56 protein-coding genes and 1 pseudogene (2 of these 57 cut by a window edge) are annotated in these 55408 nt (G+C 72.3%); 19 read left to right on the top strand and 38 right to left on the bottom strand.

All coding sequences use genetic code 11. The annotated features are described in order from the left end of the window. From AB0B33_RS36890 to AB0B33_RS36875, 4 genes are all read left to right on the top strand, one after another. Nucleotides 1–1434, top strand: the 3' portion of a protein-coding gene (locus AB0B33_RS36890; protein ID WP_360780647.1) for a type 2 lanthipeptide synthetase LanM family protein. 1425 nt of this gene lie to the left of the window's left edge; the window shows 1434 of its 2859 coding nt (coding positions 1426–2859); the start codon falls outside the window, past its left edge; its stop codon occupies nt 1432–1434. A 37-nt stretch (nt 1435–1471) separates the two neighbouring features. Next, complete coding sequence (locus tag AB0B33_RS36885) at nt 1472–1651, top strand: hypothetical protein (protein ID WP_160702386.1); 180 nt, start codon at nt 1472–1474, stop codon at nt 1649–1651. A gap of 92 nt (nt 1652–1743) precedes the next feature. Beyond that, nucleotides 1744–1917 (top strand): hypothetical protein, encoded by a 174-nt coding sequence (locus tag AB0B33_RS36880; protein ID WP_247023755.1) that lies wholly within the window; start codon nt 1744–1746, stop codon nt 1915–1917. 68 nt (nt 1918–1985) lie between these two features. Then, nucleotides 1986–4874, top strand: a complete 2889-nt coding sequence (locus AB0B33_RS36875; protein WP_360780644.1) for an AAA family ATPase — start codon at nt 1986–1988, stop codon at nt 4872–4874. 18 nt (nt 4875–4892) lie between these two features. On the opposite strand, the gene AB0B33_RS36870 is transcribed toward AB0B33_RS36875, so the two are convergent. Further along, the gene (locus AB0B33_RS36870; protein ID WP_247023757.1) at nt 4893–5276 is read right to left on the bottom strand and encodes an ATP-binding protein; all 384 of its coding nucleotides are present in this window, start codon (nt 5274–5276) and stop codon (nt 4893–4895) included. Nucleotides 5277–5371: 95 nt separating this feature from the next. Between AB0B33_RS36870 and AB0B33_RS36865 the strand changes: the two genes are divergently transcribed. After that, nucleotides 5372–5983: a TetR/AcrR family transcriptional regulator gene (locus AB0B33_RS36865; RefSeq protein ID WP_360780642.1), complete on the top strand. Its 612-nt coding sequence runs from the start codon at nt 5372–5374 to the stop codon at nt 5981–5983. A gap of 22 nt (nt 5984–6005) precedes the next feature. Here AB0B33_RS36865 and AB0B33_RS36860 read toward each other — a convergent pair whose 3' ends face one another. After that, a complete protein-coding gene (locus AB0B33_RS36860) occupies nt 6006–6563 on the bottom strand; it encodes a YceI family protein (RefSeq protein ID WP_247023759.1) in 558 nt (185 codons plus the stop codon). A gap of 108 nt (nt 6564–6671) precedes the next feature. On the opposite strand from AB0B33_RS36860, the gene AB0B33_RS36855 reads away from it, so the two are divergent. From AB0B33_RS36855 to AB0B33_RS36840, 4 genes are all read left to right on the top strand, one after another. Next, complete coding sequence (locus AB0B33_RS36855) at nt 6672–7160, top strand: MarR family winged helix-turn-helix transcriptional regulator (protein ID WP_360780638.1); 489 nt, start codon at nt 6672–6674, stop codon at nt 7158–7160. Further along, a complete protein-coding gene (locus tag AB0B33_RS36850) occupies nt 7157–8140 on the top strand; it encodes a glutathione S-transferase C-terminal domain-containing protein (RefSeq protein WP_360780635.1) in 984 nt (327 codons plus the stop codon). Before AB0B33_RS36855 ends, AB0B33_RS36850 begins: the two co-directional genes overlap by 4 nt. Before the next feature lie 22 nt (nt 8141–8162). Further along, nucleotides 8163–8921 (top strand): SDR family oxidoreductase, encoded by a 759-nt coding sequence (locus tag AB0B33_RS36845; protein WP_360780632.1) that lies wholly within the window; start codon nt 8163–8165, stop codon nt 8919–8921. A gap of 250 nt (nt 8922–9171) precedes the next feature. Further along, nucleotides 9172–10257 (top strand): helix-turn-helix domain-containing protein, encoded by a 1086-nt coding sequence (locus AB0B33_RS36840; RefSeq protein WP_360780629.1) that lies wholly within the window; start codon nt 9172–9174, stop codon nt 10255–10257. Between the two features lie 6 nt (nt 10258–10263). On the opposite strand, the gene AB0B33_RS36835 is transcribed toward AB0B33_RS36840, so the two are convergent. Both AB0B33_RS36835 and AB0B33_RS36830 read right to left on the bottom strand, forming a co-directional pair. Continuing rightward, nucleotides 10264–11162, bottom strand: a protein-coding gene (locus AB0B33_RS36835; protein ID WP_360780626.1) for an IS5 family transposase whose coding sequence is annotated in 2 segments (ribosomal slippage) — nt 10264–10769 and nt 10769–11162 — 900 coding nt in all. Because the reading frame shifts where the segments join, the coding sequence is not laid out codon by codon here. A 2-nt stretch (nt 11163–11164) separates the two neighbouring features. After that, nucleotides 11165–12109, bottom strand: coding sequence for a YafY family protein (locus AB0B33_RS36830; protein ID WP_360780624.1), 945 nt, complete (start codon nt 12107–12109; stop codon nt 11165–11167). 62 nt (nt 12110–12171) lie between these two features. On the opposite strand from AB0B33_RS36830, the gene AB0B33_RS36825 reads away from it, so the two are divergent. Continuing rightward, the gene (locus AB0B33_RS36825; protein WP_360780621.1) at nt 12172–13314 is read left to right on the top strand and encodes an epoxide hydrolase family protein; all 1143 of its coding nucleotides are present in this window, start codon (nt 12172–12174) and stop codon (nt 13312–13314) included. Between the two features lie 15 nt (nt 13315–13329). Here AB0B33_RS36825 and AB0B33_RS36820 read toward each other — a convergent pair whose 3' ends face one another. From AB0B33_RS36820 to AB0B33_RS36800, 5 genes are all read right to left on the bottom strand, one after another. Beyond that, a complete protein-coding gene (locus tag AB0B33_RS36820; protein WP_360780618.1) occupies nt 13330–14547 on the bottom strand; it encodes an MFS transporter in 1218 nt (405 codons plus the stop codon). Further along, a complete protein-coding gene (locus AB0B33_RS36815) occupies nt 14540–15781 on the bottom strand; it encodes a glycosyltransferase (RefSeq protein WP_360780615.1) in 1242 nt (413 codons plus the stop codon). The genes AB0B33_RS36820 and AB0B33_RS36815 overlap by 8 nt, the downstream gene beginning before the upstream one ends. Nucleotides 15782–15908: 127 nt before the next feature. Then, nucleotides 15909–16442: a GNAT family N-acetyltransferase gene (locus tag AB0B33_RS36810; protein ID WP_360780612.1), complete on the bottom strand. Its 534-nt coding sequence runs from the start codon at nt 16440–16442 to the stop codon at nt 15909–15911. Nucleotide 16443: 1 nt separating this feature from the next. Further along, nucleotides 16444–16956, bottom strand: a complete 513-nt coding sequence (locus AB0B33_RS36805) for a TetR/AcrR family transcriptional regulator (protein WP_360780673.1) — start codon at nt 16954–16956, stop codon at nt 16444–16446. Beyond that, complete coding sequence (locus tag AB0B33_RS36800) at nt 16898–17554, bottom strand: GNAT family N-acetyltransferase (RefSeq protein WP_360780609.1); 657 nt, start codon at nt 17552–17554, stop codon at nt 16898–16900. Before AB0B33_RS36800 ends, AB0B33_RS36805 begins: the two co-directional genes overlap by 59 nt. 136 nt (nt 17555–17690) lie before the next feature. Between AB0B33_RS36800 and AB0B33_RS36795 the strand changes: the two genes are divergently transcribed. After that, nucleotides 17691–18290 (top strand): hypothetical protein, encoded by a 600-nt coding sequence (locus AB0B33_RS36795; RefSeq protein WP_360780605.1) that lies wholly within the window; start codon nt 17691–17693, stop codon nt 18288–18290. Nucleotides 18291–18307: 17 nt separating this feature from the next. On the opposite strand, the gene AB0B33_RS36790 is transcribed toward AB0B33_RS36795, so the two are convergent. From AB0B33_RS36790 to AB0B33_RS36745, 10 genes are all read right to left on the bottom strand, one after another. Beyond that, the gene (locus AB0B33_RS36790) at nt 18308–18496 is read right to left on the bottom strand and encodes a hypothetical protein (protein ID WP_247023770.1); all 189 of its coding nucleotides are present in this window, start codon (nt 18494–18496) and stop codon (nt 18308–18310) included. Between the two features lie 113 nt (nt 18497–18609). Next, on the bottom strand, nt 18610–20301 hold the full coding sequence (gene groL / locus AB0B33_RS36785) for a chaperonin GroEL (RefSeq protein WP_360780601.1): 1692 nt from the start codon (nt 20299–20301) through the stop codon (nt 18610–18612). A gap of 10 nt (nt 20302–20311) precedes the next feature. Then, nucleotides 20312–21337, bottom strand: coding sequence for an NAD(P)-dependent alcohol dehydrogenase (locus AB0B33_RS36780; RefSeq protein WP_360780598.1), 1026 nt, complete (start codon nt 21335–21337; stop codon nt 20312–20314). Continuing rightward, nucleotides 21334–22032 (bottom strand): iron-sulfur cluster assembly protein, encoded by a 699-nt coding sequence (locus tag AB0B33_RS36775; RefSeq protein ID WP_360780595.1) that lies wholly within the window; start codon nt 22030–22032, stop codon nt 21334–21336. Before AB0B33_RS36775 ends, AB0B33_RS36780 begins: the two co-directional genes overlap by 4 nt. After that, nucleotides 22029–23066 (bottom strand): amidohydrolase family protein, encoded by a 1038-nt coding sequence (locus AB0B33_RS36770; RefSeq protein WP_360780593.1) that lies wholly within the window; start codon nt 23064–23066, stop codon nt 22029–22031. Before AB0B33_RS36770 ends, AB0B33_RS36775 begins: the two co-directional genes overlap by 4 nt. 102 nt (nt 23067–23168) lie before the next feature. Further along, nucleotides 23169–23540 (bottom strand): propane 2-monooxygenase effector subunit MimD, encoded by a 372-nt coding sequence (gene mimD / locus AB0B33_RS36765; protein ID WP_247023775.1) that lies wholly within the window; start codon nt 23538–23540, stop codon nt 23169–23171. Then, complete coding sequence (locus AB0B33_RS36760; RefSeq protein WP_247023776.1) at nt 23537–24706, bottom strand: toluene hydroxylase; 1170 nt, start codon at nt 24704–24706, stop codon at nt 23537–23539. The genes mimD and AB0B33_RS36760 overlap by 4 nt, the downstream gene beginning before the upstream one ends. A gap of 7 nt (nt 24707–24713) precedes the next feature. After that, the gene (locus AB0B33_RS36755) at nt 24714–25742 is read right to left on the bottom strand and encodes a 2Fe-2S iron-sulfur cluster binding domain-containing protein (RefSeq protein ID WP_360780589.1); all 1029 of its coding nucleotides are present in this window, start codon (nt 25740–25742) and stop codon (nt 24714–24716) included. Between the two features lie 85 nt (nt 25743–25827). Beyond that, nucleotides 25828–27480: a methane monooxygenase gene (locus AB0B33_RS36750; protein ID WP_247023778.1), complete on the bottom strand. Its 1653-nt coding sequence runs from the start codon at nt 27478–27480 to the stop codon at nt 25828–25830. Nucleotides 27481–27586: 106 nt separating this feature from the next. Continuing rightward, nucleotides 27587–27826 (bottom strand): hypothetical protein, encoded by a 240-nt coding sequence (locus AB0B33_RS36745; protein ID WP_247023779.1) that lies wholly within the window; start codon nt 27824–27826, stop codon nt 27587–27589. Between the two features lie 138 nt (nt 27827–27964). Here AB0B33_RS36745 and AB0B33_RS36740 point away from each other — a divergent pair, with 138 nt between their 5' ends. Further along, entirely contained in the window at nt 27965–29758 is a 1794-nt protein-coding gene (locus AB0B33_RS36740) for a helix-turn-helix domain-containing protein (RefSeq protein ID WP_360780585.1), read from the top strand. Nucleotides 29759–29762: 4 nt separating this feature from the next. Here AB0B33_RS36740 and AB0B33_RS36735 read toward each other — a convergent pair whose 3' ends face one another. Continuing rightward, entirely contained in the window at nt 29763–30467 is a 705-nt protein-coding gene (locus tag AB0B33_RS36735) for a DUF4142 domain-containing protein (protein ID WP_360780582.1), read from the bottom strand. A 94-nt stretch (nt 30468–30561) separates the two neighbouring features. On the opposite strand from AB0B33_RS36735, the gene AB0B33_RS36730 reads away from it, so the two are divergent. Continuing rightward, the gene (locus tag AB0B33_RS36730) at nt 30562–31038 is read left to right on the top strand and encodes a MarR family transcriptional regulator (RefSeq protein ID WP_360780579.1); all 477 of its coding nucleotides are present in this window, start codon (nt 30562–30564) and stop codon (nt 31036–31038) included. Nucleotides 31039–31055: 17 nt separating this feature from the next. Further along, complete coding sequence (locus tag AB0B33_RS36725; protein WP_360780576.1) at nt 31056–31469, top strand: DUF5655 domain-containing protein; 414 nt, start codon at nt 31056–31058, stop codon at nt 31467–31469. 364 nt (nt 31470–31833) lie between these two features. On the opposite strand, the gene AB0B33_RS36720 is transcribed toward AB0B33_RS36725, so the two are convergent. Next, nucleotides 31834–32478 (bottom strand): helix-turn-helix domain-containing protein, encoded by a 645-nt coding sequence (locus AB0B33_RS36720; RefSeq protein WP_360780573.1) that lies wholly within the window; start codon nt 32476–32478, stop codon nt 31834–31836. A 122-nt stretch (nt 32479–32600) separates the two neighbouring features. Here AB0B33_RS36720 and AB0B33_RS36715 point away from each other — a divergent pair, with 122 nt between their 5' ends. The 3 genes from AB0B33_RS36715 to AB0B33_RS36705 all read left to right on the top strand — a co-directional run bounded on the left by AB0B33_RS36715 (nt 32601) and on the right by AB0B33_RS36705 (nt 34795). Next, on the top strand, nt 32601–33008 hold the full coding sequence (locus AB0B33_RS36715) for a DUF6010 family protein (RefSeq protein ID WP_360780570.1): 408 nt from the start codon (nt 32601–32603) through the stop codon (nt 33006–33008). Beyond that, nucleotides 33005–33205, top strand: coding sequence for a hypothetical protein (locus tag AB0B33_RS36710; protein ID WP_247023784.1), 201 nt, complete (start codon nt 33005–33007; stop codon nt 33203–33205). Before AB0B33_RS36715 ends, AB0B33_RS36710 begins: the two co-directional genes overlap by 4 nt. Before the next feature lie 87 nt (nt 33206–33292). After that, entirely contained in the window at nt 33293–34795 is a 1503-nt protein-coding gene (locus AB0B33_RS36705) for a hypothetical protein (protein WP_360780567.1), read from the top strand. Here the strand turns inward: AB0B33_RS36705 and AB0B33_RS36700 are convergent. Beyond that, on the bottom strand, nt 34788–35966 hold the full coding sequence (locus AB0B33_RS36700) for an MFS transporter (RefSeq protein WP_360780564.1): 1179 nt from the start codon (nt 35964–35966) through the stop codon (nt 34788–34790). The two genes, AB0B33_RS36705 and AB0B33_RS36700, sit on opposite strands and share 8 nt — an antisense overlap. A 66-nt stretch (nt 35967–36032) precedes the next feature. Between AB0B33_RS36700 and AB0B33_RS36695 the strand changes: the two genes are divergently transcribed. Both AB0B33_RS36695 and AB0B33_RS36690 read left to right on the top strand, forming a co-directional pair. Beyond that, a complete protein-coding gene (locus tag AB0B33_RS36695) occupies nt 36033–37004 on the top strand; it encodes a DUF5937 family protein (RefSeq protein ID WP_360780561.1) in 972 nt (323 codons plus the stop codon). Between the two features lie 95 nt (nt 37005–37099). After that, nucleotides 37100–37425: pseudogene (locus AB0B33_RS36690) on the top strand (transposase family protein); the annotation flags it as partial. A gap of 53 nt (nt 37426–37478) precedes the next feature. On the opposite strand, the gene AB0B33_RS36685 reads toward AB0B33_RS36690, so the two are convergent. The 16 genes from AB0B33_RS36685 to AB0B33_RS36610 all read right to left on the bottom strand — a co-directional run. After that, on the bottom strand, nt 37479–38705 hold the full coding sequence (locus tag AB0B33_RS36685) for a hypothetical protein (RefSeq protein ID WP_360780558.1): 1227 nt from the start codon (nt 38703–38705) through the stop codon (nt 37479–37481). A 49-nt stretch (nt 38706–38754) separates the two neighbouring features. Further along, the gene (locus AB0B33_RS36680) at nt 38755–39564 is read right to left on the bottom strand and encodes a CoA ester lyase (protein ID WP_360780555.1); all 810 of its coding nucleotides are present in this window, start codon (nt 39562–39564) and stop codon (nt 38755–38757) included. Further along, nucleotides 39561–40769 (bottom strand): CoA transferase, encoded by a 1209-nt coding sequence (locus AB0B33_RS36675; protein WP_360780552.1) that lies wholly within the window; start codon nt 40767–40769, stop codon nt 39561–39563. Before AB0B33_RS36675 ends, AB0B33_RS36680 begins: the two co-directional genes overlap by 4 nt. Then, a complete protein-coding gene (locus tag AB0B33_RS36670; protein ID WP_360780550.1) occupies nt 40766–42634 on the bottom strand; it encodes an SUMF1/EgtB/PvdO family nonheme iron enzyme in 1869 nt (622 codons plus the stop codon). The genes AB0B33_RS36675 and AB0B33_RS36670 overlap by 4 nt, the downstream gene beginning before the upstream one ends. After that, complete coding sequence (locus AB0B33_RS36665) at nt 42631–43515, bottom strand: ribokinase (protein WP_360780546.1); 885 nt, start codon at nt 43513–43515, stop codon at nt 42631–42633. Before AB0B33_RS36665 ends, AB0B33_RS36670 begins: the two co-directional genes overlap by 4 nt. Then, entirely contained in the window at nt 43512–44801 is a 1290-nt protein-coding gene (locus tag AB0B33_RS36660; RefSeq protein ID WP_360780543.1) for an ADP-ribosylglycohydrolase family protein, read from the bottom strand. Before AB0B33_RS36660 ends, AB0B33_RS36665 begins: the two co-directional genes overlap by 4 nt. Continuing rightward, the gene (locus AB0B33_RS36655) at nt 44798–45952 is read right to left on the bottom strand and encodes an ADP-ribosylglycohydrolase family protein (protein WP_360780540.1); all 1155 of its coding nucleotides are present in this window, start codon (nt 45950–45952) and stop codon (nt 44798–44800) included. The genes AB0B33_RS36660 and AB0B33_RS36655 overlap by 4 nt, the downstream gene beginning before the upstream one ends. 13 nt (nt 45953–45965) lie before the next feature. After that, nucleotides 45966–47246 carry a sugar ABC transporter substrate-binding protein gene (locus tag AB0B33_RS36650; RefSeq protein ID WP_360780538.1) on the bottom strand — a complete coding sequence of 427 codons (1281 nt, stop codon included), beginning with the start codon at nt 47244–47246 and terminating at the stop codon, nt 45966–45968. Nucleotides 47247–47301: 55 nt separating this feature from the next. Further along, nucleotides 47302–48129, bottom strand: a complete 828-nt coding sequence (locus AB0B33_RS36645; RefSeq protein WP_360780535.1) for a carbohydrate ABC transporter permease — start codon at nt 48127–48129, stop codon at nt 47302–47304. Nucleotides 48130–48131: 2 nt separating this feature from the next. Beyond that, nucleotides 48132–49073, bottom strand: a complete 942-nt coding sequence (locus tag AB0B33_RS36640; RefSeq protein ID WP_360780532.1) for a sugar ABC transporter permease — start codon at nt 49071–49073, stop codon at nt 48132–48134. Beyond that, on the bottom strand, nt 49070–50074 hold the full coding sequence (locus AB0B33_RS36635) for a LacI family DNA-binding transcriptional regulator (protein ID WP_360780530.1): 1005 nt from the start codon (nt 50072–50074) through the stop codon (nt 49070–49072). Before AB0B33_RS36635 ends, AB0B33_RS36640 begins: the two co-directional genes overlap by 4 nt. A gap of 163 nt (nt 50075–50237) precedes the next feature. Next, the gene (locus tag AB0B33_RS36630) at nt 50238–51062 is read right to left on the bottom strand and encodes a hypothetical protein (protein ID WP_360780527.1); all 825 of its coding nucleotides are present in this window, start codon (nt 51060–51062) and stop codon (nt 50238–50240) included. Nucleotides 51063–51216: 154 nt separating this feature from the next. Beyond that, complete coding sequence (locus tag AB0B33_RS36625) at nt 51217–53415, bottom strand: FtsX-like permease family protein (RefSeq protein ID WP_360780525.1); 2199 nt, start codon at nt 53413–53415, stop codon at nt 51217–51219. Nucleotides 53416–54112: 697 nt separating this feature from the next. Next, nucleotides 54113–54793, bottom strand: coding sequence for an ABC transporter ATP-binding protein (locus AB0B33_RS36620; RefSeq protein WP_247023801.1), 681 nt, complete (start codon nt 54791–54793; stop codon nt 54113–54115). After that, on the bottom strand, nt 54790–55311 hold the full coding sequence (locus AB0B33_RS36615) for a PadR family transcriptional regulator (protein WP_360780521.1): 522 nt from the start codon (nt 55309–55311) through the stop codon (nt 54790–54792). The genes AB0B33_RS36620 and AB0B33_RS36615 overlap by 4 nt, the downstream gene beginning before the upstream one ends. A 47-nt stretch (nt 55312–55358) precedes the next feature. Beyond that, nucleotides 55359–55408 carry the end of an NAD(P)H-binding protein gene (locus AB0B33_RS36610; RefSeq protein WP_360780518.1) on the bottom strand. It continues 811 nt past the right edge of the window, so 50 of the gene's 861 nt are visible here — the last part of the coding sequence; the start codon falls outside the window, past its right edge — the gene reads right to left on this strand; it ends in the stop codon at nt 55359–55361.

Genomic DNA, 55408 nt, shown 5'->3' with positions numbered 1-55408 from the left:
ACGCACCCGTCGCTGCTGGCCGACGCGGCCGCCCGCGACGAAGCGTTCGGGCTGCTGCACGACGACAGCACCGACGACGTCCGACGCGCGCTCGTCGCCGCGGAGCTGACCGACCTGTGGGCGGGCGACGTCCCGATGTTCACCGGCGAGCCCGGCTCCGCCGACGTCTGGGACACCGAAGGCAACCGGCTGGCCGGCCTGCTCGGCACGACGCCGCTGGCGTCGGTGCGGGCGAAGGTCGCCGGCATGACCACGATCGACCGCCGCGACCAGGAGTGGCTGATCTCCGCCGCGCTGGCCACCCGGCCCGCCGCCGAGACCCACGCCGGCAGCGGCGTCAGCGACGGCATCCTGCCGAGCAAGACCCCCGAGCCCGCGCACCTGCTTTCCGCCGCGTGCGGCGTCGCCGACGCCATCATCGCCCGCGCCTGCACGGCGGACGGGCGCGTCAATTGGGTCGGGCTGGAGCTCGTCGACGAGAAGTACTGGACCGTGCTGCCGATGGGCGGCGGCCTCGGCGAGGGCTACCCCGGCGTGGCGCTGTTCCTCGCCCAGCTCGCCGAACTGACCGGCATCGACCGCTACCGGGACCTGGCCGGCAGGGCCGTTTCCGGCCTGCCGTCGCTGGTTTCCGCGCTCGAAGCCGACCCGGACCTCGCCGAAGCGGCCGGGCCGGGTGGCCTGCTCGGGCTCGGCGGCGTCGCCTACGCCGCGGCCCGCCTCGCGCGGCTGCTCGACCGGCCGGACCTGCTGGACCTCTGCGCGCGCACGGTCGCGGTGATGCCGGCCCCGACGCCGCGGACGTCCCCGCGGTTCACCACCGGGCTGGCCGGCGGCCTGGTCGCGCTGCGCTCGGTCGCCGCGCAGACCGGCATGGACCTCGCCACCGTGCTCGCCGGTGCGTACGCGGCCGAGCTCGCGAGCCGCTCCATCGACCCCGATCTCGCCGACCCCGGGTTCGCGCACGGCGCGGCCGGCGTCGACTGGGCCCTGTCCGGGCACCCGCGCGAGACCGCGACCCTGCCGCCGGCGAAGGCCGCGACCGGGCACGGCTGGTGCTCCGGCCTGGCCGGCCAGGTGCTCGCCTACGCCGACGACCCGGCGGTGCTCGGCGGCCTCGACGAGCAGGTCCGGCGCCTCGCCGCCCAGGAACCGCTGCGCGACCTGTCCCTGTGCCACGGCGAAACCGGCATCACCGACGTCCTCGGCGTGCTGGCCGAAACCGGCCACACCGGCGCGGAAGCCGCGCTCGCCACCCGGACCGGCCTGCTGCTGACCGCCGTCGAACAGGACGGCGCGCGCTGCGGCACCCCCGACGGCGTGCCCTCCCCCGGCCTGCTCACCGGACTGGCCGGGATCGGCTACGGCCTGCTGCGGCTGGGTTTCGGCCCCCGCGTCCCGTCCGCCCTGCTCTTGCGCCCCCCGACCCGCTGAACCGCACCCGCCCCACCTCACGAGGAGAGAACCACAGATGCGCGAAACCACGACCGAGACCGCCGAAGCCACCGTCGGCGCCCTGGTGCTCCCGCGGGCGAACCACGCCGGCGCCCGCAACCAGGCGCTCGCCGGCACCCGGCCCCGGCTGTCCGGCGTCACGCTCGACACGCTCGGTTCGCCGACCGTCGTCACCAACGGCACCTTCGCCCTCTGAGTCCCGGTCGCCACGCCGGTCTTCACGACCGGCTTCGCCGAATAGCTTCCGTTTCACCCAGCACGACTACTACCGAGAGTGGAGCCACCTGCATGACCGAGCACGACTTCGCCGGCACGGACAACCCGATCGGCGACTTGACCCTCCCGACTTCCTCCCGCACGGGCGCGCGCAACCACGCGCTGTCCGGCAAGGCGGCGCGGGTCAGCCAGAACTCCCTCACCACCATGGACATCACGGTCGTCACGGGCAATTTCCCCGGATAGTGAGACGATCACCGCGTCGGTAATTCGACCTACGCCCGGAGGACGCCCGTCCGGTTATAGTGACCGCGATGGGCATCCGATCGACGCGCCTGATCGGGCGCGACAGGGAGCTCGGCGCCCTGTCCCAGGCTCTGGAGAAGGCCCGCACCGACCACGGTGGGGCCTTCTTCCTTGTCGGTGAAGGCGGGATCGGGAAGTCCCGGCTCGCCGCCGACGTCGCCGCACGGGCACTGGCGACCGGGCTCCCCGTGCTGCGCGGACGAGCCAGCTCGATCGGCCCGATGGTGCCGTTCCGGCCGCTGGCCGAAGCCCTGCTGTCGCACTTCCGCGGCGGCCACCCGCCCGCGGCGCCCGAGCTCGACCCGCTCGTGCCGGTGCTCGCCCGGCTCGTGCCCGACTGGTACCGCGGCGACCGCCCGCACGACAACGGCAACCTCCTCGTCCTGGCCGAGGCGGTGTTCCGGCTGCTGTCGGTGGCCGGGCGCGAAGGCGGCTGCCTGATCGTGCTGGAGGACCTGCACAACGCGGACGCCGAAACGCTGTTCATCGTCGAGTACCTCGTCGACAACCTGGCGTCGAGCCGGGTGATGCTGATCGGGACCCTGCGCAACGAACCCGGCGAGGCGCTGCGGCTGGCGACCGCGGCGGCGCAGCGCTCGGCCAGCCACACCTTCGAGCTGACCCGGCTCGACGCCGGGCGCACCCGGGACTTCGCCGCCGCCTGCCTGGAAACCGAGCCGGCCGCGGTGCCCACCGCCGTCGCGAACCTGTTGTGGCAGAACAGCGAGGGCGTGCCCTTCGTCGTCGAGGAGCTGCTGCACGGCATGGTCACCGACGGGCTGCTCGTCGGCGGCGCGAACGGCTGGCAGGTCGTCGGCGAACTGCAGGCCCGCGTCCCGGAGGCGCTGATCAGCAGCATCGCCGCGCGCGTCGACGCACTCGGCGCGGACGGCGAGACGCTGCTTTCGGTGGCCGCTGTGCTGGGCCGGCGGTTCCCGCTGTCGGTCGTGCAGGCGGTGACCGACATGGACGACCGCATGCTGCACAACCACATCAGCGCGAGCGTCGCCGCGCACCTGGTCACCACCGACGAGACCACGCCCGGCTGGTACGCCTTCCGCCACCCGCTCACCGCGGAGGCGCTGCTGGCCCGGCTCGTGCCGTCGACGAAGGCGAACCTGGCGCGCCGGGCCGCGGACGCCGTCGAGCTGCTGCACCCGGGCCTGCCCGGCGAGCTGTGCGCGCTCGCCGCGGCGCTGCGGCTGACGGCGATGGACCACCCCGGCGCCGGGCGGCTGTTCGCCGAGGCCGGCCGGCGCGCCCTCGACGGCGGTGCCGCCGACACGGCGGTGACCATGCTGACCCGCGCCGTCGACCTGCTGGCCACGGCGAGCCCCGACGACCGCGCCGACGCGCTGGAGTCCCTGCTGCACGCGCTGGGGCAGACCGGGCAGTTCGACCGCGCCGTCGAGTTTTCCGCTCGCTTCGCCGAGATCGGCCGGCTGGAGCGGGCGGTCGACCTGCACGTCCAGCTGGCGTGGGCGGCCTACATCGGCGGCCGGCACGACGAGTGCCTCAACCAGATCGAGCAGGCCCGCGCCCCACTCGGCGGCGAGATGACCGAGGAGCAGAAGGCGGGCCTCGACGCCGTCGAAGCGACGCTGTGGCTGGACGTCCCGGGCCCGGCGCACACCGAACGCGCCCGCCTGCTGGCCGAACAGGCGTGGGAGGTGGCCGAGCGCGCCGGAGTGCCGTTCGTGTCGTGCCAGGCGTTGCAGGTGCTCGGCATGGTGGCGCTGGAGACGGACCTGGCGGAGGCCGAGCGCTACCTGCAGCTGGCGCGGCGGCTGGCCGAACGCCACCAGCTGACGCACCTGCGCACCCAGGTGCTGGTCCGCCTCGGCGGGCACCGGATGCTCGCCGAGGGCGACGTCCGCACGTTCGACCTGGCTCGCGCGGAGGCCCAGCGCACCGGCGCGATCACGCTCACCTGCGCGGTCGACGCGAGCCGCGCGGTGCACGCGGTGATGCGCGGCGAGTTCGCGCAGGCGGAGAAGATCCTTGACGAGAACCTCGCCGTCCTCGGCCGGCTCCGGCTCGTCGCGCTGCTGCAGTACACGCACATGACCCGCGCGATGGTGGCCGCCCACCAGGCGGACCGGGTCCGGATGGAGCAGGCGCTCGACGACTTCCGCGCCGAGGGCGGCAACAGCGCGCAGGAGATGGTGCTCAGCGTCGGGCTGGCGCAGGTGTTCTGCTCGCTGCTGGAGGAGGACGCCGAACGCGCCCGCCGCGAGCTGGCGCAGGTGCTGGCCCTGGAGGAGCGCCAGCCGAGCCGTTTCCACCTGGCGGGCCAGCACGGCCTGCGGCTGCTGGTCGAGGCGCTCGACGGCACGGCACCGCCCGAGCGGCCCCCGGCGGCGGTGAGCGGCATGCGCTGGAACCGCCAGTTCGTCCTGCTGGGCGACGCGGTCCGCCACGGCCGCGCCGGGTCCCCGGAACTCGCCGACGAAGCGGTGGCGGCGGCGATCGAGGCGGCGGCGCCGTTCCCGATGAGCAGGCACCTGGGCCTGCGCATGGTGGCGGAATCCGCCGCGGCCGACGGCTGGGGCGACCCGGTGACGTGGCTCAAGGAAGCGGAGGAGTACTTCCACCAGGCGGACGTGACGGCGGTGGCGAGCGCGTGCCGCGGGCTGCTGCGCAAGACCGGCGTCGCGGTCGGCCAGCGCCGCACGGGCTCGGACCGCCTCCCGGCGGGCCTGCGCTCGGCGGGGGTGACCGTCCGCGAGTACGAGGTGCTGCAGCTGCTGGCGGACAACATGGGCAACAAGGACATCGCCCGGCGGCTGCACATCTCGCCGCGTACGGTGGAGAAGCACGTGGCCAGCCTGATGGCGAAGTCGAACCTGCAGAACCGCAGCGCGCTGACGGAGTACGCGCGCAACACCCCGCACTGACCGCCGCCCGGCGGGGCCTCAGGTGCCGATCGGGATCTCCGCCCAGACCGTCTTGCCGCCGTCTCGGCGGTGGAAGTGACCGTGTCGGCGGCTGCACGCGGCGACCAGCTTCAGGCCGGTGCCGACCGGGGCCACGTCGGGCGCCGCCGGGTCGAACCACGCCGCTCCGCCGGAGTCCTCGATACCGATCCACACCGTCGAATCCGCGCACGTCAGCAGCGCGCGCACCGGGCCGATCGCGTGGCGGACCGCGTTCGCGGCCAGCTCCCCCGCGATCAGCACGACGTCCGCCGCGATCTCGTCCGGCACTTCGTCCGCCGTGGCCAGGCGCTCGCGCACCCAGTCGCGCACCCGGCGGACCTGGGCGGGTTCCCTGTCGAACACGAACTTGTCCAGCAGCATGATTCCCTCCCCGGGGCCGGGAAAACGATTCCCCATCCGCGGGGTTCCGCACACCTCTCCGGGCCGGAATCCCCCGAACGGACTAGATTGGACCCGTGAGTCCAGCCACCAAGCAGCTGACCGCCAAGGGCGCGGCGACGCGGCAGCGGATCGTCGAAGGCGCGGCGGAGGAGATCCGGGAGCGCGGCGTCGCCGTCACGACGCTGGACGACGTCCGGGCGCGGACCGGCACGAGCAAGAGCCAGCTCTTCCACTACTTTCCCGGTGGCAAGGAAGACCTGCTGCTGGAAGTGGCCCGCTACGAAGCGGATCAGGTGATCGCGGCCCAGCAGCCCCAGCTGGGCGGGCTGACGTCGTGGGCGGCGTGGCGGCGCTGGCGCGACACGGTCGTCTCGCACTACACCGAACGCGGGCAGCACTGCCCGCTCAACGTGCTGATCTCCCAGCTCGGCCGCGCGACACCGGGCGCGCAGGCCGTCGTCGGCGAGATGCTGGAGCGGTGGCGGCGGGAGATCGCGGCCGGCATCCGGCACCTGCAGGCGGCCGGTGAGGTGGCCGCGGACACCGACCCCGAACGCACCGCCGCCGCCCTGCTGGCGGGGATCCAGGGCGGCGTGGTGGTGATGCTGTCGACCGGGCGCATCGACCACCTCGAAGCGGCGCTCGACGTCGGGATCGAAAACCTGCGGGCGAGCGGGAACCGGTGAGCCCGGTCCCCGCTCGGCGAAGTCAGGCGTTCTTGATCGCGGAGATCTCGAACTCGAGGGTGACCTTGTCGCTCACCAGCACGCCACCGGTCTCGAGGGCGGCGTTCCAGGTGATGCCGTAGTCCTTGCGGCTGATCGTGGTGGAGCCTTCGAAGCCGATGCGGTCGTTGCCGAACGGGTCCTTCGCGGAGCCCTCGAACTCGAACGGGACGGTCACCGAGCGGGTGACGTCCTTGATGGTCAGGTCGCCGGTGACGTCGAAGGAGGTCTCGCCGGTCTGCTTGACCTCGGTCGAGGTGAAGGTGATCTGCGGGTACTCGTCCATCGACAGGAAGTCGTTGCTCTTCAGGTGCCCGTCGCGGTCCGCGTTGCGGGTGTCGATGCTGTGCGCCTGGATGGTCACCTGGACGCTCGACTTCTCCGGCGCGTCGCCGTCGATCGTGGCGGCACCGGTGAACTCGTTGAAGCTGCCGCGCACCTTGGTCACCATGGCGTGGCGGGCGACGAACCCGATCCGCGAGTGGGCGGCGTCGAGGGTGTATTCGCCGGTCAGCTGGGGGTAGGTGGTCGCGCTGGTCATCGCTGTTCTTCTCTCCTCGTGGTGGCGGCCCCCGGGTGATTGAGGGTTCAACGACACTCTACTCACTTTGGCTGGTTGCGCAAGCAAGCTTTCGGTAGAGTCGCCGGTATGGGTGATCTTTCCGCGCTCGACACCGGAGAAGCCGCGTTCTGGCGGTCGCTGATCCGCGTCACGACCGTGCTCCCGCGCGCCCTGGAGGACCAGTTCCTGCCGGAGACCGGCCTCACGGTCAGCGACTACGGCGTGCTCGTCGCGCTGTCGGAAGCCCCGGACCACCTGCTCCGCATCTCCGCGCTGGCGGCGACGACGGCGTTGTCGCTCAGCCGGATCAGCCGGGTGGTCGACGACCTCACCCGCCGCGGGCTGGTCGAGAAGCGGCGCTGCAAGGAAGACGGGCGCGCGTCCAACGCCGTGCTGACCGCCGCCGGATTGGCCAGACTGGAGGCGGCGTTCCCGAGCCACCTGGCCCGCGTGCGGGCTTCGGTGTTCGACCACCTGAGCGCCGAGGACATCCGGGCAGCCGGGCCGGTGCTGGCCCGGCTGGCCGCGGCGCTCGACGCCACTCCCCCGACCGACGAGGAGCCGAGGACGCGATGAGCGACAAGGGCGAGTACCAGCGGGACCTGAACTACCTCCCGGACCGCATCACCGCCGACGGCCGCGACGGCTGGCCGGTCGAACCCGGCCGCTACCGGCTGGTCGTGGCCCGTGCGTGCCCGTGGGCGAACCGCGCGGTGATCGTCCGGCGGCTGCTGGGCCTGGAGCCGGTGCTGTCGATGGGCATCGCCGGGCCGGTGCACGACGAACGCAGCTGGAGCTTCGACCTCGACCCCGGTGGGCGCGACCCGGTGCTCGGCATCGAGCGCCTGCAGGAGGCGTTCTTCAAGCGCGACCCGCAGTACCCGCGCGGCATCACCGTGCCCGCGTTCGTCGACGTGCCCACCGGCCAGGTCGTCACCAACGACTTCGCGCAGATGACCCTCGACATGTCGACCGAGTGGACCGCGTACCACCGCGACGGCGCGCCCGAGCTGTACCCCGAGAAGCTGCGCGACGAGATCGACGACGTCGCGCAGAAGGTGTTCACCGACGTCAACAACGCGGTGTACCAGTGCGGGTTCGCCCGGTCACAGGAGGCGTACGAGCACTCCTACCGCAAGCTGTTCGCCCGGCTGGACTGGCTGTCGGAGCGGCTCGCGGGGCAGCGGTACCTGGTCGGCGACACGATCACCGAAGCCGACGTCCGCCTGTTCACCACGCTCGTCCGGTTCGACGCGGTCTACCACGGCCACTTCAAGTGCAACCGGCAGAAGCTGACCGAGCTGCCGGTGCTGTGGGCCTACACGCGCGACCTGTTCCAGACGCCCGGGTTCGGCGACACGATCGACTTCCCGCAGATCAAGGAGCACTACTACGTGGTGCACGAGAACGTGAACCCGACCGGGATCGTCCCGCTCGGCCCGGACACCTCGGGCTGGCTGACCCGGCACGACCGCGAGCAGCTCGGCGGCCGCCCGTTCGGCGACGGCACCCCGCCGGGCCCGCCGCCCGCCGACGAGCGGGTGCCCGAGCTGTAGTTCCCGGGCTACGGTGATCGCCATGGAACGCCTGCGCGATCGCCGGATCCTGGTCACCGGCGCCGGTTCCGGCATCGGCCGGGCCACCACCGTCCGCCTGGTGGCCGAGGGGGCGCGGGTCGTGGCCACCGACGTCACGGGCCTCGAAGACCTGCCCGCGCTCGAAACGCTGACGATGGACGTCGCCGACGAAGCCGCGGTGACCGCCGGAGTGGCCGCGGCGACCGAGGTCCTGGGCGGCCTCGACGTCCTGGTCAACGCGGCGGGCATCCTGCTGGCGTCGCACACGCACGAGACGTCGCTGGAGCTGTGGAACCGGGTGCTGGCGGTCAACCTGACCGGCACGTTCCTGGTGACGCGCACGGCCCTGCCGGCACTGCTGGCCGCCGAGAAGGGCGTGGTGGTCAACTTCAGCTCGACGTCGGCTTCGTTCGCCCACCCGTACATGGCGGCGTACAGCGCGAGCAAGGGCGGGATCCAGGCGTTCACGCATTCCCTGGCCCTGGAGTACGGCAAGCAGGGCCTGCGCGCGGTGAGCATCGCCCCGGGCAGCGTGAAGAGCGGCATCACGGACTCGGCGGCGAGCTGGCTGCCCCAGGACATCGACTTCACGCTGTTCGGCCGGCTGCTGCCGATCCTGCCGACGGGGCTGACGACGGAGGTCGGCAACGCGGTGGCCCGCCCGGAGGCGGTCGCGGGAGTGGTGGCGATGCTGGCTTCGGACGACGGCGAGTTCATCACGGGCACGGAGATCCGCGTGGACGGCGGAACCCACACCTAGCCCCGCGGGGCGTAACGCGGGTCGCCGTACCTCCGACTCCCGGCATACCCGTGGGAACGGTCACGGGATTCGCCGTGAGGTACGCCGATGACGCCAGCGCCGCCCCACCCGAGGCTTGCGTCGACGCAGCTTCGCGACGGCGGTCGCGGCCCCGAAAGCCGCTGTCGTGCACTGGAGAACCTGCAACGCGAAATCGAAGTAGGGCGTCACCGTCGGGCTCCGTTCGTCGGAAGCTGGGGTGCGGCCACTTTTGCGCACCGAAGCCGCCAATCCGTCGAACGGCGATACCCCGCCGGAAAACCGCAGATCAGCGCACGCGCACAGGGACTATCGCCGCGATATCGCCCGGGAGGCGACGATGCCTGAAGGCGACGCTTGGGCCGAGATCATGCGCAATCTGGGCTCGGATCTGCACGAGTTGCGGGTATCCGCCCACCTGACCCAGGAAGAAGTCGCCCAGCGCATGGGCGGACGACAGCAGAGCTGGGTGTCGGAGGTCGAGAAGGGAAACAGACGCGGCCGGCCGATCAGCTGGGAAGACGTGTCGAGCTGGCTCGAAGCCTGCGGCGTCGGCGCCGGTCTCCTCGAGGACTGGCGAGTCCGCTACACGCCGATCGAATGGGCTTTGGATCTGCGTCGCCGCCGGGGTACCGGACCCAAACGCCGAGACGGTCGAGAGCCTCCGGCCCTCCCCTCGGAAACCATCAGGATCACGGAGGCGATCCGGCAGTTCAAGGCGGTGTTCTTCGAAGAGCTCGACGCGGCCAGGGAGCAGGCACGTCAGCTGAAGAGCCGCGAGGAGCAGCTGACCTCCCAGCTGACCGAAACCACCGGCAAGATGGACGACCTCAAGCTGCAATGCCACCAGGCCGAGCAGCAGATCACCACGGACGGCCAAAAGGAGCAGCACCTGCGCGACCGGATCCGCGGGCTCAGACAGCAACTGCGGGCGGACGACGAGACCATTCACCTCCTGGAGAAAGAGATCCGCTTCACGCGCGAACAACGCCGCATCGCCGAGCAGACGACACTGCGGATGAGCAAGCGGACCGCTGAAGTCGCTCTGCGCTCCCGGACCGCCTCCGATCTTCTGACGGTGCTGTTCGAAGCCACCTGGGCGAATCGGCACGACGAGCGTGCGGGTGGGGAGGCCCCCGACGACCCGCCCCGCGTCCACGAGGAGAGGAAGACCACCCTCGCCGGGATCCCGAAGCCGGCACCCCTGACCACCACCTGGCCGAGCGAGGTGGGACGTTCCAGGACGCTGATCTCGACGCTGTCGATCATCGCGGTGGCCGTCCTGCTCGCCATCAGCCTCCTCGCGCTGGTCTTCTGACCCCGCCTAGGCCTGTATCGAAGTGGGTCGTAGCCACTCGTTGATCGCGGCGACGTGGACGGTGGCTTCGTAGCGGACAGCAACCTTGTCATAGCGAGTGGCCACCCCACGGTGGCGTTTGAGCCGGTTGATCCCGCACTCCACCGCATGACACTGCTTGTAGATCTCGGGGTCGCAGGCCGGTGGCCGACCGCCCTTCGACCCCTTGGCCTTGCGATGCGCATCCTGATCAGCCTTGCTCGGAATCGTCGCCTTGATCCCGCGACCGCGCAGGTGCGCCCGGTTGGCCTTCGAGGTGTAAGCCTTGTCGGCAAGGACCCGATCAGGACGCGTCCGCGGCCGGCCACCGCCCGGTCGCGGCACCCGGATCCCGGCCAGAACCGGGATGAACTGCGGGCTGTCGCCACACTGCCCGGCGGTCAGCACGATCGACAACGGCTTCTGCCCCTGCTCACATCCCAGAAGCACTTTTGTGGTCCACCCGCCTCGCGACCGCCCCAACGCATGATCCTCCGGCTCGACAGTGACCCCGCCCGGCGGCTCGGCCTGCAGATCCCCCTTTTCCGCGCACCCGCCGCATGCTGATGCGCCCGCGCGATCGTGGAATCCACGCTGACATCCCACGTGATCCGACCAGCCGCCTCGGCCCAGTCCTGCAACGCGGTCAGAATCCGCTGCCAGACACCAGCCCGTTGCCAGCGCCGGAACAACCCATAACCAGCCGACCAGGACCCATAACCCTCGGGCATGTCCCGCCACGGTGCGCCGGTGCGCACCCGCCATCGGATCCCCTCGATCAGCTGCCGTCTGCTCCACAACGGCGGTCGACCCGGCCGCGACGGCGCGGGCAACAACAGCTCCAGCGCCGCCCACTGCTCGTCGGTCAGGTCGAACCGCCTCGTCACCGCTAGGGTGTCCACGAGGTGGCCGCGGCGTACCTCGCCGAAAGCGCCCGGAGGCGCTCCGCCAGCTCAGGGGGTGACTCCACCTCGAACGGCACGTCCAGCATCCCCACCACGAACGCCACGACGTCCCACGACTCCGAGGCCAGCTCCCACCGGCACGTCCGCTCGTCGATCGGCGTCAGCTCCCCCTCCACCCGCCCCGCCAGCTCCGACGCCGGCGCGTGGACCTTCAGCCGCGCGCGCAACGGCCACATCTCCCGGCCCATCGTGCGCTTCAGGTACGCCGTCAGGTCGCCGTCCGGCGGTTCGCGGTGGCCGAAGCGAGGTCCGTTGGGCGTGCGAAGAGCCAGCCGGTCCGTGCGGAACGTCCGCCAGTCCGCGCGGTCGGTGTCCCAGCCGACCAGGTACCAGCGGCGGCCCCACGAGACCAGGCGGTGCGGCTCCACCGTGCGGCGGGACTCGCGGCCGTCGTGGCTCACGTAGTCGAAGCGCAGCGTCTCCGCCGCGCGGATCGCCGACGAGACCGCCGTCAGGACCTCCGCCGCCACCGCCGGGCCGCGGGCCGGGAGGGCCAGCACGCTCGCTTCCAGTGCGGCCACGCGGTGGCGCAGCCGGGACGGCAGGACCTGCTCGACCTTCGTCAGCGCCCGCAGCGACACCTCTTCCAGCCCCGAGACGCCGCCCGCGTGCAGGCCGACCACCACCGCGACCGCTTCGTCGTCGTCGAGCAGCAGGGGTGGCAGTTCCGCGCCGGCGCCCAGGCGGTAGCCGCCGATCGGGCCCAGCGCCGCGTGGACCGGGTAGCCCAGTTCGCGCAGGCGGCCGACGTCGCGGCGGATCGTCCGGGTCGTCACGCCGAGGCGTTCGGCCAGGTCGGTGCCGGACCAGTCGCGGTGCATCTGGAGCAGCGACAGCAACCGCAGCAGGCGGCCGGGGGTTTCGCGCATGGTGCGAAGTGTGCCCGATGATGAGGACCGTTCCTGTCCTACACGGACGAGAAGGTGCGCTCATGGATCCCTTCCGCATCGACGTCCCGCAGGCCGGCCTCGACGAGCTGCACCACCGCCTCGCCCGCACCCGCTGGCCGGGCGAGCTGCCCGGCGCCGGCTGGGCGTACGGCGTCAGCGAACCCCACCTGCGCGAGCTCGCCGAGTACTGGCGCACCGGCTTCGACTGGCGGGCGCAGGAAGCGCGGCTCAACGCGTTCCCGCAGTTCACGACCACGATCGACGGCCAGCGCGTGCACTTCCTCCACGTCCGCTCGCCCGAGCCCGGCGCGACGCCGCTGATCATGACCCACGGCTGGCCGAGCACCGTCGCGGACTTCCTCGACGTCCTCGGTCCGCTCACCGACCCGCGGGCCCACGGCGGCGACCCGGCGGACGCGTTCCACGTCGTCGCGCCTTCGGTCCCCGGGTTCGCGTTCTCCGGCCCGACCGGCGAGCCGGGCTGGAACACGCGCCGGACGGCGCGGGCGTGGGCCGAGCTGATGCGGCGGCTCGGCTACGAGCGCTACGGCGCCCAGGGCGGCGACTTCGGCAGCATCGTCTCGCCCGAGCTGGGCCGGGTCGCGCCGGAGTCGGTGATCGGGGTGCACGTCAACGCCGTCGCGAACGCCGGGGTGCCGACCGCGCCGGGCGACCTCGAGCGACTGTCCGAAGAGGACCGGAAGCGGGCGCGGGAGAACGAAGCCTGGTGGTACGCCCACTCGGGGTACGCCACGCAGATGGCCACCCGCCCGCAGACGCTGGCCTACGCGTTGAACGACTCCCCCGCCGGGCAGCTCGCGTGGAACCTGGAGTGGTTCGTGGACTGGGACCCGGCCGCCACGCGGCAGGCGCCGGTCTCCCGGGACGCGATCCTGACCGACGTGACGATCTTCTGGCTCACCGGCACCGCGGGCTCGGCGGCGCGCCTCTACCTGGAGGCGGCCCAGGACGGCTGGGGCGAGCGCCCGCCACCGTCCGGCGTCCCGACGGCGGTCGCGAACTTCCGCGGCGACCACGCGCTGCGGGGCCTGGCCGAGCTGTCCAACACGGTGACGCGGTGGACGGAGTACGACGACGGCGGGCACTTCGCGTCCCTGCAGGCGCCGGACGTGCTGGTGCGCGACATCCGGGAGTTCTTCCGCGACCTCGGCCTCCGGTCCTGACGGTCGCGGGCCCGCTCAGCCGGCCAGGGGCGCCTTCCGCTCCTGGCCGGCCATCACCCTGGCGTTCAGCACCACCGCGCCCAGCAACGGGAGCAGCCCGGCCAGCGTCCACGTGAGGCTGGTGGCTTCCGCGAACCACCCGATGAGCGCCGGGCCGATCAGGCCGCCCGCGTAGGTGAACGTGGTGAACCGGGACAGGAACGTCGCCGCCCCTGCGCCCGCGCCGCCGGCGTGGCCGACCGCGCTGAAGATCAGGGGCAGCAGGACCGAGCCGCCGAGGCCCAGCAGCGCGAATCCCGCGATGCCGGCCACCCACGACGGGCTCAGCACGACGACGGCGAGCCCGACCGCCGCGATGACGCCGCCGACGCGGAACAGCGCCGGTGCGCCGTGGCGTTCGGTCAGCCGGTCGCCGACGAGCCGGCCCGCGGCTTGGCAGGCGGAGAACGCCGTGAAGCCCAGTGCCGCCGCGGCGAGGGTGGCGCCGCGGGCGTCGTGCAGGAAGACGCCGCTCCAGCTGATCACCATGGCTTCGAGGATCATCGCGGTGAACCCCATCGCCCCGAACACGCACACCCGCCGGGTCCAGCCGGATCGCCAGCTCGCCCGCTTTGTGCCGCCACCACCGGTCTCCTCGACGCGGTCGGCCGACGGCGGCAGCAGTCCGGCCGTGGCCGCCAGGCCGGCGACGACGAGCACGGCGCCGACCCACAGGTAGTGCTCGGCGGCCGAGCTGCCCGCCCGGGTGAACCCGGCGCCCACCAGCGACGCGGCGACGGCACTGATGCTCCAGGCCGCGTGGCAGCTGCTCATCACCGACCGGCCGCTCTCCCGTTCCACCACGACCGCGTGCGCGTTCATGGCGACGTCGAGCGTGCCGTGCATCATGCCGAGCAGCAGCACCGCGCCGCCGAGCTGGACGGCGTCGCCCGCGAGACCGATCCCGGCCAGCAGGAACGGCGACACGACCACGGCCAGCCGGATCACGCGGGCGCTGCCGAACCGGCCCACCAGCGGGCCGGCGAACTGCATGGTGAGCAGCGCCGCCAGGCCGAACAACGTCAGGATGGCGCCGAGCGTGCCGTCACTGAGCCCGAGGTCGAGCTTCAGCGACGGCACGCGGCTGACGAAGGTGGAGAACACCGTGCCGTTGACGAAGAACACGGCGAGCACGGCCCACCGGGCCCGAGCCACGGCGACGGTGCCGCTCCGCTCGGCGACCTGCTCAGTCATGCTCGGCGCCGAAGCCGGCCGGGACGACGACTTCCCGCCCGATGCGGCGGGCTTCGGTCAGCAGCTCGTCCTGCCACCGCTCCCACAGGCCGGCGAACCGGGACGTGACGATCACCGTGTCCACGGACTGGTCGGCCAGCGGCGTGCGCAGGCCCATGGTGTGGTGCCCGACGTGCCCGCCCGCCGCGGCCGCCCGCGCCACCAGTTCGGCGTCGAAGTCCAGCAGGATCGCGGGCGGGACGGCCGCCGGGATTTCCCCGCCGGAGCCGAGGATCGCGATCTTCGCGCCCGCGGGGACGCGCCGTACGGCCGCGGTCAGCTCGGCCGCCACGTCCGTGTCGCGCGCCTGCTCCTGCCACGCCAGCAGGGCGCGGTAGTCCTCTTCGTAGCTCCAGAAGAGGTGCCGGATGGCAAGCGCCAGGCCGATCTCGATGGCGGGCTCGCGGTGCTTGGCCAGGAAGTGGAGCATGTTCCGGGCGAGCTGCTCCCACAGGTCGAACTGCTCCCGGTCGTGCGGCAGGTCGACCACCCAGGCGTCCTCGGCGACGGTGAACCGCACGCCGTGGCGGGACAGCCGGAACGCGAGCTCGGTGTCCTCCGCGCCCCAGCCGTGGAACTCCTCGTCGAAGCCCCCGACGGCCCAGAAGTCGTCCGTGCGGACCGAGCAGTTGATGGTGAAGAAGAGCCGCCAGGGCAGGTGGTCCAGACCGGAGACGATGTCGGCCAGGTACGGGTGCCGGACGTCCTGGAACTCCGGGTCGTGGGCGTGGCGCGCGACCGTCTCTTCCGGACCCACCTGCGCCACGACGCCGGTGATCCAGGACATGTCCTTTTCCGGCTTGTACCCGTAGGCGTAGCCGATGACCGCCCGGCGCTCGGTTTCGTCGGCGTGGGCCGCGAGGTGGCGGAGCAGGAAGTCGGTGCCGAACAGCGGCCCGGTGTCCAGGAAGACCAGCAGCGGTGCGGCCGCCGACCGCGCCCCGGCGTTGCGCGCGGCGCCGGCGCGGAACCCGAGGTCCTCCTGGAAGTGGTACTTCACCCGCAGCCGGCCCGCGAAGGATTCGACGACTTCCTTCGTGGCGTCGGAGGAACCGTCGTCCGCGACGATCACCTCGAACTCGCCGGGCGGGAGCTGCTGGCGCGTCAGGTGCTCGAGAGTGGTGCGCAGCATCTCGCACCGGTTGTACGTGGGTATGACCACGGACACCCGCGGGCGATCCCCGTCCGAACTCATGGTCACCAACCTCTCAGTAGGGTCGAGCGAACATCACGGGGTACACGATTTCCGGGTCACCCCGGCTGCTCCCCCGGACGGGCGACCCCGAATGCGAGAGTGGCACCGCGGACGCGAGTAAGCGTCTTCAAGAATGCTCTTGTCTTCCACGTGGTAGAAATTGCCCTCCCGGGAGCGAGCGGGTCAGCCAGACCACCGTTCCACTGTCCTCAGTGGACACGTGGTGCCGCTCGAACCCGAGCTTGTCCAGCACGCGCAACGACGGGGCGTTCCCCTCGCCCACGGTCGCCCAGAGCCGGTTCCGCCCGGTCGCCGCCGCGGCTTCGAGCACCGCGGCGGCCGCCTCGGTCGCGTAGCCGCGCCCGTGCGCGCGGCGGAACAGCTCGTACGCGATTTCCGGCTCCTCGAGGGTGGAACGGCCGGTGATCAGCCCGCAGTAGCCGATGAAGTCGCCTTCGAGGCGACGTCGGATGGGCAGCAACGCGATCCCGGCCGGCTCCGCCAGCTTCGCGACGAGTACGCGGATGTCCTCGATCGCGGGCGTCCCCTTGCCGCGTTCGGCGTGCAGGGCGCGGAGGTCTTCGGCGTCCGAACCGGTCCACGGCCGCAGGAGCAGCCGCTCCGTCTCCAGGTGGGACGGCATCGGCTCGTACGTGACCACGTCAGATTTCGCGGCGGCGCCGCCGGTCGACCGCGCCGTCCAGGAGCGGGCGCAGTTCCGCCACCACCGTTTCCAGGGGCGCGACGTCGCGGTGGGCCCGGGCCAGGACGATCGCGCCCTCCAGGGTGCTGATCATCAGGACCGCCAGGGACGCGCTGCGGGCCGGCGGGACGCCCAGCTGCTCGAGGGCCGTGGCGACCGGGCGCTGCCAGCCGTCGAAGGCCTTGCCCACCGCGTCGCGCAGGGCGTCGCTGGTGGCCGCCGTGTCGGCGACCGTCGCGACGAGGGGGCAGCCCGCGTCGAAGCCGTCGCCGGTGAACTGGTCGCGCCACTGGCCCGCCATCGCCGCGAAGAGCTTGCCGGGGGTCGGGTCCTCGATCTTGGTGACCAGGCGCGCCACCCGCCGGGCGGCGTAGTCGCCCGCCCACGCGACGGCTTCGCCGATCAGCTGGTCCTTACCGCCCGGGAAGTAGTGCTGCAGGGACCCCCGCGGGGCTTCGGCGTGGACGGCCACGTCCCGCATGCCGGTCGCCCCGACACCGTGGATCCGCACCAGGTGCGCGGCGCTGAGCACCATCCGCTCGCGCGGCGTCCTCGTCATCGGCTGCCTCCTTCATGACGTCCGTCATGGTAGCCCAGGCGGGCACGACGAGCGTGAAGTCGCGCTCGCCCCGCTCGTACGTGGGCACCGGCCGGAAGCCCTGGCGCAGGAGCAGCGCTTCGGCGCCGGCGTTCCCGGCCTGGACGGTGGCCCGGACGGTCCACCCCGGCCAGCGCCCGGCCGTCCACAGCCACCGGCTCAGCGCGGTGCCGATCCCCTGCCGCTGCCAGGCGTCGGCGACCAGGATGCCGATTTCGCCGTCGCCCGGGGTTTCCGAGACGAAGTTGAGCAGGCCGGCGGGGGTGCCGGCCCGGAACGCGAGGAGCGCGACGCCGTCGGGCGGTCCCGCGAGCAGGAAGCGCTGGTAGCGCCGGAAGACCTCGGCCGGCTCGGCGGGGCCTCCCATGCCGAAGCGGCGCCGGAGACCGGCGGGCGAGCAGGCCGCGACCAGCGCGCCGACGCACTCGCGATCGGCCTCGCCCGCTTCGCGGATCTCTATGACGGTGGTCATAGTGCCATGAGAGCACACCGTGCCGGCCGACACACTATGACCGGTGTCATAGCCCGGCCCGGACCGCGCGGTTCACCGGAACGGCCCCCGGGTACGTTGCCGTGGCCGCGCTCCCCCACCGCGAAAGGCGCCTTCGATGCAGCTCTACGCCGAACGGCCGATCCGCCGCACCGCCCAGCTCGTCAGCGACCTGCTCGCCCTGCTGCTCGTCGTCTTCGCGGTGTGGCTGGCGACTTCGGTGTACGACCAGGTGATGAAGCTGCGCGCCCCGGGCGACGGCCTCGTGAACGCGGGCACGGGCCTGCGCGGCACGTTCGACGGCGCCGCGAACTCCGCCGGCGGCATCCCCCTGGTCGGCGACGCGCTGGCGAACGCACTGCACGGCGGCTCGAACGTCGGCAACCAGCTCGCCGACGCGGGCCGCTGGCAGATCGAAGGCGTGGCGGACCTGGCGTGGTGGCTGGCCGCGATCATCGTCGTGCTGCCGGTGCTGACGCTCCTCGTGACCTGGCTCCCGCTGCGCTGGCACTTCGCCCGCCGCGCGACGGCCGCCGCACAGCTGCGGGCGCTCGGGGACGAAGGGCTCGACCTGCTCGCCCTGCGGGCACTGGTGACGCAACCGTTGCGGCGCCTGGCTTCCGGGACCGCGCCGGCCACCGGCTGGCGGGAGCGGGACCGCGACGTCATCGAGGAACTCGCCGGCCGCGAACTGGCCCGGCACGGCCTCGCTCCCTGAGGCCGGGCCGGGCCGGGTCAGCGCGGGCCCTGCCGGCGGCCGACCGAGCGGCCGATGAAGAAGCCCAGGAGCAGGCCGACGACCAGGCCGATCGCGACGAAGAAGATCACCGTGGCCGCGGCGATCTTGCCGACCGTGCCGAGGAACCCCTTGGCCTCGAACTCCCCGACCGTCGCCAGCGTCTGCGCGAGAACGTAGTGCGTCATGATCTCCAGGGTGGCACCGTTCGCCGCCCCGCGCACGGGGAGAGGTCCCCCCACGGCGGCTCAGGACGCCGGTGGGGGGACCTCCGTTCTCCGTCGGCCGAACGGGCGATGGCTCAGCCGACGGAGGGGCCCATCCCGAGGGACTGCGGGGTGCTCGCGTCGGGCGACGGCTGGTGCAGGCCCCCGTCCAGCGGGCCGAACTCGGTCATCAACGCCGCGCTGCCGCCCCACGGCGTCTGTTCCTCCGCGATCAGCGAGTTCGTCGTCAGCAGCAGCCCCGCCACCGAAGCGCCGTTCTGCACCGCCGAGCGGCACACCCGCAGCGGGTCCACGACGCCCATCGCGATCATGTCGCCGTACCGGTCGTGCAGGGCGTCGAAGCCTTCGTCGTCGCCCAGTTCCCTGGTGCGCGCCACGATCTCGTGGGCCGGGTGGCCCGCGTTGTGCGCGATCAGGTACGCCGGTTCCGCCAGCGCCCGCCGGACGATCTCCACGCCGATCGCCTGGTCGCCTTCGAGACCGAGGCCCTCCAGGGCCTTCTCCGCGTGCAGCAGCGCCGCTCCCCCGCCGGCCACGATGCCCTCGGCCATCGCCGCCCGGGTGGCCGACAGGGCGTCCTCGACGCGGTGCTGCAGCTCCTTGAGCTCCGCCGGGGTCGCCGCGCCGACGTGGACCACCGCGACCTTGCCGGTCAGGGCGCCGATGCGCTCGGTCAGGACGTCCTCGTCGACACCGAACTGGGCGCGTTCCAGCTCCGCCCGCAGCTGGCCGACCCGGAAGTCCACCGCGGCCGCCGACCCCGCGCCGCCCACGATCGTCGTGCGGTTCTCCGTGACGCGGACCTGCTTCGCCCGGCCGAGGTGCTCCAGGGTCATCGTTTCCATCGAGAACCCGGACTGTCGCGAAAGGACCGCGCCGCCGACGATCGCGGCCAGGTCCTCCAGCTTGTGCAGCCGCCGGTCGCCGAAGCCCGGTGCGCGGATCGCGACCGACTGGAACGTGCCGTTCATGTGGTTGTGCACCAGCATGGACAACGCCGTGCCTTCGACCGTCTCCCCGATCACCACCAGCGGCCGCGGCGCGCGCATCACCTTGTCCAGCAACGGCATCAGCTGCTGCACCTTGGTGATCTTCTCCGCGCACATCAGGATGTACGGGTCGTCGAGCACCGCCTCCAGCCGGCCCGGGTCGGTGACCAGGTAGGGCGAGAGGTAGCCGTTGTCGAACTCGAACCCTTCGACGAAGTCGACGCCCATCCCGATCGACGGCGACTCCTCGACCGTCACCACCCCGCCGTCGCCGACGGTGTGCAGCGCCTTGGCGATCACCGCGCCGACGGCGTCGTCGTCGTTGGCCGAGATCGCCGCCACCCGCGCGTAGTCCGCTTCGGACACCACCGGGTGCGCCTGCTTCTCCAGGTGCGTCACCAGCAGGCCGACGGCGTGGTCGATGCCGCGCTTGACGAGCACCGGGTTGCCGCCGCCGGAGATCGCCCGCATGCCTTCGTGGACGATCGCCTGGGCGAGCACGGTGGCCGTGGTGGTGCCGTCGCCGACGACGTCGTTGGTCTTGATCGCCGCTTCCTTGACCAGCTGCGCGCCCATGTTCTCGAACTGGTTCTTCAGGTGGATCTCGCGCGCGATGGTGACTCCGTCGTTGGTGACCACCGGCGAGCCGGTGATCTTCTCGATGATCACGTTGCGGCCCTTGGGACCCAACGTGGACTTGACCGCTTCGGCCAGCTTGTCCACACCCGCCAGCAGCAGGTCGCGGGCGTCCGAGCCGAACCGCAGTTCCTTCGCCATGTGCCTGCTCCTAGGGGGTGAGGATCGCGCGGCCGCGCACGCGGCCGGCGTCGAGGTCGGCCAGCGCGTCGAGAGCCGCGTCCAGCGGGTACTTCCTGGTGTGCAACGTGACCTTCCCGGCCTGGGCCAGCACCATCAGCTCCACCAGGTCATTGTAGGTGCCGACCAGGTTGCCGACGACGTTGCGCTCGGTCGAGATGATGTCGATCGTCGGGACGTCGATGTTGCTGCCGTAGCCGATGACGAAGTGCGACCCGGCGCGCCGCGTCATCGCGAACGCGTCCTGCTGGGCACCCTGCTCGGCGACGAAGTCGAGCACGACCTCGGCACCGTTGCCACCGGTCAGGTCGAGCACCGCGTCGACCTGCTTCCCGTCGGCCAGCACGGTTTCGTCGGCACCCAGCGTCGAGGCCAGCTCGAGGGCGTCGGCGTTGCGGTCCACCACGACCACGCGGGTCGCGGTGAGCGCCTTGAGCGACTGGATGCCGATGTGCCCGAGGCCCCCGGCGCCGTTGACGACGCAGGTGGTGCCCGGGTACAGCAGCGGCACGGACTTGCGCACCGCGTGGTAGGCGGTGATGCCCGCGTCGGCCAGCGCGGCGACGTCTTCCGGCTGCGTCGAGGGGTCGAGCTTGATGCACGCCCGCGCCGACGTCAGCAGGTACTCCGCCATCCCGCCGTCGGAGTCGATGCCCGGGAAGCTCCCGTTGGGACAGTGCATGTCGTCGCCCGCGCGGCAGGCGTGGCACAGCCCGCACGTCGGGGTCGGGTGCAGGATGACCGTGTCGCCGACCTCGACATTGGACACCGCCGGCCCCACCTCGTGCACCCAGCCCGCGTTCTCGTGGCCGATCGTGTACGGCAGCGCGACGCCGGACTTCTGGGCCCACTGCTCCTCGATGATGTGCAGGTCGGTGCGGCACACGCCGGCGCCGCCGATCTTGACCACGACGTCGAAGGGTCCGGTGGCGCGCGGCTCCGGGACGTCTTCGATCACCGGGTGCTGGTGGTACTTCCGCAGCCGCACGGCCTTCATCCCGTGCCCTCCTCTTCGCTGGTCAGGGAGTACCGCGCGCGCAACATGCCGCGGCACACCCCGGAATTGGCCTCCATGCTCGTGCGGGTCAGCCGCGCGATGGCCAGGTGACGCTTCGCGTCGGCGGGGGCGACCGCCGCACCCGTGGCCGGGTCGAGCAGCAGCGGGTCGTCGTCGGCGGCGGGCAGGCCCAGCTCACGGCGGCGGGCGCGCAACCGGTCGAGGTCCGGCCCCGGCGGGACTTCGCCCAACGTCAGCGCGGTCGGGTCTCGCCCGGACAGGGTCCGGCAGACGCGGTCGGTGCCGGCGAGCACGGCCTTGCGGACGAAGTCGTACCGGAGCGTGTCGAGCTCGTCGACGGCCTCGCCCTCGAACGACGCGACGAACCCCTGCCGCGCCGCCACCCCGCGGTTGATGACGTCGGCGGCGAAGTGGTCGTCGAGCCGGATGTCGAGCCCGGCCAGGCCCGGTACCCCGGCCACGGCGTCGTAGGCGTCCGCCACCATCAGGAACGCGAAGTTGGGCGCGCAGAAGTAGGTCGGCAGCCGCAGCCGGATGACGGCGCGGCCCTCGTCGTCCACCTCGCAGCGGGCGACGAAGCCGAGGTCGGTGAGGGGTTCGTCCAGCTCGGGATCGCGGACGGTGCCCAGCGCCGCCCACACGGCGGCGCGGGCACCGAGCACCAGGGTGGTCATGAGTTCGGCACGCCGACCGGCTCGACGGACTCCGGGTCCTTGAGCCGCAGTTCCGCGGGCACGTCGATGTCGTAGAGCCGCGCGGCGTTCAGCCCGAGGATCTTCTTCTTCTGGTCGACGGTCAGCGGCGGGAAGTCCGACAGGTCGTCGTCACCGGGCATGGTCCAGTCGACGAAGCCCTCGACCTGCCACTTCGGTTCCCAGATCGCGTAGTCCGCGCCGAAGACCAGCTTGTCCTCGCCGAGCCAGAACATCAGCTCGCCCATGACCTTCGCGAAGAACTTGGGCCGGGCGTGCATCAGGCCGCCGACGACCACGGCCAGCCCCGCGTAGACGTTGCGCTCCTGCGTGGCCATGAAGCAGAAGTCCTCGATGCGCGGCAGGCCGACGTGCTCGACGATGAAGTTGAGACCCTGGAAGTCCGTCGCCACGTGGTCCACATCGGACACGTCGAACGCGTCCTTGTCCAGCGGCCAGATCGTCGGTCCCTTGTGGATGTGGACGTTCTTGACGCCGAGCTCCTCGCACTTTTCGAGGTAGCGCGCGGCTTCCGGGTCCTTCAGGCTCCAGCCGCGGGAGTCCCCGCGCCACTCGGCCGTGTAGAGCTTGACGCCCTTGCAGCCGTAGCGCTTGACGCGCTCGGAGAACGCCTTCAGCCCCTCGTCGCCTTCACGCGGGTCGAAGGTCGTGTTGACGAGGAACTTCCCGGGGTGCTTTTCGGCCAGCGCCGCGTCGGCCTCGGTCGTGTTGAAGCCGTTCTTGTACCACTGCCGCAGGTTCGTCGGCTGGAAGATGGCGGTGTCGACGTGCCCGGCCTCGAACAGGTCGTGCATCATCAGTTCTTCGGAGTACTTCTGGAAGCGGTCGATCGGCCAGTGCGTCTCCTTCGGGCCGAGGCCCTGGTAGGCGTGGAAGCACTCGATCCAGCCCTTGGCGTATTCCTCCTGCCCCTTGACCCAGTTGTCCGGGCTCGCGTCCCAGAAGTGGGTGTGGGCGTCCACCACGAAGTACTTTTCGCCGTCTTTTTCGTACATGGTTGATCCTCCTGAGCGGATCGAGTGCTGCTGTGACAGCCGAGGCTTCGCCTCGGGCCGGGGGCTCCGCCACCCGGAGCCCCCTAAGACCTTCGATGCTGGTTACTTGATGACCTTCAGATCGAAATCGAGGTACTCGGCCGCGTCCTCGGGGTTGGCGAACATGATCGTGCGGTCGTCCTCGTGGATCATCCGCCCGTAGTGCGTGGACATGCTTTCCTCGAACTCGGCCGCGTTGAACCAGCCCTCTTCCTCGCCGGCGGCCTCGTCGACCTCGGCGTAGACCAGGTCCGTCCGGCCCTTCGCGTCGACGCGGATCATCGAGGGCAGCGGGGTCACGGTCACGTTGTCCTTCGTGCTCATGACCTCGGCGATGATCGCGCCGACCTGGTTGTTCATCAGGGTGAAGCCACACATGTTCGACGCGGTGTTGTCGGCCTTGAACGGGCTTTCCGCCGTCTTGAAGATGGTCACTGGCCCAGCTCCTCCGGTGCTTTGAGGCCCAATTCGGACAGGATTCCGGCGAACCGGCTCTTCACGCGGTCGAGGCCGTCCTCGAACCGGATCGGCTTGGCGTCGGGCTGCGACCACAGCGGCTGCAGCGCGCGGGCCGCCGCGATGCAGCGCGGCACCCAGTCCTCGAGCCACTTCTGCAGCAGCGCCTTGTTGTGGTCGGCGAACTCCTTGTCGTTGACCAGCAGGTGGAACATCGGCTTCGTGTAGCGGAGGTCGCGTTCGGAGAAGTCGAACTCCTCGGCGCCGATCAGTGTCGGGGTGACGAAGTCGCCGTTGGCCGGCGCGGCCTGCTGCACCAGGTTGCTGCGGAACAGCTCGCCGACGAGGGGCTCGAAGACGACGTTCGCGGCGAAGATCGCCTCGCACCAGTCCCAGATCCCGGTCAGCTGCTCGGCGCAGTCCCGCACGCCCTGCCACGCCGGGTCCTCGTTCCAGGTCGCCAGGTGAGCGGTGCCGTCGAAGCCCTCGACCTCTTCGGTGAGGGTCAGGTTGTACAGCGCCAGGTCCTGCGCCGCGCGGATCCGGTGCATGCTGTTCACCGAGATCGCGTTGTTGTGCATGTTGGTCGGCGCGCGGCGGTTGGCGTTGGCGAACAAGTAGAGGCCGAGACCGTGGTCGACGTGCATCCACGCGCCGACGTGCTTGGCGACGAACTCGACCCAGTTGCGGTTCCACTGCTCGAACGCCTTGGCCTGGCGCGCGGCGTCGATGTTCTGGTTGAGCTGGCGCACGACGTTGGCGTTGTAGCGGTAGAGGGTGAGCTCCCACTCCTCGTTCGGGTCGCGGAACTCGTGCCAGCCGTGGGCCGGCCAGTCGTAGCCCTTGCCGCCGGAGCCCGGGCCGCGTTCGGGCAGCGGCCGGTCCGAACCCCACGCCTTCAGCGCGGTCCACTCGAGCGGGTAGCCGCCCTTGCCGTCGGCGAAGGCGTAGAGCCAGCCCTGGGACAGGTAGTGCCGCGGGTCGGGCTGGACCTCGACGGTGACGTCTTCGTAGTGGCTCTGCTTGCGCTTGGCCGGGGTGAAGTAGTTGTACTGGCGGGCGGTGGAGTCCGGGAAGACCTTCGCGCCCGCTTCGGCGTCGGTGAACGCCGGCTTCGGCACGCTGCGTTCGGAGGTGGCTGTCATGGGTTCCTTACCCTTCGCCCGTGGTGGTGAACTTGTCGTAGAAGACGCGCTTGTCGGCGACGCCGAGCGCGGGCAGCAGTTCCAGTGCGGCTTCCACCATCGGCGGGGGCCCGCAGACGTAGGCGTCGGCTCCGGTGAGGTCGACGCCGGCCCGGCGCAGGACGTCGGTGACGAAGCCGGTCTCGCCGGTCCAGTCGTCGTCGCCCGGCTCGGAAAGCGCCGGTACGTAACGGAAGTCCGGCAGTTTCTCCTCCAGTTCCCGCAGCTCGGCCTCGAAGCAGAGGTCGTGGCGGCGGCGGGCGCCGTAGTAGAAGACCGCCTTCCGGTCGAGACCGCGCTCGGCCATGGACCGCAGCAGCGCCAGGATCGGCGCCATCCCGGCGCCGCCGCCGACGAAGACGAGGTCCTTGCCCGGGTTGTCCCGGAGGGTGAACACCCCGAACGGGCCGGTCACCCGGAGCCGGTCGCCGACCGCGACGTCGGCGTCGAGGAACCGGGAAAACAGCCCGTCGGGGTAGATCTTGATGACGAACTCCAGCAGCCCGTCGCGCGCCGAGGTGTTGGCCATCGAGAACGAGCGCGTCTCCTCGGTGCCCGGGACCGCGAAGTCCAGGTACTGGCCGGGGAAGAACTTCAGTTCCTCGGCCAGCCGCACCACCAGGTGCCGGAGGTCGTGCGTGACGTGCTCGTTCGCGACGACCTCGACGGTCGTCTCCTGGATCGGCAGCCCGGACTGGATCATCTCCTCGTCGTAGTTGAGCAGCTCGATCGTCAGGTCTTCGTAGGCGTGGGCCCGGCACAGCAGCGTGAAGCCTTCCTCCTTTTCGTAGTCGGGGAGCGCGAAGGTCGAGTACCGGTCGTGTTCGACGTCGTCGCCGTCGAGGATGAACGACTTGCACGCCGCGCACTGCCCTTCCTTGCAGCCGTGCATGAGCATGACGCCCTGCTCGGCCGCGGCGCGCAGGATCGTGGTGTCCTCGGCGACGTCGATCTCGATCCCCACCGGCTCGAACCGGACGCGGTGCTTTTCCGCCATCCCAGCCCCAATCCGGCACTTTCACGTGAAAGTGCCCACCTGGGGGCGGCACTTTCACGTGAAAGTGCCGCCCCGGTCGGTCGCGTCAGGCCGTCTGGGGCGCCGGGCGGCCGGCCGGGCCCTGGCGGTTGTAGTCGGCCACGAAGGCGGCGCGCTGCTCGTCGGTCATCTGGTTGAGCAGCACGTTCGGCGACTGCACCTCGGGCATCCGGCGCAGGTGGTCGAGCGTCCACATCTTCTTGGGGTCGAGGTCGAGGTGCGGCTGCGCGACCATGGTCTTGCCGTCGTCGCGCACGAAGCCCATGTCGGAGACGACGTCGGCCCAGTTCCAGCCGTGGTAGAGCGTCTCCCACTCGCGGGCGCCGACCAGCTGGCCCATGTTCGGGGTGTTGCGGCCCTGGTAGGTGGGCCGGAACGCCTCGGCGTCGGTCCAGCGGCACGTCTCCGAGCAGTACGTGCGGTGCTGCCCGTCGACCTCGTCGACGACCATGTCCTCACGGATGAGGCACGGCACCATGCAGGTCCAGCAGCGGTGCGGGTACACGTAGTCGACGTCTTCGGCGACGATCGGGTGGTGCCCGTTCGGCGTCGCGAGGCGGCTGTAGTTCTCCCACCACTTGCCGTACTTGTCGTACCAGCCCGGGTACTTGTACTCGAACCACTCGAAGTCCTCGTCGGTCATCGGGTCGATGCGCCAGTAGTTGGCGAGCCACCCGGTGGCGAAGAACTGCGCGACTTCGTGGACGTAGCCCTTGTTCCAGATCCGGTTCCACGCCTCTTCGATGAGGTCGTGCGGGATGACGAGCCCGTACTTCTCGAGCGGGACCAGGTACGAGCGGTAGTAGTCGTCGTAGATCCACCGGCGCCACATTTCCGCGTAGCTTTCGCGGTCCTTGCGGCGGTCCTTGGTGCCGTATTCGATGAACGTGCCGATCGCGGCGTCGACGACGGCGTGGTTGTTCCACCACGCGTAGCGCAGGTCGCGTTCGAGCAGCTGGTGGTTGCTTTCGTCGGACAGGGCCATCAGCAGGGTGGCGTAGCCGTTGCTGATGTGGCGGGATTCGTCGGACTGCACCGAGTGGAAGACGGTCGGCAGCAGGTAGTCGCCGTTGGCCGCGGCTTCGGCCGGCATCGCGACGAACAGGGTGTTCGTGAACGCGGTTTCGGCGACGATGGTCAGGTAGATGCTCGCCGCGGTGATGGCGTCACCGGTGATGAAGCCTTCGGCGAACTGGCGGCCGATGGTGCCGCAGTAGTCGTTCTGGAAGTTGCGCAGGCTCGAGTTGAAGCCCGCCGGGTCGATGTAGTTCTGCATGTACAGGCGCTTGAGGTTCTGCTGGATCGTCGAGTGGCGGACCTCGTCGATCATCTGGATCGCCTGCCCGTTGTGCAGTTCCGGGTTCGGGACCGTGCGGAACAGCAGCGGCATCGCCCGCGCGGCCGAGATCTCGGGCAGCGGGATGATGGAGAGGAACAGCTTCTGCCACTCCAGCCAGCGTTCCTGGACCTGGCGGAACATGTTGCCGCGGATCGCGCCGTCTTCGGCGCCGTAGACCCGGTGGTCCTTTTCCTCCTGCATCGGGAAGTACGAGCGGAGGACCTGCTTCAACGGGTCCTTCTTCTTGGCCTTCTGGAAGGTGTAGTCGGTGCCGTAGTGCGAAACCGGGGTGTGGTAGGCCGGTTCCCACGACAATTCCTGGATCTTCTGGTGGGCTTTCGCCACACTCTGGCGACTCATGGATCACTCCTTGTCTCCTGAGCTCGCCGCCCAGGGCGTCCTGCGTTCACCATTCAACGGGGCACTCGTGGGTGACGCGGGTCTCAATCTGAGACAGAACCGCTGCTCAGGGCGTTTCGCCGGCGCCGAGCACCTGGGCGCGCAGTGCGGCGAGCTCGTCGTGGACGCCGGCCTGCACGCGCGCGTCGCCCTCGACGGTCGGGACGATGCCGAGCGCGCGCAGCAGCGCGGCGGCGGGTTCTCCGGGGTGGCCTCGCCCGCCGAGGGTCGGGTGCAGGCCCGCCTCGGCCAGGTGGGTGAAGACCAGGTTGACGATCGTCCAGGGGTTGTACGTCTCGGCGGCCATGCCCCCATGGCACCGCCGCCCCGCCGGTGCGGAGCGTCTCAATTTGAGACACCGCCGGGCGCGGGAGGCGCTTAGGCTGGACGGGCGGCACAACGGGTGTGCCCGCACCCACGTGGGCCGCGGGAAGCTGGAGGTCACGTGGACGAGATCGCGCCCGGAACCCTGCTCGCCGACGACGAGCTCGCCCGCACCCGGGTGCGTTTCCTGACCGCCGAAGCGGTGCCGCCCGGCACCGTGCGGCAGACGATCCTCGCCTCGTGGCGGCGCTCGCGGGAGTTCCGCGTCGAGGCCGACCGGATCGACCCGCACTACCTCGGCGACCGCAACCTCGACATCCCGCTGATGCGCGGCGCGGAGCCGGTGCTGCACAAGCTCGGCGAGCAGTTCGACGGCCAGCCGATCAGCCTCATCCTCACCGACCCGGCCGGCGTCGTGCTCACCCAGCGGACCGGCGACGCCGACCTGCGGCGGCACCTCGAGCGCGTCGAGCTCGTGCCGGGGTTCAGCTACGGCGAGCAGTCGGTGGGGACCAACGGCATCGGCACCGCGCTGGAGGACGGCCGCGCGACCACGGTGTTCGGCCACGAGCACTACGCCGAGCACCTGGAGAACCTCGCGTGCGCGGGCGTGCCGATCCACCACCCGATCTCCGGCAAGAAGATCGGCGCGGTCGACCTCACCTGCTGGCACAAGGACGCGGGCGGCCTGCTCATCGCGCTGGCCCGCTCGACGGCCGAGCAGATCCGCCAGGCGCTGCTGCGCCACAGCGACCTGCGGGAGATGATCCTCTTCCAGGCCTACCTGCAGACGTGCCGCCGGTGGACGGGCATCGTGCTGGCGTTCAACGACGACATCGTGATGATGAACGACCGGGCCCGGCAGCTGCTCGACCCGGCCGACCAGTCGGTGCTGCTCGGCCACGCCACCGAAGCGCTGGCCGACGGGCGGCGGACCCCGGCGACGCTGTCGCTCTCCAGCGGCCTGCGGGTCCGGGTGTTCTGCCGCCGCGTCCCCGGCCAGCGCGAGACCGACACCGCGGGCGGCGTCCTGTCGGTGAAGCTGATCGAAGCGGAAGAGACCCTGGCCGCGGCGATGCCGATGGTGCCGATGTACCTGCCGGGCGTGGTCGGCTCGGCCCCGCTGTGGCTGCGCTGCGGGCACGAGCTCGACGCCGGCCACCAGCGCGGCGAGTGGGTCGCGCTCGAGGGCGAGGCGGGCACCGGGAAGCTGACCCTGGCGAAGGGCCTGCACCAGCGCCACCACCCGGCGGCCCGCCTGGTCGCCGTCGACGCGGCCGGCGCGCTGGACCCCGACGCCCTGCTGCGCGAGCACGCCGAAGCCCCGATCCGCACGCTGGTCGTCCGCCACGCCGACCGGCTGGCGGCCCCGGCGGCCAACGCGCTCGCGGCCGTCCTGCGCCGGCTGCGCGACGACCCCGCCGCGCCCTGGGTCGTCGTCACGCTGGTCCCCGAGGCCGAGACCGAGCCGGCGCTGGCCGAGCTGCTCAAGGCGTTCCCGCGGACGGTCCGGGTGCCGCCGCTGCGCCACCACGTCGAGGACCTGGCGGAGCTGGTGCCCCTCGTCCTGAGCAAGCTCGGCTACGGCGGGCGGCTCACCTGCTCGGCGGCGGCCCTGCACCTGCTGATGCGGGCGGAGTGGCCGGGCAACACCGGGCAGCTGTACGCGGTGCTGCGCAAGGTGGCCCAGCGCCGCCGCGCGGGCACGATCCGGCCCGGCGACCTCCCGGCGGAGTTCCACGCGGTCGCCCGCCGCCCGCTCAACCGGTTCGAGTCGATCGAGCGCGACGCGATCGTGCGGTGCCTGGAGGACGCGGACGGCAACAAGGTCCGGGCGGCGAAGCTGCTGGGCATCTCGCGGGCGACGATCTACCGCAAGATCCACGAGTACGGGATCGTGCCCCCGGCCCGCTGAGGGGTCACTTCGGCGGGTTCACCGCCTTGGCGACGTCGTCGATCGTCTTCGGGTCGACCAGGCCGGTGTCCTCCAGGACGGTCATGTGGTCGAGGACCGTCTGGTTCGCCTCGGTCGCGTGCCGCCGGATGACGTCGTTGCGCGTGCCCGCGCGGACCTCGGCGATGGTCGCGAAGATCTTGCCGTGGGACGCGCGCAGGAGGTTCGCGAACAGCTTGTCGAACTCGAGGCCCTGCGCGGCGGTGAGCCGGCGGACCCAGCCCTGCTGTTCGGCACTGGCCTGGTCCGGCAGCCGGACGCCGAGCATCTTCGCGTCCTCGCGCACCAGCTGGTCGAGGTGCGAATGGCCGTCCAGCAGGTGCAGGCCGGCGCGCTTGACCGCGTCGCTGCTCGCGTGGGTCTGCGCGAGCTCCCCCGCGGGCATCTCCCAGAGCCCGGCCTGGCGGACCTTGACCAGGAACGTCTTGTCGAGCTCGGTGACCGGCCCGGCGCCCGCGACGTCACCCGCGCCCTCGGCGGCGGACCCCCTCTGCATGCCGGGCATGTCGTGCCCGTACGCCGGGACCTGCGCCTGGGTCGAGCCGGGCGCGGTCTGGGCGCTCGCCTTGAACACCATGACCGAGCCCACGCCGACCACGGCCAGGGTGGCCACGACGACCAGGATGGTCCGGACCCTGACCTTGGCCGTCATGCCACGGTGATCCGGCATCCAGAAATCCATTGTGGACGCACGCCGAAGCGGACCGGGCGTCCCGGAGTCACCCATCTTGACCGATCCTCTTGCGGTTGGCAAGTATTGCTTCATGCAAACCCTCGAAGACGCCGCCTCGGGCGCCGGCCCGGACGTGGTGGCCCTGGACGGCCTCACCCTCGTCCTGGTCGGGATCGCGTGGGAGTGCGCGCACGCGGCACCGGCGGAAGTCTCGTTCCCGCAGACCCGGCTCCTGCTCATCCTCGACCGCCTCGGCCGGGTGCCGAGCTCGCGGCTGGCCGAGGCGATGGGCGTCAACGCCTCGTCGGTGACGCGGCTGGCCGACCGGCTGGAAGCCCTCGGCTACGTCGCCCGCGGGCGCGACGCGCGCAACCGCAGCGTCGTCACCCTGGAGGTCACCGAGACCGGGCACGCGCTGGTGGGCGAGATCCTCGCCCGGCGGCACGCGGCGCTGGGCGAGCTGCTGGACCGGCTGCCGCCCGCGCAGCGCAAGGCCGCGGCCACGGCGGCCCGGCGGCTGGTGCACGCGGCCGCGACCATCCCGGCGCTCGGCCCGGCCGCGCTGTGAGTGCCATGCTGGACGGCATGGCGACCCGCTGGACGTGCCCGCGCTGCGACCGCGAGTTCGCGCGCGCCGGCCAGGGGCACACCTGCGTCCCCGGCTGCACGGTCGAGGACACCTTCGCCGGGAAAGCGCCGTGGCAGCGCGAGGTCTACGACGCCGTCCTCGCGCACCTGCACACCCTCGGCGACGTCCACGAGGACGCCGTCAAGGTCGGGGTGTTCCTCAAACGCGACCGCAAGCTCGCCGAGCTGCGGCCGCGGTCCCAAGACGTCTTGGTGTACCTGTGGCTCCCGCACCCGGTGGAGACGGCGCGGATCGCACCGGCCCGCTGGGCGACCGGCCCCCGGGTGGGGCACCAGCTCAAGCTGCGCGAGGTGTCCGATGTGGACGACGCCGTGCGCGGCTGGCTGACGCTCGCCTACGAGACTTCCTGAGTGATCGGTCCGGGACGAGATGCCGCGCTGCCGACCCGAAGGACCGCGGCCCGGCTCGCTCGACCGGCTGCCTCCGCAAACTCCTTCTCGAGCGCTGATGTTCTCGACCGCTTCTGGCGAAGTGGTGGTCCGGCAGTGCAGCGGGGCGCTCGAGCAGTCCTTCAGACCGTCGATTCCGTCGTCGTGGCGGTGTTTCACCGGTCGAACACGGTGCGGCTGATGCGGTAGCAGCGGCAGGTCGCCGCGACGGCCAGGCGCCGGTTCGCGCGCCTGACCAGGTCTTTCTCGCTCCACACTCGTTCAGCCATGGGTCTGTCTTGATCAGGGTCCCGGACTGTCGACAACCTCTGTCAGTTCTCGAGCGCTAGGCGCGGCCCGGGGAGACCGGGGCCAGGAGCAGGCCGGTGACCGCGTCGATCAGCCCGGTCCCCGCGTCGTCCCAGCTCGCCCTCGGCGTTGCCGTGCCCTCGGCCAGCGCGCGTTCGCGCTCGGCCGTCATGTGGATCATCAGCTGGCGGGCCATGTCGCCGCGCTCGGCGCGGACCTCCGCGGGCAGGCCGTCCAGGCAGCGGTTCAGGCCCTCGACCGCGCGGGCCAGCGCCGGTGAGGACAGGGACTCCTCGGCGATGATCGCCCGCAGCGCCGGGTCGGTCATCACCTGGGCGCTGAACCGCGCGAACCACGTCGGCGAACCCAGTTCCCGCAGGTGGCTCGTGCTCGGACGGACCAGGCAGGCCACCCAGTCGCGCAGGTCGCCATCGCCGCCGACGGCCTCGACCAGCTCCTCGCGCAGCCGCTCCATGGGTTCCGCGTGCTTGCGGACGATCGCGCGGACCAGGTCGACCTTCGTGCCGAAGTGGTAGTTCACCGCCGCGTTGTTGCCCTGCCCGGCCGCCTCGCTGATGTGCCGGTTGGACACCACATGCACCCCGTGCTCGGCGAAGAGCCGCTCCGCCGTGACGAGGATGCTTTCCCGCGTCGCACTCGCGCGGTCCGCCTTCACGTTCATCCAGCCCACCCTGATCGTTCCCGGTCCCCACTTTACGGAGCCGCCTCCGCTGGCGAGAACCCGGCGGAGGGTGGCCGGACAGCCACTGGCCCGCGACGACGGCGGTTCCTAGCGTTTCCGGCGTGATCCAGTTCCTCGCGCCGATCGTGATCGGCCTCCTCTACGTCGTGCTCAACTCGTTCGTCCCCGACGCGCACCGGCGGCGGCTCAACGCCGTCGTGGTCGGCGGGGCGGGCGCCGCGTACCTCTCCGGCGGCGCGCTCGGGCCGTGGGAACTGGTGTTCTGCACCGTCATGACCTACGTCGCCTTCCGCGGGCTCGACTCGTGGACGTTCATCGGCGTCGGCTGGCTGCTGCACACCGGCTGGGACGTCGTGCACCACCTCAAGGGGCAGCCGATCCTGCCGTTCGCGCACGATTCGTCGTTCGGCTGCGCGCTCTGCGACCCGGTCATCGCGATCTGGTGCTTCACCGGCGGCCGCGCGGTCCTGGGTTCGCGCACCGCCACCACGGGTACTCCGGTGCCATGAGCACCGACGTCGAACGCGCAGCGCACGCCTTCTGCCCCCGGTGCCACCCGGAGCCCCGGCCCGGGGACGTGCTCACGGCGCTGTGCGGTGCCCGCCACCCCTACTACGGCCGCCGCGACCGGCCGGTGAACACCTGCCCCGCCTGCGTGGCGCTCGCCTCGGCGAACGTCTACGCGTGCGGCCACCCGGGCGCCTGAGCACAGGCACCCGGGGACGGCGGGCGCGAAAGGGGAAATCGGGAGTTCCGGAACCACCGGGCGAACCGACCACCTACGCTGACCGGCATGAAGAGGGTGGGGATCGCCACGGCGACCGCGGCGATCGCCGCGCTCGTGCTGGCGCTCGTCCTCGGTCTGCTGGGCGGTACACCGACCGGCGCCGGGGACAACGGGGACGGTTACCGGTTGTTCTGCGGGCCCGGACTGACGCCGGCCACGCCGGACCACAAGGCGAGCTGGCTCGGCGGCGTGGTGCTCGACTTCGGCCGCGGTACGCCGTGCCCGGATCCGCAGCCCTCGAGCGCCGCGGTGCTCTTCGAGTCCGTCGCCGGCGGGGACGGCGCGTTCAGCCTGGTCAAGCTGGGCTGGCTCTACGTGCTCCTGGTCTTCCTGGTCACGCTGCCGGCGGCGTGGGCGGTGCAGGCCCGCGGCACCCGGCGCCTGCTCTTCCTGCTTCCGCCGTTGCTGCCCCTGCTCGAGCCGTCCTTCGCGCGGCTGTTCATCTCGACCTTCGCCGAGCCCGCCGGGTTGTTCGGCGCGTACGCGCTGCTCTGCGGGCTGGCGGTGATCGCCGCGACCAAGGCCGAGGACGGCTTCGCGCGGCTGGCGGCGCTCGGCCTCGTCGCCGTCGGCGGGGTCGTGGGCGGGCTGGCGAAGATCGGCTTCCTGCCGCTGTTCGTGCTGGCCGTGCTGGTGTGCGCGGTGACCGCGGCCCGGCCGGGCCGGGGCCGCTGGTGGTCCGGCCGGATCGTCGGGCCGGTGCTCGCCGTCCTGCTCGTGCTGGAGCTCATCGCCCCGATCCGGGCCAACCTCGCCTGGCAGGACCGCAACTACGCCGACGTCAACGCGGTCAACGTGGTCTACACCCTCGGCCTGGTCGAGTTCCCGGGCTCGGCGGCCGGGCTCGGGCTGCCGGCGGAGGCGCAGCGGAGCGCGGGCCACGCGTACTACCCGGACGGCCCGGAAGCGCTGGCCGGCGCGGACGTGCTGCTGGAGAACCCGGCGCCGGTCAAGCACAAGGTCTGGGACCTGCTGCTGACGCACCCCGGCGCGCTGGCGTCCGCGATCGGCACCGGCCTGCAGGCCACCCTCGGGCGCAGCCTCCCGTACCTGCCGGACGAGCCGTGGACGGCGGCGACCCGGCCCCCGGACAACTCGGCCCCGGTCAGCGGCGACATGGGCGGCGACGCGACGACGTTCCAGGCGTGGCTCGACAGCATGGGCCTGTGGTGGTGGCCGGTCCTGCTCGTCCTGCTGGGCCTGGCCGCGACGGTGTTCGCGCTGCTGCGCCGCCGTCCCGCGACGACCCGCTACGGCGTCGTCGCGGGAGTGGCCGTGACGAGCGCGCTCGGCATCGTGACGATGTCGGTGGTCGGCGACGGCTACTTCGAGATCGCCAAGCACGTGTGGCTGGCGGCGTACCTGCTCGACGTCGCGGCGCTCGCGCTGTGCGTCGTGGCGGGGCCGGTGCTGGTCCGGCGAGGGAAGGCGTGGTGGGAGCGCCGCCGGGCCGCGGCCACCCCGCCACCGCCGTCGGCGCACGAACCGGAGCCGGCGCCGGTCAGCTGACGTCGTCCCGGAGTTCGCGCACCAGCACCGGCAGCGCCACCAGCAGCGCGATCCCGCGCACGGCGGCCGCCAGGAGGTAGGGCGCCCGCAGGCCCAGCGCGTGTGCGACCAGCCCGCCGGTCAGCGTGCCGGCGGGGATCAGGCCCCAGCCGAGCAGGCGGTACGCGCCGGTGACGCGGCCGAGCAGCGCGGGCGGCACGAGCCGCTGGCGGAGGCCGACGGCGACGATGTTCCAGAGCGTCGTGGCGAAGCCGTTCACGGCCAGGAACGCCCCCATCGGCACGGCGGCGGAGCTCAGGCCGATGCCGGCGAACGCGCCGACGTTGACGGTCAGCGCCGTCAGCAGCGCCGCCCGGGTTCCGATCGCGGCCACGACCCGCGCGTTGACCAGACCGCCGGCGACGCTGCCGAGCGCCGCGGCGGCGAGCAGCACGCCGTAGCCGCGCGCGCCGACGTGCACCACCTGCGTGGCGAGCAGCACCAGGACCGCGTTGGCGAGCTGGCCGCCGAAGGTGTTGATCCCCAGCAGGACGGCGAGGGTCCGCAGCAGCCGGTGCCGGCGGAGCCAGGTCAGCCCCTCGCTGACGCCGGAACGCCGTGCCTCGCCGCGGGCGCGCCGGGGCAGCGTGGCCACGACCGCGGCGGACACCGCGAACGAAACGGCGTCGAGCCCGAACGGCAGGGCCGCCGCGACGCCGAACAACGCGCTGCCCAGCGGTGGCCCGGCGAACTGCTGGGTGACGGTCGTGATCGCCTGCTGGCGGCCGTTCGCCCGCGGCAGCAACGGGCGGGCGATCAGATCCGGCAGGATCGCCTGCGCGGCGGTGCCGAACACGACGTCGCCGGCGCCGAGGCCGAACGCGAGGACGGCGAGCACCGGGACGCCGATGCGGCCGCCCGCCGCGAGCACGGCGATCGCGGCGGCCAGCGCGGCTTGGACCGCCTGCGCCCGCCACATCAGCGTCGCCCGGTCGCAGCGGTCGGCCAGCGCACCCGCGGGCAGGGCCAGCAGCAGCCACGGGAGGTAGGCCGCGGTCGCGACGAGGGACACGAGCCGGGGGTCGCGCGTCACGGTGACGGTCAGGAGGGGCACCGCCGCGGTGAACGCGCCGGTGCCGAGGTTGTCGACGCCGGTCGCCCACCACAGGCGCCGGTGGGGCAGCCGGGTCATCCCGCGATCCTCCGGCGCTCCGGCGGCGCCGGACACCGTTTAGCGCGGTGCTACATACTCGGGACCGTGGCGCTCACGGTGGAACTCGACGTCGCCGAGCTGGCGGCGACCCGCCTCGCCGTCTCCCCGCTCTCGGAAACGGTGGCGTGCCTGCAGCAGCTCGGCGGCCGCGAACGGCAGGCGGAAGCCCTGCCGTGGCTGCGCTGGGCGACCGGCGAGCTGGCCCGCGAGCCCCTCGACCTCGCGTGGACGTGGCCGCTGCTGGTCAACGACCGGCCCAGCTGGCCGGAGTTCCTGGTGCCCGCGCCGCGGGGGTCGGGTCCGTCCATCGAGGACGACCTCGCCGCCCTGCGGCGCACGACCGCCCGCCAGGTCCGGGCCAGCCTCACCCGCGTGTTCGGCGCGGAGCTCCCCGGGCCGGCCGCCGACCTCGCCGCCCACCCGGCGGCCGGGCTGAAGGCGATCACCGCGGAGCTGCGTGCGGCGCACGAGCGCCTGGTGGCCCCGCACTGGCCGCGGATCCGGGCCGTCCTCGACGCCGACGTCGCCCACCGCGCCCGGGAGCTGGCCACGGGCGGCGCGCAGCGGCTGTTCACCGGCCTGCACCCGGACCTGCGCTGGCACGGGGGAAAGCTGCTGCTCGACGGCGCCCGCCCGGTCAACCGCGGTCCCGGCGGGCTCGTGCTGATCCCGGTCGTGCTCGGCTCACCGCACGTCCTGGTCAAGCGGAACACGTCCACGCAGACGACGGTCCGCTACCCGGCCCGCGGCCGCGGCGCCCTGTGGACGGCGGGCACCCGGCCCCCGGCTCAGGGCACGGTCCGCCTCCTCGGCGGCGCGCGGGCCGGGCTCCTCGAAGCCCTCCGCTCCCCCGCGACGACGACCGACCTGGCCCGAGCCCTCGGCGTCACGCCCAGCGCGGTCTCGCAGCACTTGGCTGTCCTGCGCGGAACGGGACTGGTGGACCGGGAACGTTCCGGGCGCCAGGTCCGGTACCTGATCACGGCGCTCGGAACGTCCCTTTTGGACGGCAGGTGACGCGTGGCCGAGGTTCGGTGAGCGTGGCCCGCGATGCGCCCCAATGAGGTTTTCCCAGTAGGGACGGGTGGGGGTGCGTGTTGCCCTGAGACGGCGCCGCCCGCGAACTCGGCATCATCGGCGCCCTCACCGCTGCCGCCGGCCGAGGCCTCACGACCCTCGCTGACAAGGCCTACCACTCAGCAGGCGTCGGTGTCCTGACCCCGTTCAAGAAAACCGCGGGTCAACCACCTCTCGCCAGCGACAATCTGGCCTACAACCTGCTCCACGCCCGCCTTCGCTGTCTCGGCGAACGCGCGAGGGCGATGCTCAAAACCCGGTGGCGCACCCTCACCCGCATCACCCTCTGCCCCCATCGCATCGGCGCCATCACCAGGCCACCCTCGTGCTCACCCATTATGAACACCAACACCGCTACTGAGAAAACCTCAATGTGGCGCTTGGCCCGAGCGTCAGCCGACTTCTCGCGTGCCGTTAGCCCAGCGACGTCAGCGGCACCGCGAACACCGCACGGCCGCACGTCTGGTTCTGTGCCTTGCAGTCCGCCGTCGACCACTCCGACTGGGACCAGACCAGGCCCGTCGCCCAGTCGTACGTCAGCGCTTCCGGGTGGACCGCCCAGCAAGCCGTCGTCGTGCCGCAGGTCGCCGACGTGCTCGCCGTCGTCGTCTGGGTCCAGAGCTGGCCGTTGAGGGTGGCCGAGCTGTGGGCGACGTACCACTTGCCGTTGTGGGACAACACTCCCTGCATGTTCCCGACGGAACTGCGGTACGCCTCGGACGCGGTGCCGGTCAGCAGGTAGTCCGTGCCCATCGGGAAGCGGTACAGGCGGCCGTGGCGGGTCTGGTCGGAGAAGTACTCCGTCGTCACCACCGAGGCCGGGCTGGTGCTGCGGTCCAGCGACAGCGACGAGAAGCACGGCACGCCCGTGTCGGAGGACATGCTGCACGTGCCGCCCGCGTACGAGTAGTACCCGACCTGCATCATCGCGTACTTGTAGGTGTAGGCCGCGTACCCGCCGGAGGTCTTGCCGATCGCGTTCGACGTCGTGTCGCTCAGCTGCAGGATGTGCTTGGTGCTGAAGACGCGGATCGCGGTCGAGGTGTTGCCCACCGCGGTGACGTAGATCTTGTCGCCGTACCAGGCCATCCCGCCCATGTGCGCCTGCGCCGAGGAAAAGCTGCTGCCGGTGCTGTTCGGCACGGCCAGGTACATCATCCGGTGCGCGGCCGCGGCCGGGTCGGCGTAGTTGACAGCCTGGATCCGCGCGTCGTTGTAGCGGCCGAGCTCGGTGGTGCCGTGCCAGCCGGACAGGATGATCTTGTCCGCGCCCCACAAGCCGTCGTCGTCGGCGTCGCCGGAGGTCGTGATGCCCTGGGGCACCCACGTCGTGCTGCCCGCCCGTTCGCTGTCCCAGCACAGCGACTTCGTCGCCACGGGCGCCTTCGGCAGCGCCGCCTTTTCCGCGCTCGTGCAGCCGGTCATCGCGTAGCTGGTGTCGTTGACGACCGTGTTGAGGCTGACGTTCGGCAGCGCGTTGTCCAGCGCGGTCAGCGCCGCCGCCGGGGTCGCGTGCCAGACCAGGTTCTGCTTCGTGGTGGTCGTCAGCGGGTCGCTGTAGGCGGCGCTCGCCGTCCCGGGCAGCGCCAGTGCGCCGGCCACCACGGCCAGCGCGAGGACGATCGCTTTCGGAATTCGCATGGCGCCAGTGCGCCACACGAGGGTCCAAATTCCGTACAACGCGCTTGTACTAGTCGGCCAGGGACAGCACCGTGCGCGCCTGCTCCACCATGGCCACGTCGAGGAACGTCCCGTCCGGCAACGCGATCGCGCCCACGCCGGCGGCCGTCGCGCCCGCCACCCGCGCGATGACCTCACGCGCCCGCGAAACCTCCTCGCGCGTCGGCAGGAACGCGGTCCGGATCGTTTCCAGCTGCACCGGGTGGATCGCCGTCCGGCCGCGGAACCCCAGCGCCCGGCCCGCGCGGCACGACGCCGCGAGCCCGTCGAGGTCGCGGACGTTCACGTACGCCGACATCGCCGGCGGGGCGAGCCGCGCGGCCCGCGCCGCGACGATCACCCGGCTGCGTGCCCACGTCAGCCCGGCGTCGTCGGCCACGCCGAGGTCCGAGCGCAGGTCCGCCTCGCCCAGCCCGATCGACGCCACCCCCGGCGACGCCGTCGCGATGTCCAGGGCGCGTTCCACGCCCAGCGCGGACTCGATCAGCGGGTGCAGGTCCCGGCCCGGGAGCACCGCGGCCACGGCCCGGACCTCCTCCGGTGCCTCGACCTTCGGCAGCCGCACCCCCACCGGGAGGTCCGCGACCGCCGCGAGGTCGGCCTCGTGCCACGGCGTGCTCGGGTGGTTGACGCGCACCTGCACCGGCCGGGACACCGAAGCGAGCAGCCGCACGGCGTTTTCCCGGGCCTCGTCCTTGCGGGCCGGGGCGACGGCGTCCTCGAGGTCGACGAGGACGACGTCCGCGCCCGACTCCAGGGCCTTGCGCACCCGGTCCGGCCGGTCCGCCGGCGCGTAGAGGAACGTGAGCGGCGGGCTCACACCGCACCCCGGTCCCGCAGCTCGGCCACCCGCTCCGGGGCGAACCCGAGTTCGTCCAGGACCGCGTCGGTGTCGGCGCCGTGCGGCCGCCCGGTGAACCCGATGACGCCGTCGTGGCCCGAGAGCCGGAACAGCGGGCCCTGCATGAGCATCGGCCCCAGCTCGGCGTCGTCGATCTCGTGGATCGTGCCGAGCGCCCGGAACTGCGGGTCGGCGACGATGTCGGCGGCGTCGTAGATCGGCGCCACCGCCGCCTGGGCCCCTTCGAACGCCGCGACGACCTCGTCGCGCGTGCGCTGCCCGATCCACTTGCCGACGGCTTCGTCGAGTTCGTCGGCGTGCCGGGCGCGCTCGGCACCGCCGGCGAACCACGGCTCGTCGGCCAGGTCGGGCCGGCCGACCAGCCGGACCACGCGCTCGGCGATCGACTGGGCCGAGGTGGACACCGCGACCCACTGGCCGTCGGCGGTGCGGTAGGTGTTGCGCGGCGCGTTGTTGATCGACCGGTTGCCGGTGCGCGGCTGGACGGTGCGCAGCTGGTCCCAGCGCGTGATCTGCGGGCCGAGCATGGCCAGCATCGGCTCGATGATCGCGGTGTCGACGACCTGCCCGCGCCCGGTGGTCGCGCGCGCCGCCAGCGCGACCATGATCGCGTACGCCGTGGCCAGGGACGCGACCCCGTCGGCGAGCCCGAACGGCGGGAGCGTCGGCGGGCCGTCCGGCTCCCCGGTGGTCGCCGCGAACCCGCTCATCGCCTCGGCGAGGGTGCCGAAGCCGGGCCGGCTCCGGTACGGGCCGGTCTGCCCGAAGCCGGTGACCCGGGCGAGGACGAGCTCCGGGTTCCAGCTCGCGAGCTCCTCGTACCCGAGGTTCCAGCGCTCGAGGGTGCCCGGGCGGAAGTTCTCGATCACGACGTCGGCGGTGGTGACGAGGGCGAGGAAGACCTCGCGGCCGCCTTCGCTGCCGAGGTCGGCGGTGATCGTGCGCTTGTTCCGGCCGAGCGTCTTCCACCAGAGGTTGACGCCGTCCTTCGCGGCGCCGTGGGTCCGCGAGGGATCCGGCTTGCGGGGGTGCTCGACCTTGATCACCTCGGCCCCCATGTCGCCGAGGTGCATCGCGGCCATCGGCCCGGCGAAGAGCGTGGACGCGTCGACGACGCGCAGCCCGGCCAGTGCCCCGGCGGCGGGGTCGCGGGAGACGCTCACGACGGCACCTCCCAGGCGCACCGGAAGCCCACCGTCGCGCCGCGCGCGAGACCGAGCCCGGGGAGCAGCAGCTTCACGGCGTACCCGGGGTCTTTGCGGCCGCCTTCGACGTACCACTCGGAGCCCTCGGCCGCGTAGTCGCTGCCGCCCTTGAGCATCACGAACCGCGTGCGGCCGTCGGAGTGCTCGCTCTCGGTCCAGTTCCAGACAGCCGGGGTGCCGCGGCGCAGCTGCTCCCCCGCCAGCTGCCATTCGTCCTCGGTCGGCAGGCGCCCGCCGCGCCAGGCGCAGTACGCGCGGGCGTCGCCGAGGTCGACGTAGGTGACCGGCTCGTCCGGTTTTCCCCGCCGGGCGAGAAAACGGTGCTTCTGCCGGGGTTCGTACCCGGTGGCGGCCACGAACTCCGCGAACTGCGCGACGGTCACCTCCGTGACGCCGACCGCGACGGCCGTCGTCAGCTCGCCCTCGCGCTGCAGCGTCCGGGCGTCGTGCAGGCGCGGCGGGAGCGGCTTCCATTCGTCGACGTAGGGCGCGCCCTGGTACATCCCGGTCTCGCGGGCGCGGTACCGGACGGTGAGCACGTACGGGCCCGCCGGGACGACGACGGCGTCTTCGTCCGGCGTTCCTCCGGTCCGTTGTGGACGGACGCGGGCCGCGACCCGGTGCGGGAACCGGGCGTCCGGGTCGTGCGGCAGGGTGGGCAGCTCCGGGCGCCAGCCCTCCGCCGTCGCGCCGATGCCGCGGGCCGGGACCCCGCCGAGGAGGTCGGTGCCGGGCAGCGGGCCGTGGTAGTCGGTGTCGCCGCGGTTGGCGAGGGTCCACAGTGTCCTGCCGCCGAGTTCCCAGCGGGACGCGTAAACGCCGGCGGCTTCGGCTTCGGGCGGCAGCTCGGCCAGCGGGGTCCAGTCCCCGTCGAGGAGGAGGTCCTTCGCCGCGCGCTGGAGCGTGACCATCCGGCGGACGGTCGCGGCGTCGCGCGCCGACCAGCCGACCCAGACGCCGAAGACGACTTCCCAGACCATGACGCCGACGCCGTTGAGCCACGCCGACTGCAGCTCTTCGCTGTGGTCGCGGTGCCAGCGGCGGACGTGGTGCTGCATGTGCCGCCGCTCGTACCAGTGGGCACGCAGGACGCCGGGCACGGGCGAGTCGGCGAAGAACTGGGCCCACGACGCCGCGTGGTCCTCGATCCGCTCGACGGCGAGCTTCGATTCGCCTTCGAGGACGATCCCGGGCCGGGCGGCTTCGAGCCGGTCGACGAAGTCCGGCTCGGCCTTCTTGAGCGTGTCGAGGAAGACGCCGTCGGCCGCGAAATCGGCGACGAGCGCGGCGAGTTCGGTGGGGTCGTCCGCGCCGCGGCGGGTGCCGACGTCCCAGGGGTTGTAGTCGACGAAGACGCGCAGGCCTTCGTCGTGCAGGGTGCCGATCAGGTCGGCGAGGCCCGGGACGTCGCGGTAGAAGTCCCACTGGTTGCGGTCGTCGAGGCCGATCACCGGGTAGGCGTGCCAGAGGACGACGGCGTCGAGCCCGCCGAAGCGCGCCCGGGCGTCGGCGAGGAAGCGCCCGGGCGTGAAGCGGTCTTCTTCGAACGAGTACAGCAGTTCGTCCCAGAGCCACACCTGGGCGACCGCGTGGCAGGACGCCGCCCAGGTCGCTTGGGGACGGTCGTAGGCGGCTCCGGTGTAGCCGTGGCGCTCGCGGGCGTCCTCGCGCCATTCACGCAGCTTCGCGCGCCACGCGGGCCGGTCGGCCGGGTCCCGGGGCGCGGCGAAGATCTTCGCTTCGTCCAAACCGGACAACGGGCCGCGTACCTCGGTGGGCCGGTCGATCGGCCGCGGGACGAGCGGGTCGAACGTGGTGGTCATCGTGCCTTTCCTTCGAGCGCCGCCACTTCCGCGGCGGTGGGGACGGCGGCCTGGGCCCCGGGCCGGGTGACCGCCAGCGCCCCGGCCGCGCCCGCCCGCCGGGCGGCTTCGGGCAGGTCGAGGCCCTGGGCCAGCGCGGCCGCGAGGACGCCGCAGAAGGTGTCGCCCGCGCCGGTGGTGTCCACCGCGTCGACCGGGAGGCCGGGAATCCGCACGGGCTCGGCGTTGCGGCGGAGGACCACGCAGCCCTCGCCGCCGAGGGTGACGACCACCGCCGGCACCCGCGCGAGCAGCTTTTCGGGCTCGCCCGCCAGATCGGCGGCTTCGTGTTCGTTGACGACGAGCAGGTCGACGACGTCCCAGAGCGACTCGGGCAGCTCCCGCGACGGCGCCGCGTTGAGGATCACCAGCGCGCCGGGCCGTTTCGCGGCGGCGGCGTCCGCGACGACGCCGAGCGGGATCTCGAGCTGCGCGAGCACGACGTCGGCCTCGGCGATCCGATCGGCCTGCGCCGCCCCGATCTCGACGTGGTCGTTGGCGCCCGGGGCGACGACGATGGCGTTCTCGCCGTCCGGGGCCACGGTGATGAAGGCGGTCCCGGTCGGCGCTTCGGCCCGCTCGACGAGGTCGGTGCGGACGCCGGCGCCGCCGAGGGAGACGAGGATCAGGTCGGCGCCTTCGTCTTCGCCGAGCGCGCCGACGAAGGAGGTGTCGGCACCCCCGGCGAGCGCGGCGGCGACGGCCTGGTTCGCCCCCTTGCCCCCGGGGCTGCGGCGAAGGCGGTCGCCGAGGACGGTCTCGCCGGCCTTCGGCGCCCGGGGCACGTCGACGGCGAGATCGACGTTGGCGGACCCCACGACGACAACTCGTCCCCCCGTCATCGGACGGCCTCCGCGAGCGCCGCCGTGCGGGCCGCGAGGTCGGCGATCCGCCGTTCCCCACCCGGCAGCGACGTCGCGATCCGGCCGTCCAGGGGCTTGCTCCAGTACTCGTCCACGCCGCTCAGCGCGCCCACCACTCCCCCGACCGTCGCGGCCGCCGAGTCGGTGTCCCAGCCCGCCGTCACCGCGATCGCGACGCTCGGGCCGAACTCGCCGCCGCCCTTCGCGAGCGCGTACGCGATCACCGCGGCGTTGTTGAGCACGTGCACCCAGTGCAGGTGCCCGTATTCCGCGTGGAGCCGGTCGAGTCCGCTCGCGACATCGCCCGACGCGGCCGCTGAACGTCCGAAGCAGACCGCGGCCGCCAGGTCGCTCGACGCCGGGATCGCGGCCGCCGCCGCGTCGAGGACGTCCTCGACGCGGTCGCACACCATCGCCGCCGAGGCCAGGCCCGCGGCCCACATCGCGCCGTACACGCCGTTGCGCGTGTGGCTCAGCCGGGCGTCCACCGCGGCCAGCCGGGCCGCGGCCCGGACGTCGCCCGGGCTGATCCAGCCGAACACGTCCGCGCGGATCAGCGCGCCGATCCACTCCCGGAACGGGTTGCGGTAGGTGGCGGTCTCCGGGACGGCGCGCGCGTCGAGCAGGTTCCGGTAGGCCGCGCGCTCCGCCGTGAACACCCGCCCGGCGGGCAGGTTGTCCAGCCACAGCTGGGCGACGTCCTCGGTCGTGAACCCGCGGCCGCGCTCCTCCACCAGCGACAGCGCCAGCATCGGGTAGTTGAGGTCGTCGTCCTCGGGCATCCCGTCGATGTTCTCTTCGAGCGAGGTCGGGGCCGACCGGCGGTTCCACGGCCACCGCGTGGCCACCTCCGCGGGCAGGCCCACCGCGGTGAACCACCCGTCGAGGGGCCACCGGCCGGTCGCGCGGAGGATCTCTTCGATCCCTTCGCGCGGGATCTTCTCCACCGGCTTGCCGAGCAGGCAGCCCGCGGCCCGCCCGGTCCACGCGTTCAGCTCCCGGCCGCGGGACCCGCGCGGCAGCGAAGGCGCCACCGGCAGGACCGGCTCCGGCTCGTTCACCGGAGCGTCCAGCGAATCCAGCAGCTCCCGCGCCAACGGCCGCAGCCCGGGGGCCTCGGGACCGGCGCCGCTCACGGCGGGCACCGGGTCACCGCCCGCCGCGAGCCACCGCGCCCGCGCCGCGGAGACGTCCTTTCCCTCCGCTTCGGACTGGACCAGCTCGTGCGGGAGCAGGTCCTCGGGCCGGGCCCAGGTCAGCCTCACGCCGTCTCCCCGAAGAACGCCACCCGGGCCAGCGCCCGCTCGCGGTCGGCCTTCAGGATGTCCGCGGCCGCCGAAGCCAGCAGGTGCCCGGTCTCCCGCAGGTCCATCCGGCTGGCGTCGCCGACCTCGTCGACCCACTCGGCCGGCACCACGGCCGTCCCGCCGAGGCCCGCGCAGATCGCCGCCGCCATCACGGCGATGGAGTCGGCGTCGCGGCCGTAGTTGACGGCCGCCAGCACCGCGCCGCGGAAGTCGCCCCGGTGCGCCAGCACGAACGCCAGCGCGGCGGGCAGTTCCTCGATCGACTTCGTCCGCGAGGGCCGCCGCGCGTCCATCGACATCTCCCGGTAGTGCGGCCCGACCGAGTCGAACGGCGCGACGGTCTCGCGGACGAGAGCCGCCAGCGCGCGTTCTTCCCCGTCGGTGGCCGGGGGGACGGACCGGTCACCGAAGGCCGCCACGACCGCGCGCAGCGCCGCCGCGGTCCCGTCGTGGGCCACGTCCAGCGCGGCCGCGACGACGTCGTCGAGTGTCGCACCGGGCGCGACCGCGGCCGCCACCATCGCGGCCAGCACGCCCGCCGCCTCGCGGCCGTAGCTGGACTGGTGCGCGCCGGTCAGGTCGATCGCCTCGGCGTACGCGGCCCGCGGATCACCCGCGTTGACCACGCCCACCGGGGCGACGTACATCGCCGCGCCGCAGTTGACCACGTTGCCCACGCCCGCTTCCCGCGGGTCGACGTGTCCGTAGTGGAGTCTCGCGACGATCCACTTCTCCGCGAGGAAGACCCGCTGCAGCAGCAGCGCGGTCGACTCCAGCTCCGGTACCCAGCGCGGTTCGCCGATCATCAGCGGCACCAGGTCCTCGGCCATCGCGTACGCGTCGAGGTGCGCCCGGCGCTTCGCGTACACCTCGACGAGCGCCCGCGTCATGAGGGTGTCGTCGGTGATGTGCCCGTCGCCCTTGTGGTACGGCGCGATCGGGCGGGCCGTCCGCCAGTCCGGGTACCACGGCCCGACGACACCGGTCACCCGGCCGCCGTGCCGCTCTTCGATCTGCTCGGGTGTCCACCCTTCGGTGGCGCCGCCGAGGGCGTCCCCGACGGCCGCACCGGTGATCACCGCGACGGCCCGGTCTTCCAGCCAGGTCACGAATCCGCTCCTGTCATTTGCTGACGTTCTTCCAGCCGTCCTCGAGCTGCTTCGCGAGGCCGGCCGCGTCGATCTTCTGGGCGAGGAACTGCTGGTACGCCGGGGTCGCGACGGTGTCCTTCCACTGCGCGTACTTGCCGGCGAACAGGTAGGGCGCCGAGGTCAGGTGCTCGCCCGAGGCGAGGATCGCGTCCCAGCCGTTCTTCCCGGCGAGCTTCGCGGCCAGCGCCTGCCGCGCCGACGTCGTCGGCGGGATCAGGGCGTCGGCCTCGTTGATCGCGGCCAGGTTTTCGGTGCCGGTGAAGAAGTCCACGAACTCCGCGGCCTCCTTGACGTGCGCCGAGTCCTTGTTCACCGACAGCGTCTGCGGGTTCGCGGCCTGCGCGGGCCCGGCCGAGCCGGCCAGCGGCGGCAGGACCACCCAGTCGAAGCCCTTCGGCGCGTCCTTGGCGATGTTGGCCGCCTGGTAGGAACCCTGGACCGTCATCGCGATCTGCCCCGCGTAGAACGGCGCCAGCGCCTTCGTGCCGGACTGCGTCAGCGTGACCGGCAGGATCGAGTGGTCCTGGTGCGCCATCGCGTCGACGAGCTGCGGCAGCGCCTGCTCCCCCGGCCCGGCCGTCAGCTTGGCGTCGTTCCCGGTGCCCTCGAAGTACTTCCCGCCGAACCCCGGCGCGAGCGCGACGAACGCCGCCGTCGGGCTCGACAGGCCCCAGCCGAGACCGAACCTGCCGTCCTTGGTCGTCGCCTTGGCGATCTCGCGCAGCTGGTCCCACGTCATCGAGGCACCGGTCGGGATCGTGACGCCGGCCTGCTGCAGCTGGGTCTTGTTCGCGAAGACCACATAGGACTGCAGCTCGGTCGGCTGGGCGATCACCTTGCCCTCGACCGTCACCGAGTCGAGGACGCCCTTCGGGATGTCCGCGCGCTTCTCCGCCGAGAGGTACGGCGTGAGGTCGGCGAGGAAGCCGTCGGTGGCGAACGGCGCGATCCCGGCCGCCTCGTAGTGCACGATGTCGGGCGCCGAACCGGCGTTGAACTGGGTGATCAGCTTGTCGTAGACGCCGTCCCAGCCCGCCTGCACGATCTTGACCTGCACGCCGGGGTGGGCCTTGTTCCAGTCGCCGACGATCTTCTGCGTCGCGGCGATGGCCGCGGGCTGGTCGGACAGGGACTGGAAGGTGAGGGAGACCGGGCCGTCCCCGCTGTCGCCGTTGCCGCCGCCACCGCAGGCGGTGAGCAGCAGTCCGACGGCGGCCAGTGCGCCGGCAACCAGGGTGCGTCGTGTCTTCATCGACCGACCTTTCGCGCGTTTCTTTTGAGGCGCAGAGCCTCTGAGGGGCAGGGTTTCATCCCTTCACCGCCCCGGCCATCAGGCCGCCGGTGAGCTTCTTCCGCAGGATGCCGAAGAAGACGATGCTGGGGATGGCCGCGAGCACGGCGCCCGCGGCGAGCGGACCGAGGGCGACCTTGCCCTCGCCGCCGATGAACATGGTGAGCGTGATGGGCAGGGTGTAGTTCTCCGGCGACTGCAGCAGCACCAGCGCGAAGAAGAATTCGTTCCACGACGAGACGAAGCTGAACATCGCGGTCGCGACTACGCCGGGGGCGAGCAGCGGGAAGACGATCGTGCGCAGCACCGTCAGCCGGCTCGCGCCGTCCACCGCCCCGGCTTCCTCGAGTTCCACCGGGATCGCGGCGACGTACCCCTGCAGCATCCACAGCGCGAACGGCAGCATGTACGTCGTGTGCACGAGCGTCAGGCCGGCCAGGTTGTCGGCCAGGCCGAGCGTCCGCAGGATCAGGAACAGCGGCAGGATGATCAGCACCACCGGGAACACCTGGCTGACCAGGATCCAGCCGACGCCGGCCGCGCGCACCTTTCCCTTGAGCCGCGCGAGGACGTACGCGGCGGGCACGGCGATGACGACCGACAACGCGGTCGAAGCCAGCGCGACGACCAGGCTGTTGGCCGCGGACCGGACCAGGCCCTGCTTGTTCAGCGCTTCGGTGTAGTTGTCCCAGTGCCACTCGCCCGGCAGCAGGCTCACCGTCAGCGAGTTCAGCTCGCCCGACGACTTCACCGACGCGGAAACGAGCCACAGCAACGGGAAGCCGAGGAACAGGATGTAGAGCGCGAGGGCCGCGTACTGGGCCGGGCGCACGAGGACGCGCATGGTCACCGCCCCTTCGCGGCGCGGTCGTCGCGGAACTGCGACCGCAGGTAGACGGCGAGGATCAGCACCACCACGACGACGAGCACCAGGCCCATCGCGGCGGCGTAGCCGATTTCGCGGTTCTTGAAGGCTTCCAGGTAGATGAACAGCACCGGCACCATCGTCTTGCCGCCCGGTCCGCCCGCGGTGAGCACGTAGACCAGCGAGAACGAGTTGAAGTTCCAGATGAAGTTCAGCGACGTGATCGACGTGACGATCGGCCGCAGGCTCGGCCAGGTCACCGCGGTGAACCGGCGCCAGGCACCCGCGCCGTCGACCGACGCGGCCTCGTGCAGTTCGGCCGGGATCTGTTGCAGGCCCGCCAGGAGCGTCACCGTCGTCTGCGGCATGCCGACCCAGACGCCGACGACGATCACCGCGGGCAGCGCGGTGGAGAAGTCGCCGAGCCAGTTGACGTCGTCGGGCAGGCCGACGCCGCCGAGGAAGGCGTTGAGCGGGCCGCCGTTGGCCGAGTAGATCATCTGCCACATGATCGCCACGACGACCGGCGGCATCGCCCACGGGATCAGGGCGAGCACCCGCGTCAGGCCCTGCAGTTTCAGCCCGGAGTTGAGCAGCAGCGCCAATCCCATCGCCGCGGCGAGCTGGAGCAGGGTGACGCCGACGGTCCAGATCATGCCGATCCGCAGCGAGTCCCAGAACAGGTCGTTGCCGGCGAGCCGGGTGAAGTTGCCGACGCCGGCGAAGCCGTAGTCGGGGTGGCGCACCAGGCGCGCATCGGTGAAGGCGAGGAAGATGCCGACGACGAGCGGGGCGACGCTGAGCACGAGGATCGGGATCAGCGACGGGAGAACGAGGGCGATCGCCTCGCGCCGCCGGGTGCGCGCCAGGACGGGCTTCTTCTTCCCGGGCGCCGGCGCCGGGCGCGTCAGGGTCGCGGTCACGCCGCACCTCCGGTCGACTCGCGGACCATCAGCTCCGGGCCGACGGCGATCTGCTGCGCCCGGTGGTCCGGGTCGTCGGTGAGCTGGAGCATGATCCGCGCCGCCGCGCGCCCGCGTTCGGTCGAACCGAGGGACACGCTGGTCAGGCTCGGCTGGAAGACGCGGCCGAGCTCGGTGTCGTCCATGCCGGTGACGGCGACGTCTTCGGGCACGGACAGCCCCTTCTCGCGGACCGCGCGGATCGCACCGATGGCGAGCAGGTCGTTGGCCGCGACGAGCGCGTCGACCGGACCGCGGGCGAGCAGCGTCCGGGCGGCTTCGAGGCCCGCGGCGACGGTGAAGTCGGCGGCGATCTCCTGGTCCACGCGCTCGAAGGCGGTGGTCTCGGTGGCGCCGTCGAACCCGCGCTGGCGGGACGCGCCGGGCGTCGTGTCGAGCGGCCCGTTGAGGAACCCGATCCGGCGGCGGCCGATGGCGTGCAGGTGCGCCACGGCCGCGCCGATCCCGCCCGCGGAGTCGGTGGATACCGAGCTGATCCCCCGGTCGTCCAGCGCCCGGCCGATCACGACGACCGGGACGGGCGCCCGCTGGATCTCGGCGATGAGCCGGTCGTCGGTGCGCAGCGGGGTGACGATCATGCCGTCGACGAAGCCGCTGTTGAGGCTGCGGACGAGTTCGGTGGTCGAGGTCGCGGTGTCGCCGGTGCTCATCACGACGACGCGGTAGCCGTGCGGTTCGAGCACCTCGTGGATGGCGCGCATCATCTCGACGTAGACGGGGTTCCCGATGTCGGCGACGGCGAAGGCGACCTGGAAGGTCTTCTTCAGCCGCAACGACCGCCCGATCGCGTCCGCGCTGTAGCCGAGCTCGGCGGCCGCGGCGCGGACGCGCTCGACCATCGCCGGGCTCGCGCCCGTCCCGTGCAGCGCACGGGAGGTCGAGGCCAAGGAGACCCCGGCGCGCTCGGCCACCTGCAACAGCGTGGCGCGTGGTGACGTCATCGTCGCTTCCACCCTCGAGTCAGGTGCTGGAAACGTTTCCAAGTTCGGAAGCAGTGCTTGGAAACGTTTCCAATCGGATTAATCCCGATACTTGCACCTGCTCGGCGAAGCTGTCAACACACCACGGAGAGCGCCCGCCCGGTCACGAGCGGGCGCCCCGCCCTCAGCCGACGATGTCGATGTCGAAGGGCTCTGCGGCGCTGTACTCGAGGTCCGCCCACAGCGCGCCCGGCAGCGTGAAGCGCCGGTGGGAGATGAGGCGGTCGTCGTAGTCCGGGTCGGACTTCGGGTTGTGGCCGACGCCGACCTTGTCCGAGCCCCACGCGAAGATGTTGCCGACCCACATCGGCTTCGCCACGCCGTCGCGGTTGATGCGCGGGCGGACGACGATCGCGGCGCCGGCGCTGCCGGAGAGGGTGAGCCGGACGGTGTTGGAGCCGGCGTTGGGCGGGGTGACCGTGATGCGTTCCATGAACTCCACTCCGGGTTCGGTGGCAAGGGGTGCCGGCGACGGCCCGTCGACGCCGGGCCAGAAGTCGGCCACGACGGAGACGTCGATGCCGGGCGCGACGTCGAGCAGGTACTGCGCCGCGATCGCGCCGGGCGGGATCTCGCGCCGCCCGGTGGCCGTCGCGATCCAGTACAGCGGCGGTTCGACGTCCTGGTCGGCGAACGCGGCCTTCACCTTCGGCCACGTCGACCGGTTGCAGTAGACGACCGGGTGCGCGAACCCCGACCCGCGCCGCATCGCCGCCCAGCCCGGCGCTTCCTCGGGCCGCGCGTCGCCGGGCTCGACGTCGAGGACGTGACCGTCGTCCGTGGACGCCTTCTTGGCGATCCGCACCTTCAGCGCGTCCGGGAACAGCTCCCAGTCGGCGTCGGTCCACGGCGCGAGCCTGATCCGGTCGATGTACCCGGCCACCAGCACGGGCCGCCGGTCCTTCTTCAGGATGTTGCGCGCGGTGAGCGCGTCGTACATGGTGCGCATCGGCTGCCTCGAAACTCGGCTCGGCGGACATCTGCCCGTCCACCATCGCCGAGTCCGAGGCGGCCCCGCCACGGCGAAGAGGGCGCCCCTTCGGGCAGCATCGCCGTCCCTACCGAACGGTCGGCGCGGATTCCGGTGCGCCGCACCGGTTCCGTCACTCTTCCCGCAACTGCTCCAGGCTCGCGGTGCGCCACAACGCGGGCAGTGTCACGGCGGTCACGAACAGCACCGAGGCGGCCGCGGTCGCCGTCAGCACGCCGATCGTCGCCAGGTCGACCGCGACCGGGCGGTGCACCACCAGGGTGAGCAGCAGCCAGTCGAGGCCGAGCCCGGCGAGCACGGCGACGACGACCGCCACCGCGACCGGGATCGCCAGCTGCCACACCAGGGACCGGGCGAGCACCCCGCGTCCGACGCCGTTCGCCATCAGCGCGGCGAGACTGCGCCGACGTTCGCGGAGCTGTTCCCACGCCGCGATCAGCAGGCTGCCCGCGGCGAGCAGCAGCACGAGGACCGAGCCGACCGACAGCACCCGCGTGATGAGGGCGTAGGTGCCGTCCCGTTCGGTGCCGAGCGAAGCGACGGCTCCGTTCCAGCCCACGACGTTGCGCACCCGCTCGACGACGTCCGGCCCGGCGTCGGGGATCCGCGCGTTCGAGCTCAGCCCGGCGCTCGTCGTCGTGCCGAGTGCTCCCGGCGTGACGAGCAGCGCCGACCCTTCACCGGCGCGCACGTGGTAGCGGTCCACCGGTACCGTCCACTGTGGATTGCCGCCGGTCGTGAACGAGACCCTTTCGCCGGGCCCGGGCGCCCCGGGACCCTCCGCGTAGACGTCGCCGTCGCGGCAGCCGGCGATCGCGAGTTCGGCGCACGGCGCCACCACGACGGACTTCCGCTCCCCCGCCGCGGTCCGCACCAGCCCGCGGGTTTCCACCGGGACGCCGCCCAGCCCGGGCAGGGCGTGCAGGGCGGTGGTGAACGCCTCGACGTCGGCGAGGTTCGTGGCGAAGGCGGTCGCGAACACCTGGACGTCCCCGGGCGGCGGCCGGTCGCTCTCCGCCCGCGCGTAGACCCCTTGCAGCGCAATGGATCCGGCGAGCACGACGGCGATGCCACCGACCAGCCGGGCCGCCGTCGCGCTGTCGAGCTGGAGCCGGCGCACGGCCAGCAGCCAGGCGGGCGAACCGCCGTGCAGCGCGCCGGCGACGCGCTCGACCAGCCACGGCAGCACGAGCGGCACGGCGGTGAGGACGAGCACGACACCGGCGATCACGGCGGGGTCGAGCGCGTCTCCGGCCCCGGCGCGGACGGCCAGCAGCACCCCGCCGGCGACCGCGGGCAGCAGGCGCCACCAGAGTTTCCGCCGCACCCGCGTCCCGCGCCGCACGACCCCGAGCGGCTCGACGACGACCCGCCGCAGCGCGAAGACGGCCGCCGCGCACGCCAGCAGCGGGAGCGCGAGGAGTGCGGGCACACCGAGGCGCCAGTCGGGCAGGACGTCGGCGGCGAAGATGCCACCGCGGAAGGCGGACACGGTGATCCGCGGGACGAGCGCGCGCACGAGCAGGAACAGCGCCCCGCCGACGACGAGCCCGGCGAAGGACCCGAGCAGCGCCTCCCCGGCGGCGATCCGGCGCACCTGCCCGCGGTCCGCGCCGACCAGCCGCAGCGCGGCCAGCCGCCGATCGCGCGCGGCCGCGGCGAGCCGGGTGCTCGTGACGACGAAGACGAACACCGGCACGAGGCAGGTCGTCGCCCCGACCACGACGAGCAGCAGTTCGAGCGGATCGAGCCCGCGCCGCACGGGCGAACCCCCGAACCCGCTGACGGTGACGGCTTCGGGCTGCGTGGCGACGGTCGCGGAGCCGACGTAGAAGTACAGCTCGTTCGGCCCGGTCAGCCCGGCGTCGCCGATGGTGCCGATCACGCGCTGCGCGAAGCGCGGGCGCAGCAGTTCCCCTTCCGGCGACTGCAGGAGTGCGGCGAGCGCGGGCGAAAGCACGGCCTCACCGGGACCCGGCAGCCGTCCGACCCCCGGAACGGCGGGCGTCCGCGGTCCGGTGGGCTGCACGAGGTAGCCCTGGAGGCCGCTCCCGCGGAACTCGTCGTTGCGAACGACGGCGTAGACGGGATCGACGCCCTCGACGGCCCCGGCCACGGCCGCGCGCCCGGCGGACCGGTCGGCCCGAGCGCCGAGCATGTGGGGAAGCGAGGTGGCGGTGAGGAGCACGACCACACCGAGCCCGACCCCGACGGCGGTCAGTGCGAGCCGCGCCCACGCGGTCCGGACACCCCCGCCGCCGAGGGCGAGCCGCATCCCGAGCCCGAAGTCGGTGGCCCAGCGCCGGATCATCGGACCACCTCCGCCTGACGGACCGGCAGATTGAGGGCAAGGCCGGCCACCCGGCGCGGGTCGGCGCTGAGTTGCCGGGTCCCACGCACCCAGCGCCGGTCGGCCTCGAGCCACCCTTCCCGGCGCACCACCCAACCCCGGTCGGCCTGACGCCACCGAACCCCGCGTGCCGCCCAGCGCCGGTCAGCTCCGAGCCACCCCAGCCCACGCACCACCCAGCGCTGGTTGGCCTCACGCCACCGAACCCCGCGCGCCACCCAACGCCGGTCAGCCCCGAGTCGCCGGGTCCCGCGCACCCAGCGCTGGTTAGCCTCGAGCCACCCCTCGCCGCGCACCACCCAACCCCGGTCGGCCTGACGCCACCGAACCCCGCGCACCACCCAACGCCGGTCAGCCTCGAGCCACTCCTCCCGACCCATCACCCGACCCCGGTCGGCCCCGAGCGACCCCTCCCCGCCCATCACCCAACCCCGGTCGACCTGACGCCACCGGAGCCCGCGTGCCGCCCAGCGCCGGTCAGCCCCGAGCCACCCCAGCCCACGCACCACCCAACCCCGGCCCACGCCGGCACTGAGCCGCCGGGGCCTACCGTGCACCGCGCCTACCGGCCGCGGGCCGGGCGTCGGCTCCGATACCCCCAGCCGCCTCTCCCCCGACCGCTGCCCCAGCGGGGAGTCGGCCGCCGGCCGGAGTTCGGTCATCGGGTCACCTCCAGCTGGCGGGTCCGGCCGTCGCGGACGACGACCTCGCGGTCCGAATACGCCGCCACCCGGGGCTCGTGGGTCACCAGGACCACCGCCGCGTCGCGGTCGCGGGCCGCGGTCGTCAAGAGCTGCATCACCTGCTCCCCGTTGAGGGAGTCCAAGGCTCCCGTCGGCTCGTCCGCGAACACCACGCGCGGGTCCGTCACCAATGCGCGGGCGACCGCCACCCGCTGGCCCTGCCCGCCCGACACCTCCCCCGGCCGCTTTCCCTCGATGCCGGTCAGGTCCAGCTCCGCCAGCATCGCGCGCCCGCGCTCCGCGGCGACCCGGCCGCGCACGCCGTTCAACCGCAGGGGCAGCGCCACGTTCTCCAGGCACGTCAGCTCCGGCACCAGCTGCCCGAACTGGAACACGAACCCGAAGTCCGTGCGCCGCAACGCCGAACGCGCGCGGTCGGTCAGGCCGGCCAGGTCGGCGCCGTCGTAGCGGACCGTGCCGCCGTCCGGCCGGACGATCCCGGCCAGGCAGTGCAACAGCGTCGACTTGCCCGCCCCCGACGGCCCCATCAGCGCCACGACCTCGCCCGCGCGGACCCGCAGGCTCGCCCCCGCCAGTGCCTCGGTCGGCCCGTAGGCCTTCCGCACCTCCGCCGCCTCCAGCAGCACCTCGCTCACGCGATCTCCTTCGCCAGCTGGTCGAGCCGGGCCGCGGTCAGCTCCAGCCAGCGGAGGTCGGCCTCCAGGTGGAACAGCGCGTGGTCGCAGATCAGCTGGTCGACGAGATCACCCGCGGTCTTGCGGCGGGTCAGCTCGCGCATGGCGTCGAGGTGCGCCGACCGCTGGACGTCGAGGACCTCGGCGGCCGGCCGCCCGGACAGCAGCGCGAGCACCACCTTCGTATACAGCGTGTTCTGCAGGTACGCCTCGGGCTTCTCCGGTGTCCCGAGCCAGGTCCCGACGTCGGCGACCCCGGCGTCGGTGATCGCGTAGCGCTTTCGCTCGGGGCCGCCGTCCACCTCGACGCCGTCGGCCTCGACGAGCCCCTGCTTCAGCAGCCGCGCGAGGGTCGAATAGACCTGGCCGTAGTGCACGCGTCGGTCGTGCCCGAACCGGTCGTCGTAGGCGCGTTTCAGGTCGTAGCCGTGCCGCGGGCCGCGCTCCAGCAGCCCGAGCAAGGTCAGTCCGATCGACATGCGGGTCACTGTACACAGTGTGTATAGCTAGGGTTTATACACCCTGTTCATAGTGAAATCGCCGAAGCCAGGACCGCCCGGAGCGGCGTCGCCGGAC

Origin of the sequence: Amycolatopsis sp. NPDC049159 (genome assembly GCF_040648295.1) — a bacterium.
Lineage (GTDB): Bacteria > Actinomycetota > Actinomycetes > Mycobacteriales > Pseudonocardiaceae > Amycolatopsis > Amycolatopsis pretoriensis_A.
Note: the sequence above shows the minus strand (reverse complement) of the source record. Positions and strands in the feature narration are given on the sequence as shown.

Bases quoted from the DNA above. Each gene is read 5' to 3' on its own strand.
- AB0B33_RS36790 (WP_247023770.1), bottom strand. From the start codon at position 18,496: ATGACGCACTACGTTCTCGCGCAGACGCTGGCGACGGTCGGGGAGTTC.
- AB0B33_RS36635 (WP_360780530.1), bottom strand. From the start codon at position 50,074: ATGACGTCACCACGCGCCACGCTGTTGCAGGTGGCCGAGCGCGCCGGG.
- AB0B33_RS36885 (WP_160702386.1), top strand. From the start codon at position 1,472: ATGCGCGAAACCACGACCGAGACCGCCGAAGCCACCGTCGGCGCCCTG.
- AB0B33_RS36770 (WP_360780593.1), bottom strand. From the start codon at position 23,066: ATGTACGAAAAAGACGGCGAAAAGTACTTCGTGGTGGACGCCCACACC.
- AB0B33_RS36725 (WP_360780576.1), top strand. From the start codon at position 31,056: ATGGCGACCCGCTGGACGTGCCCGCGCTGCGACCGCGAGTTCGCGCGC.
- AB0B33_RS36730 (WP_360780579.1), top strand. From the start codon at position 30,562: ATGCAAACCCTCGAAGACGCCGCCTCGGGCGCCGGCCCGGACGTGGTG.
- AB0B33_RS36720 (WP_360780573.1), bottom strand. From the start codon at position 32,478: ATGAACGTGAAGGCGGACCGCGCGAGTGCGACGCGGGAAAGCATCCTC.
- AB0B33_RS36750 (WP_247023778.1), bottom strand. From the start codon at position 27,480: ATGAGTCGCCAGAGTGTGGCGAAAGCCCACCAGAAGATCCAGGAATTG.
- AB0B33_RS36830 (WP_360780624.1), bottom strand. From the start codon at position 12,109: ATGCGCGAAACCCCCGGCCGCCTGCTGCGGTTGCTGTCGCTGCTCCAG.
- AB0B33_RS36880 (WP_247023755.1), top strand. From the start codon at position 1,744: ATGACCGAGCACGACTTCGCCGGCACGGACAACCCGATCGGCGACTTG.
- AB0B33_RS36650 (WP_360780538.1), bottom strand. From the start codon at position 47,246: ATGAAGACACGACGCACCCTGGTTGCCGGCGCACTGGCCGCCGTCGGA.
- AB0B33_RS36735 (WP_360780582.1), bottom strand. From the start codon at position 30,467: ATGCCGGATCACCGTGGCATGACGGCCAAGGTCAGGGTCCGGACCATC.
- AB0B33_RS36625 (WP_360780525.1), bottom strand. From the start codon at position 53,415: ATGATCCGGCGCTGGGCCACCGACTTCGGGCTCGGGATGCGGCTCGCC.
- AB0B33_RS36795 (WP_360780605.1), top strand. From the start codon at position 17,691: ATGCAGCTCTACGCCGAACGGCCGATCCGCCGCACCGCCCAGCTCGTC.
- AB0B33_RS36700 (WP_360780564.1), bottom strand. From the start codon at position 35,966: ATGACCCGGCTGCCCCACCGGCGCCTGTGGTGGGCGACCGGCGTCGAC.
- AB0B33_RS36870 (WP_247023757.1), bottom strand. From the start codon at position 5,276: ATGCTGCTGGACAAGTTCGTGTTCGACAGGGAACCCGCCCAGGTCCGC.
- AB0B33_RS36780 (WP_360780598.1), bottom strand. From the start codon at position 21,337: ATGAAGGCCGTGCGGCTGCGGAAGTACCACCAGCACCCGGTGATCGAA.
- AB0B33_RS36665 (WP_360780546.1), bottom strand. From the start codon at position 43,515: ATGACGGGGGGACGAGTTGTCGTCGTGGGGTCCGCCAACGTCGATCTC.
- AB0B33_RS36755 (WP_360780589.1), bottom strand. From the start codon at position 25,742: ATGGCGGAAAAGCACCGCGTCCGGTTCGAGCCGGTGGGGATCGAGATC.
- AB0B33_RS36845 (WP_360780632.1), top strand. From the start codon at position 8,163: ATGGAACGCCTGCGCGATCGCCGGATCCTGGTCACCGGCGCCGGTTCC.
- AB0B33_RS36745 (WP_247023779.1), bottom strand. From the start codon at position 27,826: ATGGCCGCCGAGACGTACAACCCCTGGACGATCGTCAACCTGGTCTTC.
- AB0B33_RS36875 (WP_360780644.1), top strand. From the start codon at position 1,986: ATGGGCATCCGATCGACGCGCCTGATCGGGCGCGACAGGGAGCTCGGC.
- AB0B33_RS36705 (WP_360780567.1), top strand. From the start codon at position 33,293: ATGAAGAGGGTGGGGATCGCCACGGCGACCGCGGCGATCGCCGCGCTC.
- AB0B33_RS36760 (WP_247023776.1), bottom strand. From the start codon at position 24,706: ATGACAGCCACCTCCGAACGCAGCGTGCCGAAGCCGGCGTTCACCGAC.
- AB0B33_RS36685 (WP_360780558.1), bottom strand. From the start codon at position 38,705: ATGCGAATTCCGAAAGCGATCGTCCTCGCGCTGGCCGTGGTGGCCGGC.
- AB0B33_RS36630 (WP_360780527.1), bottom strand. From the start codon at position 51,062: ATGCGCACCATGTACGACGCGCTCACCGCGCGCAACATCCTGAAGAAG.
- AB0B33_RS36855 (WP_360780638.1), top strand. From the start codon at position 6,672: ATGGGTGATCTTTCCGCGCTCGACACCGGAGAAGCCGCGTTCTGGCGG.
- AB0B33_RS36815 (WP_360780615.1), bottom strand. From the start codon at position 15,781: ATGAGTTCGGACGGGGATCGCCCGCGGGTGTCCGTGGTCATACCCACG.
- AB0B33_RS36775 (WP_360780595.1), bottom strand. From the start codon at position 22,032: ATGACCACCCTGGTGCTCGGTGCCCGCGCCGCCGTGTGGGCGGCGCTG.
- AB0B33_RS36615 (WP_360780521.1), bottom strand. From the start codon at position 55,311: ATGTCGATCGGACTGACCTTGCTCGGGCTGCTGGAGCGCGGCCCGCGG.
- AB0B33_RS36645 (WP_360780535.1), bottom strand. From the start codon at position 48,129: ATGCGCGTCCTCGTGCGCCCGGCCCAGTACGCGGCCCTCGCGCTCTAC.
- AB0B33_RS36820 (WP_360780618.1), bottom strand. From the start codon at position 14,547: ATGACTGAGCAGGTCGCCGAGCGGAGCGGCACCGTCGCCGTGGCTCGG.
- AB0B33_RS36850 (WP_360780635.1), top strand. From the start codon at position 7,157: ATGAGCGACAAGGGCGAGTACCAGCGGGACCTGAACTACCTCCCGGAC.
- AB0B33_RS36860 (WP_247023759.1), bottom strand. From the start codon at position 6,563: ATGACCAGCGCGACCACCTACCCCCAGCTGACCGGCGAATACACCCTC.
- AB0B33_RS36670 (WP_360780550.1), bottom strand. From the start codon at position 42,634: ATGACCACCACGTTCGACCCGCTCGTCCCGCGGCCGATCGACCGGCCC.
- AB0B33_RS36800 (WP_360780609.1), bottom strand. From the start codon at position 17,554: ATGACCACCGTCATAGAGATCCGCGAAGCGGGCGAGGCCGATCGCGAG.
- AB0B33_RS36710 (WP_247023784.1), top strand. From the start codon at position 33,005: ATGAGCACCGACGTCGAACGCGCAGCGCACGCCTTCTGCCCCCGGTGC.
- groL (WP_360780601.1), bottom strand. From the start codon at position 20,301: ATGGCGAAGGAACTGCGGTTCGGCTCGGACGCCCGCGACCTGCTGCTG.
- AB0B33_RS36825 (WP_360780621.1), top strand. From the start codon at position 12,172: ATGGATCCCTTCCGCATCGACGTCCCGCAGGCCGGCCTCGACGAGCTG.